The following is a 53,285-nucleotide window of genomic DNA, read 5'->3' as shown; positions in this document are numbered from 1 at the left end:
CGCCGCTGTCGCGGACTGGATCCGTGCGGCGCGGGCTGCTGTCGCGGTCAGGATCCGTGCGGCGCGGGCTGCTGTCGCGGTCAGGATCCGTGCGGCGCGGGCTGCTGTCGCGGTCAGGACCCTGGACGATGCGGCGGATTTCCCTTGTTGCGGCCCTCCACCCGGGTCGTACGCTCCCACCATGACATCAGTCACAGCGGACGACGTGCGACGCGTCGGCACCGGGTTTCACAAGGACCCTGAACGATCGATGTCGCTGCGGTCGGAGGCCTACACGGACTCACGGTGGTTCGAGGCCGACGCCCAGGCGATCTTCGCCCGCACCTGGCAGTGGATCTGCCACGTGGACAAGCTCCGGTCGCCGGGCAGCTACGTGTCCGCCACCGTGGCCGGCATGCCGATCGCGATCGTCCGCGATCGTGACGGAGCGCTGCGCGCGTTCTACAACGTCTGCAAGCACCGCGCCCATGAGCTGCTCATGGGCTCCGGCACCACGCGCACCATCATCTGCCCCTACCACGCGTGGACCTACGGCCTCGACGGGCGGCTGAAGGCGGCTCGCCGCACCGACAGGATGGACACCTTCGACAAGAGCGAGATCTGCCTCGACCAGGTTCCGGTCGAGGAGTTCGGCGGGTTCGTCTATGTGAACCTGGACCCGGACGCCGTCCCCCTGAGCAGGCAGGCCGGGGACCTGGCGGCCGACATCGCCACGTGGGCCCCGGACATCGCGCGACTGACCCACGCCAAGCGGTTGACGTACGACGTCGCGACCAACTGGAAGAACGTCATCGACAACTTCCTGGAGTGCTACCACTGCCACATCGCGCACAAGGAGTTCGTCGATCTCGTCGACATGGACACCTACGAGGTGAAGACCCACGGCATCTGGTCGAGCCACTTCGCCGAGGCTGGCAAGCACGAGAACGCCGCGTACGACGTCTCGGGCGCGTCGGTCACGCAGCACGCCGTGTGGTGGTTGTGGCCCAACACCTGCCTGCTGCGATACCCGGGTCGCGGCAACTTCATGGTCTTCCAGGTCGTTCCCGCCGGTCCCGCCCGGACCCTGGAGACCTGGGACTTCTACTTCGAGACGGCCGAGCTCGAGGACGCCGAGGCGCAGTCGGTGCGATACATCGACGAGGTGCTGCAGCAGCAGGACATCGCGCTGGTGGAGAGCGTCCAGCGCGGCCTGGGCACCCCGGCCTTCGACCAGGGCCGCATCGTTTTCGACCCGTCCGGCTCGGGGCTGTCCGAACACGGCGTACACCACTTCCACGGCCTCGTCCTGGACGCCTACCGGTCGTGGGTGGAAGGGACGCGAATCTGACGGTGGCGCTCTCTCGCCGTGCGCTCGCCGGGAGAGAGGCTGGCCCGTCCGACTCTGGCCGTGCGCTCGCAGGGGGAGAGGCCGGCCCGTCGGAAGCCGTGTTCCTCGCGCAGGAGCATCGGTTCGCCGAGACGGCTGGGAACCGTCAGCAGCCTCTGCCGCTGATGATGCCGAGCTCGGGGGTTCCGCCGTAGACGCCGCAGGTGAACGTGCCTCCCGGGATGGTGATCCCCGGGGGCCCTCCCGAGGTGCAGCCGGTGGCCAGGATGACGTAGCCGACGATGTCGCCGAAGTAGGTGCGTGAGCCACCGGTGCAGGTGTAGGAGATCAGGGCCTGCGCGGACGACGCGGGCAGTGACGCTCCGGCGACTGCCAGGACCGAGACGACGGCGAGCCGCTTCACCCAGGTGAGCATGCGATTCCTCCTCGATGGGGGAACGCTTCCCTACCCGGGACACCGGCGCAGGGCACCCGCCGACGATGTCCAGTACCGGACAACCGCTTCGGCGCCGACCTGGCGGCGGCGTCGCAGATCGACCGTATCGTCTGCGACGCCTTCTCTCTCGCTCCCGACCGGGGTGACAACCTCTGCGGGCGTACGTAATCCGGAAGCCTTCAGCGGTGAACCCAGCGTCGCAGTTTGCCCCAGGCCCACCAGCAGCCGGCGAACAGGAGCGCACCCAGACACAGCCCAACGGCCGCTGTGCGCAGCCCGATCGACCAGAAGACGCCCAGCATGGCGACAGCGCACGCGATCCTCGCTGCGAGGATGAGCCGATGCGCCCAGATTCTCCAGTTCGGAGTCTTGCCGGCCATGATGGGTGTGGCCGACAGGGGTTCCCACAGCAGACCGCAGTCGAGGCACCGCCACGGCTCTGTGTGGGTCGTTCCGGGGCGGGCGCACTGGTGCGTGTTCACCGGCTCGTTCACCCGTGCACCAGCCGGTGCGGCGGAGCCGACTTCACGTGGCCGCCCCTTCAGACGTCGTTCCTCCACAGGTGCCGCACGCGGTCTTGCCTGCCGCTTCGGCATCGCTCAGATTCATTTGGACGACCGGCCGGAGTTCGTAGCCTTGAGCTTCGCCGCCCTGCTGCCCGGACTGGAGTCCCAAGCAGTCAGGGGAGCTGTGGTAGCGGTCTCCGGCTGCGGTTAAGTAGACGCGGGTCATGATGTCGTCCCTTTCGGCGTGGTTTGCTGCCGTCGAGCAGGCAGCGCCTCGGCAGGAGTCAGCCGGTGGCGAGCATTTCCTCGCTGCGCTCCCACAGTCGCCGCGCGACGTCCGTGTCGTCGGAGAGCTGGTGGACGGGCGCGGTGCGCCGCTTCTCGTAGTGACCGCCGGGGACCCAGTCGGCGCCCGGCACCGAGGTGGCCAGCCAGATCAGGGTGTCGGCGCCCTGCTCAGGCGTGTGCATGAACCGTTTCAGCGGCGTGTGGTAGACCAGGCGGGCCATGCTGTCCGTACCGCTGGAGAAGTTGGTGGCGACGGCGCCGGGGTGGAAGGAGACCGCGTTGACGCCCGCGTCACCGTGGCGCCGCTGCATCTCGCGGGTGTGCAGGATGTTGGCCAGCTTGGCGTTGGCGTACGCCCGTATGCCCGCGTAGTTCCGTATGAGGTCGAGGTCGTCGAGGTCGAGGCGGGCCCGCAGGTTGAGCACGCTGGAGGTCATGATGACGGTGGCGCGGCTCGCCACCAGCCGCTCGGACAGCAGCGTGGTGAGCAGGAACGGCGCGAGGTGGTTGACCTGGAACGTCGTCTCGTGCCCGTCGGCCGTCATCGTCCGCGACCCCATGATGACGCCCGCGTTGTTGACCAGGACGTCGATGACCGGATAGCGGTCGAGCAGCGCCGCGGCCAGCGCCCGCACCTCCTCCAGGCGGGCGAAGTCGGCCACGTGGTGGTCGGCTTCCAGCTCGCGGGCCAGCGCCTCGGTCTTGTCGGCCGAGCGTCCGACCACGACGACGTTCTCGCCGCTCCGGCTCAGGGCGCGCGCCGCGGCCCGGCCGATGCCGTCGCTGGCCCCGGTAATGACCATGGTTCTGCCTGCCATCGGTCCGGCCCCTTCCGTAGTCGTCCCCAGCCTAGATCGTCTTCGTCGCGGTCCGGTACAGGGAACTCCTGGGCGGCTACCGGGAACGGGGGAAGTATCCGACGAACGGCCCGGACTCTGCGTTCGTACGCTGACCAGGCGGCCGCGTTCGTCCTCGCCGCGCTTGGAGCCCGGCCCGCGGGGGTCGCGCTCAGGCGCGTGGCGCCAGGCCGTTCCTGAAGGCGTAGGTGACCGCCTGGGCCCGGTCGCGCACCCCGATCTTGGCGAACAGGTTGTTGATGTGGCTCTTCACGGTGGCCTCCGAGATGGACAGGCGGGCCGCGATCTCGGCGTTGGAGCAGCCCTCGGCGATCAGCTCGAGCACCGCGCCCTCACGCTGGGTCAGCCCGTCGGGAAGGGCGCGCGCCGGCCCGTCCGGCCGCGCGGTGGCGGGCCTGCGCTGCACCTGCGGGGAGAACGGCGCCTGCCCCGGCGCCACCCCCCTGCGCTGCACCTGCGGCGAGAGCGGCGCCGGCCCCGGTGGCACCCAGGACACGGCCTGGGCGAGAGACTCGGCGTCGGTGTCCTTGGTGAGATAGCTCCGGGCGCCCGCGCGCAGGGCGGCGAACACCAGCTCGTCGTCGGAGTAGGTCGACAGCACGACGACCTCGGTGCCGGGCTGCGCGGCGCGGATGCGCCTGGTCGCCTCGATGCCGTCGAGAAGCGGCATCCGCAGGTCCATCAGCACCACGTCGGGCAGCAGCTCGGCCGCCATGCGCACCGCCTCCAGGCCATCGCCGGCCGTGCCGACGACCCGGACCCCGGATACGAGCCCGAGCAGCAGCACCAGCCCCTCGCGCACCACCGTCTGGTCGTCGACGACCAGAACCCGCACGCTCATCTCGGCACCCGCAACACCACGGTGAACCCGTCCTCCTGGGCGCAGGTCCTGAGCCTGCCGCCGATGAGCGCGGCCCGTTCGCGCATGCCGACGAGGCCGTAGCCGCCGCCCGTGGCGGGTGGGCCCGGCTGCCCGCCGTGGTCGCGCACCTCCAGCTCGCTCCACTGATCCACCAGGCGCAGCGCCACCGCGGCCGACGCCCCCGGCGCGTGCTTGCGCACGTTGGTCAGCGCCTCCTGGGCGGTGCGGGCGATGGCCAGCCGTGCCTCCGCGCCCGGCGCCAGGGCGCCCTCGTCGATCGACAACGCGCACTCCTTCCCCGTGGCGGCACGGAACTCCGCCGCCAGACGTTCGAGCCGCTCGCGCAGCGGCAGGTCGTCGCCGCGCAGCATGTCGAGCGCCCTGCGGGTCTCCTCCAGGCTCGAACGGGCCAGTCCCACGGCCCGCTCGACCCGGTCGAGCGCGATGGCCCGGTCGCCGCCCTGTTTCAGCAGCATGCGCACCCCCTCGAGGTGCACGATCTGCGCCGACTGCGAGTGGGCGAGGATGTCGTGCACCTCGCGGGCCAGCCGGGCCCGTTCGTCCAGCACCGCCTCACGCGCCCGCGCCTCGGCCACCTCGGTGGCCTGCCGCCTGGTGGCGGCCTGGTGCGAGAGCAGGAACGCGAACACCGCGGAGTAGGCGATCCCGGCCGTCAGCCCCCACGCCGTGCCCATGTCGAGCCCGATCACGTGCGACACGAGCGGCATGCCCACGATGACCAGCGTGGTCAACGCCAACGCGAGGCGCGGTCTCATACGGAAGGGGGCGGCGAAGACCGCCACGAAGCAGAAGCTGACCCCGGTGAACGGCTCGACCAGGTGCATGGCCAGGCCGCCGAGCACGGTGATCAGCAGCAGCCAGGCGTTGCGCCGCGCGGAGTGCCCGGCCAGCGCCCACAGGCAGGCGCCCAGAGTGCCCGCCGCCAGCGGCAGCACGAGCAGGGCGGCGGGCACGGTCGAGCGGGTGAGCACGAGGAAGACCGGGCCGTAGGCGAGGTAGGCCAGAAGCAGCGCGATGAGGACGCGGATCACCGGGCGGCGGGGGAAGACCACGAGATCACGTTATCCGCCCGGGTGACCACGGTCATCAGCCCACGGGTGGAGCCGGGATCCACCCGTGCTCCCATGCGGCCGGCGGGCCGTTCCTGGAGGCTCGGACCCATGACCACCATCAGCGTGGAGCACGTGAGCAAGTCGTTCGGGAAGGTCGCCGCCGTCGACGACCTGTCCTTCGAGACTCCTCCCGGTGCCATCACCGCCTTCCTCGGGCCCAACGGGGCGGGCAAGACGACCACCCTGCGCATGATCCTCGGCCTGGTCACCCCCGACTCGGGAAGCGTGACCGTCGGCGGCCGGCCGTACCGCGATCTCGACCGGCCGCTGCGGCAGGTCGGCGCCGTTCTGGAGGCCACCGCCTTCCACCCCGGCCTCAGCGCCGAGGCGCACCTGAGGGCCGTCGCCATCGCGGCCGGGCTCGACGTCGCGCGGGTCGGGCAGGTGCTCGATCTCGTCGACCTCCGCGAGGCCGCCCGCAGGAAGGTGCGCGGGTTCTCCCTCGGCATGCGGCAGCGGCTCGCCCTGGCCACCGCGCTGCTGGGCGAGCCCGGGCTGCTCATCTTGGACGAGCCGGCCAACGGGCTCGATCCGACCGGCATCCGGTGGTTGCGCGGGTTCCTGCGGGCGTACGCGGTGGACGGCAACAGCGTGCTGGTCTCCAGTCACGTCCTGGCCGAGGTCGAGCAGATCGCCGACCACGTGATGATCCTCGCGGCCGGCCGTCTGCGGTGGAGCGGCCCGCTCACGGCCGGGTCCAGCCTGGAGGAGCTCTACCTGGAGGTGGCCGGATGACCCGCCCAGCCCCGCCCGCAGCCGGCCGGATGACCCGCCTCATCCGCGCGGAGCTGTTCAAGGCCGGCGCGAACCGTGCCACCTGGATCCTCGCCGCGATCGCACCCGTCTTCTGCGTGTTGTGGGCGGTGCTCATCGTCGCGCTGGCGCCGTCCTCCGGGCCGCTGCCGCCGGAGAGCGTCTACAACATGGCCCAGCAGGCGTACATCTTCACCCTGATCCTCGGCATCCTGGGCATGTCCGCCGAGTTCCGGCACCAGACCATCGCCTGGTCCTTCCTCGTCACACCACGCAGAGGGGCGGTGGTGACGGCGAAGCTGGTGGCCTACGGCCTCATCGGCCTGGCGGTGGCCGTCCTGTCGGCGCTGGCCACGCTCGCGGCGGGAGCGTCGCTGCTGGCCGTCAAGGGACTGCCGGTGATGAGCCCGGAGGTGCTGCCGGTCCTTGGGGGAGGGGCGCTCAGCACGGCCGGGTACGCGGTCCTCGGGGTGGCGCTGGCCGTGCTGATCAGGAACCAGGTGGCCGTCATCGTGCTGGCCGCCCTGATCTTCATGTACGGCGACTACCTCCTGAGCTGGCTGGCGCCCGGCGTCTATCCCTGGCTTCCCACGGGGGCGGCCAGGGCGCTGGGCGGTCTGCGACTGGAAACCGGGACCCTGCTGCCCGTCTGGGGCGGGGCGTTGCTGTTCGCCGGGTACGTGGCGGTCATCGTGCTGATCGCCAGGCTCATCACGCTCCGCCGCGACATCACCTGAGGCACGGCGCCTGACGCTTGGCGTCCGGCCCGGCCGGTCAGCCGAACTGCCAGCCGAGCAGGTTCCAGTGCCGGCAGAACCAGAGGAGGGCCAGCATTCCGGCCAGGAGCATCACCTGGTGGCCGCGGGCCAGAACGCCGATGTGCCGCTGTCTCCAGCCGATCACGGTGGTGGTGATCGCGGCGATGGTGAGGCCCAGGAACAGCGGGGGAAGGAGCAGGAGGGCCCGGAGGGAGGCCGGCACGCCGTACAGGATGCTCGTGGGGCCGGCCAGGGTCAGCGCGAACAGCACGACGAACGCCAGGCCGACGGCGCCGGCCAGGCCGGCGAGGATGCGGCCGGCGCGCCAGGCTCGGGGGGCCCGGGGGGGCCGGGGGGCTCGGGAGGGTCGTCTTCGCAGGCGTCTGAGCGCGGCGGCCGACGGCAGGCCGAGCACGGCGGTCAGGGCGGTGCCGGCGGACAGCGCGACGAGGATGAGGTTGGGCGGAGGGGTGTCCCACCAGGGGAGGAGTTCGTAGGCGGGACCGTCGGTGGCCGCGTAGACGTCCCCGGCGCCGTTCGTGACGAACGCCAGTCGTTCCCGGCCGCCGTCCTGCTGGTAGAGCCCTGGCGCCAGGGGGCTCCACGTCCTGCCCTGGAAGGCGAGTCTGCCGTCGCCGTTGACCCGCAGCCGAGAGGAGTTGGTGAGGGTGAGCACCTTCTCGATGGTCGACTCGACGAGGCGGGCCGGCTTGTAGAATCCCGCCACGGGCGTGACCGTCCTGCCGGACCTGGCGGAGGGCGCGGCGCGGTCGCCGGGCAGGAAGCGGTCGAAGAAGGCGGGCAGGAGGCGGGTGACGGCCTCGACGCCGCCGATGCTGTTGGTGGAGACGAACAGGCCGACATCGGCGTCGGGCACCAGCAGCAACGCGCTCTGGAAACCTGCCCAGCTGCCGTCGTGCATGATCACACGATGCCCGTTGACGGTCTGCTCCTTGAACCCGTGGGCGTACCCGTCGATACGGGGGTCGGCGGCGAAGGACCGCTGGTGCATGAGACGGGCGGTGGACTCGCCGAGGATGGGCCCGCCCTCCAGATGGGCCAGCATGAAGCGGGCCATGTCGTTCGCGGTGGCGCTGATCGATCCGTCGGGCGCGAGGTTGTCGAAGACGAAGGGCTTGCGCTGGTACGTCCCCTGTTCGTAGTCATAGCCGCGGGCCAGGCCCGCGGCCAAGGAGGCGGGGACCGGCTCGGCCGCCGTGGTGTGCCGCATGCCGAGCGGGTCCAGGATGTGCTCCTGTACGTACTGGTCGTAGGGCCGCCCGCTCACCCGCGACACGATGTACCCGGCCAGCGCCGCGCCGTAGTTCGAGTAGGACGACACCTCTCCGGGCGGGCGCACCCGCGCCGGCATGTTCTCGGCCAGATAGGTGCCCAGAGGCGGTACGTCGGCCTTGCGCCGCGCGCCCAGGCCGATGGTGCGGTCCTCGAACCCGGCGGTGTGGTTCATCAGATGCTCCAGCGTGATCGGCTGGGGGTAGGTCGCGGGCACGCGGAACGCGGTGAGGTAGCGGTTCACGTCCGCGTGCAGGTCCAGCCTCCCCTCCTGCACCTGCTGCATCACCGCGGTCCAGGTGAACAGCTTGGTGATCGAGGCGATCCGCACCAATGAGCCGCCGGGGTCGAACGGCGTCCGGTTCTCGCGGTCGGCCAGGCCGTACCCCTTGCTGAAGAGGGTCTTGCCGCCGCCCACCACCGAGACGACCGCGCCGGGCACATGATCGGCCTCCAGCCCCGTGGCCATCGCGGCGTCGAAGAAATCCGCCAGCTCCCGGGTATCCGGGACGGGCGCCGCCGACGCCGGGGCCGGCGCCCAGACGACGGCCAGCGACAGCGCGGCGACCAGCAGCAGTCGGGGAAGGGTGAGTGGCCACACGGCGTGACTCCTGTCGTAGTCGAGACCATCAACGGTGCGACCGGCCAGGGCGCGGCCGCATCGGCATCGCGGCCATCGGCGCATCACACTAAAGTCGGAGATTTCACGAGAGCCGGCCTCGACGTTCGGCGGAGGTGACACGAGGCCGCCCTGGCTACGCTGGGGCGATGGTGCCGTACCGGAGCGTGCTGCGGCGGATCGCCTCACCCGGCCCGCACGCCGTCAGCGCGGTCTGTGTGGCGATCTGTCTTCTCCTGACCGTCGCGGCGGTCAAGGCGCCGTGGGCGCAGACGCCGCGAACGGTCATCGCCGCCGCCGGGCTGGTCGCCACGGTGGCCGTGTGGTTCCGCGACCGGTGGCCGATCGGGGTCGCCGCCCTCGGGGCGGGCGCGTTCGCGCTGTCGGGCAATCCCGGGCCGCTGCTGATCGGCCTGTTCTCCGGCGCGGGGGCGCGGCCGGGCCGGCGGTTCGCGGCGCTGGCGGTGATCGGCGTGGCGGGGTTCATGGCACAGCAGTGGCTCGACGGCGGCGGCTTCGGGACGGACACTCTGCTCTCCGCGACGGCCGCCACCGGCGCCGTGCTGGTGGCGGGCGGGTACATCGCCGCTCGCCGCGAGCTCAACAGATCGTTGCGGGAACGCGCGGAGCGAGCCGAGACCGAACAACGCCTGCGTGCGGAACAGGCGAAGGCCGCCGAGCGCGGCAGGATCGCGCGGGAGATGCACGACGTGCTCGCGCACAAGGTCACCCTCATCTCGTTGCACGCCGGCGGGCTGGAGGTGAACGCCGGGGCCGAGCCCGCGCGGGTCGAGCGGGAGGCGGCACTGATCCGCCTCACCGCGCAGGAGGCCCTCGAAGAGCTGCGGAAGATCGTGGGCGTGCTGCGGGCCGGACACGATGACCGCTTCCCCGATCTGCGGCGGCTGGTGGAGTCCTGGGCGTGGGCCGGCAACGCCGTCACGCTGCACGGTGACATCGACACGTTGCCGGCGGTGCCGGCGCGGGCCGCCTACCGGCTCGTACAGGAGGGGCTGACCAACGCGTACAAGCACGCCCGCGGAGCACCCGTCACCGTCTCGGTGGCGGGGAGTCCGCAGGACGGTGTCACGATCACGGTCGCCAATGGCCGATCGTCACGGTCCGGCGCGCACCCGTCCGGTGCCGGGGCCGGTCTCGTGGGTCTGGCCGAACGTTTCCTGCTGATCGGCGGAACGGTGCGCGGCGCGCCGGACGATGCGGAAGGCTGGTGTCTCGAGGGCCGGTTGCCGTGGGACGCGTCCGCGAGGGAAGCACATGATCAGGACGCTGCTGGTGGATGATGAGTCGCTGATCCGCGCTGGACTGCGGTTCATCCTCGAATCGGCACCCGACGTGGAGGTCGTGGGGGAGGCCGCGGACGGGGATCAGGCGATCGACGCCGTTCGCCGTCTCGGGCCGGACGTCGTCCTGATGGACATCAGGATGCCGCGGTCCGACGGCCTGGCCGCCACCGAGGTCATCCACCGGCTCGCCCGGGCCCCCGCAGTCGTGATCTTGACCTCGTTCGACAGCGACGAGCACGTCTTCACCGCCCTGGAGGCCGGGGCCTGCGGATTCCTGCTCAAGGACACCTCTCCGCACGACCTGATCCAGGCCGTACGGCTGGCGCACGGGGGCGGCTCGATGTTGTCCCCGCAGGTGACCCGACGGCTGATCCACCGCGTCACCACCACCCTGCCGATCCGGCGTCGCCGTGACGCGCTGGCCCGGTTGGAGACCCTCACAGGCCGCGAACGCGAGGTGCTCATCGAGGTGGGGCTCGGCCGCTCCAACACCGAGATCGCGGCCGGCTTGAACATGAGCCAAGCAACGGTCAAAAGCCATATCTCCCACCTGTTCGACAAGCTCGCCGTCACCAACCGGGTGCAGGTGGCCATCGCCGCCTACCGCGCCGGCCTGGTGGACTGACCACCCATCACGCCGCACTTGACGTGCCTCGCGGTCGGTTGGAGAACTGAAGCGACTCCGTTCCCCACGAAGGAGAGCGCTTGTTCCTCCACAGCAGGCCCAGCGGCGCCGGCAAGCCGAACGAGGACTATGTGGCCGCCGCTGTCGGCACCCTGACGCAGGCCGTCCTGCTCGACGGCGCCGGCGGGCCGTCCGAACTGCCGACCGGCTGCCGCCACGGCACCCCTTGGTACGTCGCCCAGCTGGGCGACGCGGCCATGGGTCACATGCGCAACCCCGTCATCGGGCTGGACATCGCTCTGCTCCGGTCCATCTCCTGGGTCGCCCGGTCGCATCGCGACCACACCTGCGATCTCGACCACCCCGGCACACCGTCCAGCACGGCCGTCATGGTCCGGCTTCAAGCTGACCAGGTCGAGTATCTGGTGCTCGGCGATTCGGCGCTGGTCGCCGACGTCAAGGGCGAGGTCGTCACGGTGACGGACCGGCGCGTCGAGGCGGTGGGCGACGACCTCTGGCAACGGATGGCCGCCCTCGCCACCGGCACACCCGAACATCAGGCGGCACGCATCGCGTTCGTGGAGCACCAGCGGCGGATGCGTAACCACCCTCTCGGCTACCCCATCGCATCGGTTGACGAGGAAGCCGCGCGAGAGGCGCTGACCGGCAGCTTCCCCCTTGGAGAGGTGCGCTGCTTGGCGCTGTTGAGCGACGGCGCCGCCCGGTTCGTCGAGTTCGGGCTCGGCACCTTCGCTGACCTGCTGGACATTCTCGGATCAGAGACGCCATGGCGGCTGTTCGATGAGGTTCGAGCGGCGGAGACCAGCGATCCTGACGGTAAGCGCTGGCCCCGGGCCAAACGCCACGACGACATCTCCGTGGTGTATCTGCCCAGCGGCGAGATCGCCTGGTGTGCGACACGCCCCGCGCTGTAGCGGGTCAGGGCAGATTGAGCGGCGTGGTCACGACCAGGTCCCAGCCGTCCGAGCCGGCGTCGTCCATCCAGGCGATCATGGGCCGGCCCTGGCCGTCCAGCGCCATGGCCAGGCCGTCACTACCGCCGCGCCGGATCGTCGTGACCGGAGTGCGCGTGCAACGCGTTCCCGCGCAGGCGGCGATGACGATCCGTTCGCGGTCGAGGTCCTGGTAGGCCACCAGTGCCCGGCCGTCCCGGTCCAGCACCATCGTCGGCGCCGTGTTGCGACCGGGCTCGGACAGAGTGGCGGTGCCGGCCTTCGGGCACTCGCGGGTCTGGCAGTCCAGCAGCTTGATCGCGCCGTCGCTCACGTCCTGATAGGCGATCAGGGGCCGGCCGTCGGCCCTGAGCACCATGGCGGCGCGATCTCGCCGGTCGCCGCCGAGATGGTCGGGCGAACCCTCCAGGACGGGCCGCCCCACGCGTGCCCGAGCGCAGGCGGGGTCGTCGCAGGAGACGACGGAGATCGAACCGGAGTCGCGGTCGAAGTGCAGCACAATGGGGCGGTCGTCGGGACCCACGCCCGCGACGATGCCGCGCGTGTCGATCACGGATTTGTCGGCGGGAAGCTTGGCGACCTCCCTCGTGCGTGGACGGGTGCAGGCCGGATCACCGCAGGTGGTGATCGAGAGCCCTTCCCTGTCGTAGTCACGCTCACTCAGGGGGAGTTCGTGGAGCTGGGCGACCAGCAGACCGCCGCCGGGCCGTGCCGCCAGGGCGACCGTCCTGTCCTGGCTGGACCGCGTCACCTCCGTGATCGGCCTGCCGCCGGGGCCCGGTACGCACCCCGTCGCGTCGCATATCAGCAGTCCGAGCCGGGCACGCCATTTCTCCAGGTCCAGGACCCACCCGTCTTCGTCGGTGCCCTCCTGGCCCCACGTCGACACGACCAGACGGCCGTCCGCGAGCCGGGCGCCGGCCGCCGTGTACCCGCCGACGGCGCCGACCGGCTCCGCCCAGGTGAACCGGGTCCGCGTGCAGCTGCTGTCCACGCAGGTCAGCAGCTTCGCCTCGGAGGAGTCGTCCATGAGCATGACCATGCGCCCGCCCGGCCCCTTGTACAGGGCTCGCAGGTCCGATGTGTCGAGGTCCGGCGCAGGACGCCCATTCTCCTCCGACACCTCGGAGTCCTGGTCACGTGGCCAGTTCGCCGTGACGGTCGTCTGGGAGACCTTCAGCCAGCCGAGCGGGTTGATCAGCACCGCGCCGCCGTACAGCAGGCCGGGCAGGAGCAGCGCCGCGAGCACCGGCACGCGCCCGGCCGGGCTTGGCGTGCTCGCCGGCAGACCGTCGACGATCTCCTTGAACTCGGCGATCGTCCCCTTGACGACCAGGCGGCGCAGGAACAGGCGGGCGATCACGGCCGCCTGGAACGGAACGACGGCCAGCGCCGCCACGTAGCCGGCCACGGCCGGCACGATGGGCAGCCCGGACACCGCCCAGTTCACCACCCGCACCGCCAGAGCGGGGAGGAGCACGACGCCGAAGGCCAGCGTGAGCGGCGTTGCCCAGGAGGCGCCGGCCGTCAGCCGGTAGGCGCGGGCGAGGGCGCTCCTCGCAGACTGGCCCTCCAGGACCACGGGCGCCACGGCCAGCAGGCACGGCATCGCGGACAGAGCCAGGACCGCCATCACGATGTAAGCCGTGACCTGCGCCCCGGTCCACATGAGAATGCCGAGCCCAGCCGCCAGGGCCGCCGCGAACGCCACCGCGCCGACCAGGATCAGCACCGCCATCGCGGGCCAGCGCCGGGCCGCGGCCCGCATCGCGCCGGAGGGAGAGACGCCCTTGCCGACCAGCCGCCCGGTGACGAGCACCACCGTCGCGGACAGCGCCACCGCGTGCCCGGCCACCGAGACGACCAGCACCGCCGCCGACCACGCCAGCAAGGACGCATCAGGCACGCCGATCAGCTCGAAGTCGCCGTTGACCACCGCCACCGACCCGTCCGCGAGCCAGACCAGCGCCGACGCCGCGAGCAGGGCGATCGGCAGGAATACCGCCATGGCGGGCACCGCGAGCCGGACCAGGTACCGCGCCGCGATGGCATAGGCCCGCCAGAGCACGCCGTCCCGCCGCATCGCGTCGCGGGCGCGCGTGTGGTGATCGTCCGTGACGCCCTCCCCGCGACCCGGAGATCCAGGGTGTAGGAGCAGGAGCAGCATCCGCACCCAGAGGCAGGCCCGCGCCTGCCTGGCCCGCAGCTTGGCGAACAGTTGATCGGGCCAGAACACGGAGGCCTCCATCAGGACAGGGGGTGGCCATGAGCCTAGATTCCGCGCCGCCCGTGAATGCGGCCGAAGACCCCTTCGGCATCGGATCGAACCCGCGGCTTCCAGGGGTGGGTCACGCGCCGGCGTTCTGCGGGGAGCGGCGGCGGGCGGAGGTTCCGGCCTCGCGGACGAACGACAACGCGGCGGCGCCAGCGAGGGGGCCCACGGCCAGGGTGGCGAAGGCGGCGGGGAAGGAGCCGGTCGCCTGGTAGACCGCCCCGACCACGACCGGCACGGTGACGCTGCCCAACTGGGCCACCGCGTTCATCGCGCCCGCCGCCGAGCCCGCCAGCGCCAACCCCGACAGCCCGGGCACCATGGCGACCAGCAGCGGCGCGTACAGGTAGGCCCCCAGACCCGCGAACGCGGCCATCACCAGGAACGCCGTCTCCGACCTCATGCCGCCGAACACCAGCAGGCAGCCCGCGAAGACCACCAGCACCGCGACCGCCGGCCGTTTGCGGCCCCGCCCGGCCAGGTCCGTGGCCAGGCCGATGACCGGCTTGCCGACCGCGCCCGCCGCCGCGAACACCACGACCACCGTCCCCGCCGACACCGCGTCGATCCCGTGCCCCGTCACCATGAGGGTGTTGGACCAGGTGACGAATCCGTACGTGCCCCACAGCCCGCCGAATCCGGCCAGGCCGAGCAGCAGCAGGTTGCGGTCGCGTACGAGGCCGCGCAGCGGCGGCGGGCGCACCGACGGGCCTCGCCGCTCGCGCAGCAGCGCCAGGCACAGCAGGGCGAGCCCCATCGACACGACCCCGAACAGGTGGTACGAAGCCCGCCAGTCGTAGCTCTGGATCAGCCGGGGCACGACCGCGTTGGCGATCATCGTGCCGAGGGAGGAGGCCATCGTGAACAAGCCCATCGCCAGCCCTCGTTCCCGCTCGGCGAACCAGGAGGCGACGAGCTTGACCCCGGCCGCGAAATCGGCCCCCGCGCACAGCCCGATCAGCGCCTGCACCGCGATCCCCGCCCCGGCAGACGGCACGAACCCGAACACCACCATGAACCCGCCGGCCGTGAACAGCGACCCCGACAACACGACCCGGCTTCCGAGCCGGTCGCCGAGCAGCCCGCCGCCGATGTTGGAGAGCACGTACCCGACGTAGTACGCGGTCGCGAACGCCCCCAGCCCCGCCAGCGACACCCCCAGCGCCGCACCGGCCTGCAGCGACGCGGGACCCCAGGTGGAGCGGTCGACGGAGGTCATGGTGAGCGAGGCCCAGCAGAGCAGCAGCACGACCCACCGGCGCCGGGACCTCTCCCCGACAGAAGGTGACTCTATGTATTCACTCACGCGCGGTACGTTACAGGCAGTGAGCATCGGGCTGCGCCGATGTACTCCTTCTGGCCTGGGCCCGATGGTCCCGCCGGGGCGGCGCCCGGCATGGGGCCGGCGATCAGAGGCGGGAGATCTCGATCGTGGCCTGCCAGGTCGCCCGGTCGTCGAGATGGTTGAGCATGTAATGCGCGAGATCGGCTCGCGACAGTGAACGAGTGCGGGGCAGGTGCTGATCGGCGACCGCCTGGTACTTCCCCGTGAGTGGCGCGTTGGTGAGCCTCGGCGGCCGGATGATGGTCCAGTCCAGGCCGCTGGCGGTGACGATGTGCTCCATTCTTCTCATGTCGGCGTACATGTGGCGGTACAGCGGCCGGACCACCCGGCCGATCAGCAGGCGCCGGCCCGGCGGCGCGGCTGGGGACAGGTCGAGGCTGGCCGAGGTGATGCAGCTCAGCCGGCGAACCCCCGCTTCCACCATGGCCTCGACGATGCCGGTCATGCCTTGCGAGTAGATGGTCGTGGGGCGCCGGTCGGCGCTGCCCAGGCAGGACAGCACCGCGTCGTGCTCCGCGAGCGCCTGCCGCCAGACGCCGGGTTCCAGCACGTCGCCTCGCAGGACCGTCAGGTGGGCATGGCGGGGGATCGATTCGGGGGAGCGGGCGAGGACGGTGACCCGATGGCCGGAGCCGAGGGCCTGCGCGAGCAGCTGGGCGCCTGTGCCGCCGCTCGCGCCGAAGATGAACAGCCTCATGAGCTCCCCCGTCGCCGGCGCGCCGAGGCGAGGAACGTGGCGATGGCGAGGATCACGAGGGTGACCACGGCCATGAACATCTGACCGTGCAGGCCGAGGACGAACTGTGTCTCGTCCCTGAATTCCGGATCGTAGGTGGCGGTGCCGGGGAACAGCAACGCGGGGAACATGCTCGCCCACGGCACGGCCAGGACGCCCGAGGCCCACAACAGGCGGGAGTGCGTATCGCCGCGACGGCGGGCCAGCAGGACCAGGGCGAACAGTCCGAGGGCGAGCGAGGTGACGATGTACTGCGCGTCGTGGAACTTGGCATGGGGAGGCCAGGCCGGGTTGTACATGTGCTCGTGAGCGGTGTCGTGGAGGACCAGGTCGAACAGGAGGGCCCCGAACGCGGTCTCGATCGCCATCAGGGCGATGAGAACTCGGGGGAGGGACCAGTGTCGTGTCATGTGCGCCTCTCAAGGTTGAGTCACTACATGACTATAGTCACTACATCGATAGAAGCGCACCAAACGTGTAGTGACCAGCTTCAAGCCCGTACGCTTGTCCCATGAGCGAGATGACGAATCGGCGGGACCGCAAGAAGCAGCAGACGCGGCAGGCCATCGGTGATGCGGCGATGCGGCTCTTCCTGGAGCATGGATTCGACTCGGTCACGATCGCCGACGTCGCTCATGAGGCTGACGTGGCTGTTCAGACGGTCTTCAACCACTTTCCTACGAAGGAAGACCTCTTCTTCCAGGAGCGCGACGGTTACGTGGCCTTCCCCAGCGCGGCCGTCAGGAGCCGCCTCGAAGGCGAATCGATCGCGCAGGCCCTGGCCGGCGGCTATCTGCGGCTGCTCGGCGACTACCACGGTGCTGGGCTGCTGGTGCAGAGCGTCGAGTACCAGCGAACCCTGGACGCCAGCCCCGCGTTGCGCGGCAGGGAACTGCAGCTGCGCCAGGAGCGCGAGGATCTGCTCGCCGCCACGTTGGCCGAAGGCGCGCCGCCGCTGAGCGAGGGGCTGCGCCCTCAGCTCATGGCGGGGTTCGCCTCGGCCGTTGACCGGGTGCTCGACGCGGAGGTGCAGCGCCGGCTCCTCGCCGGTGAGGCGGCGGGGGAGGTCCAGGTCTCGTTGAAGCCGATGGTCCTCGAACTGTTCGGCGCCGCCGAAGCCGCCTGCCGGGGATCGGCTGAGGTCAGCGCGGGCGACCGTACGTCCCGGCCGGTGTGATGGGCGAGGCGAGGCGGCGGGCGCCCGCCGCCACAGCGCGGCGCGGGGCTGGAGCCGTCAGGCGGGTATCTCGGCGGTGGCGATGAGGACCGCGCGGCCGAGGATGTGCCCGGCCATGGTGAAGCCGAGGAAGGCCGGGGTGGTTTCGGCGGGGACGCCGATGGACTCGACGTCGAGGGCGTGCACCACGACGAAGTAGCGGTGCACGCCGTGCCCGGCGGGCGGGGCGGCGCCGATGAAGCGGGCGACGCGGGCGTCGTTGGGCACCTGGAAGGCGCCTTCTGGCAGGCCCGAGCCGGTGTCGTCGCCCGCGCCCTCGGGCAGTTCGGTGACGGTGGCGGGGATGTCGGCCACGGCCCAGTGCCAGAAGCCGGAGCCGGTCGGGGCGTCCGGGTCGTACACCGTCACGGCGTAGCTCCTGGTGCCCTCCGGGGCGCCGCTCCAGGACAGGTGCGGGGAGACGTCCTTGCCGCCGGGAACGCCGCTGGAGAACTGCTCGGCGGACCAGGCCTCGCCGTCGGCCACGGTGGCGCTGGTGACGGTGAAGGTGGCCGCCTCGGGAAGGCGGGCGAAGGGGTCGTTGGTGCTCATCGCGTCATTCCTTGTCTGCGAAGCCGTCGCTGTTGCTCGGCGGTGGAGCCGGTCATGTGACCCGACCGTCTGACTTCATCGACCATAACACTAATAATCGATTATTTGCCAAATCGTCTATGATGGTGTCCATGACAGCCTCCACCTCGCCGGGGAAACAGATGCTCTCCGAGCAGGTCTACGCACGCCTGCGCGATGCGATCATGCGTGGGGACTACGCCCCCGGTGCGGCACTGAAGCCACAGGACCTGGCCAGGGAGCACGGCGTGAGCCTGGCCGTCGTGCGCGAGGCGCTGGTGCGGGTGGTCGGCGACGGCCTCGCCGACCGGCTGCACAATCGTGGCTTCGCCGTTCCCGCCTTCTCCGATCGGCGCTGGCAGGAGATCTTCGAGGCCCGGCGTACGATCGAGCCGGTCATCCTGCGCATGTCCGTCGAACGCGGCGACGTCGACTGGGAGGCCCGCGTACGAGCCGCCCACCACCGCCTGGCCCGCACCCCGGCGTTCACGCCGGAAGACGACAAGTACTACAGCGAGGCCTGGTCCGAGGCCCATCGGATCTTCCACCGGACTCTGCTGGAGGGCTGCGGCAACCCCGTTCTCCTGGAGACCTTCGACCGGTTGTGGACGGCCAGCGAACTGACCCGCCGCTGGTCGGCGCATCGCACTCCCGGCCGGGACGGCGCCGACGAACACCGCCGACTGGAGGAGGCGGCGCTGGCCCGCGACCCCGACGCCGCGGCGGCGGCACTGGTCCAGCACCTCACCCTGACCGCGACCGGCCTGACCGGCTCCGCTCACCCCCGAACCGGGACATGACGCCACACCTCCTGGATGGACGCTTTGGCCTGCCCATCGCCGTCTGAAGCACGAACGCGCGCATGAACCTGGCGAAGGGCGGGCTCCTCCGGCGGGTCCAGGCCCGGTCCCGGCGCGCAAGCCCTTCACCGTGGTGCGTGGACGCTGTGGCTATTCTGCGCACATGCTGATCGACAAGGCGGAAGCCGACACGGAACTAGCCGTCAAAGCGGCGCAGGCAGGAGCAGGAGTCGTACGCGACATGTACGGCTCGGCTCTGGACCGGGTGGAGAAGGCGGCCGGAGACTTCGCCACCACGGCCGACCTGCGGGCGGAGAAGACGATCCTGGAGATCCTCCGCGCCGCCCGGCCCGGCGACGCCGTGACCGGCGAGGAAAGCGGCCGCCTCGGCGCCGATGACGCGCGGCGGCGGTGGCTGGTCGACCCGCTGTGCGGCACGTTGAACTACGCCGCGGGGAATCTGCTGGTCGCGGTGAACGTCGCCCTGAGCACGGGCGCCGGCATCACCGCGGCGGCCTCGGCCGACCCGTTCACCGGCGAGGTGTTCTGGACCGACGGCGACCACGCCTGCGCCCGCCTCGACGGGGTGGACACGCCGCTGGCGCCCTCGTCGCGAACGCGCCTGGTGGACGTCAACCTCGACCCGCCCTTCCCCAACGCCCCGGCCTTCCGTGCGGTGAACCTCCTCGCCCACCCGGCCTTCACTGAGCGGTTCCGGCCGCGAGTCGTCTCCACCACACTGGCGCTGGCCTGGGTCGCGGCCGGCCGCCGGGCCGCCTACGTCACCGACGGGCACCTGGCGGACAGCGTGCACTTCGCCGCCGGGATCGCCCTGTGCCAGGCGGCCGGATGCGTGGTCACCGGAATCCACGGCGAGCCGGTGCATACGGGAGCGGGCGGCCTGATCGCCGCCGTCGACACCCAGACCCACACGGCGCTGCTGAACATGATCCGCGGCCGGACCACCCGCGTTTGACACCTCCCTTGGCTAACCGCTATCTATTGGCTAACCGTTAGGGGGTGTGGAGTGCAGGACGCAGTGCTGGCGATGCTCGCCAAAGAACCGGCGCACGGCTACCACTTGCACGCTCGGCTGCGGCAGAGCCTCGGCCCGCTGGGCGAGTCGATGAACCGCGGTCAGATCTACGTGACCCTGGCCCGGCTGGAAAAGGCGGGGCTCGTGGCCTGCGAGTGGGCGGACGGCCTTCCTGAGCGGCCGGAGCGCAAGGTCTATGCGCTGACCCCGGCCGGGCAGGAACGGGTGGCCGCCTGGCTGGCCGAGGTGGGCTGGCCGAAGCCGGATCTGGCGGAGTTCCATCTCAAGCTCGTCGCGGCGGCGGCGGCCCGGCTCGCCGACCCGGTGGAACTGGTGGCGGCGCAGCGCCGTGAGTTGCTGCGCCGCCTGCGTGAGGCGCAGCACGCGGCCATGGCCGAGCCGGCGGGTTCGGCCGCCGTCGTGCTGCTGGAGGGGGTCGTGCTGCGGCTGCAGGCGGACCTGCGCTGGCTGGAAGCCTGCGAGCGGGCCTGGTCCAAGGTCGATGACGAAGCTGAGGACGCATGAACGTGTCGAGTGCCGTGGTTCTGGTCCGCGGCCTGGTGAAGGAGCACGGCCTGGGGCAGAGCCGGGTCCGCGCGGTGGACGAGGTCGACCTGGAGGTGCCCGAGGGGCAGACGCTGGCGGTGATGGGGCCGAGCGGCTGCGGCAAGTCGACCCTGCTGCACCTGCTGGGTGGGCTGGAGCGCCCGTCCGGCGGGGAGGTGTGGCTGGCCGGGCAGCGCATCGACGGTTGGAGCGAGCGGGCCCTGGCGCGGCTGCGGCGCCGGTCGCTTGGGTTCGTCTTCCAGGCCTTCCATCTGATGGAGGAGTTGTCGGCGGCGGAGAACGTGGAACTGCCCGCGCTGCTGGCCGGCCGCTCGCGGCGCCAGGCCAGGCGGCGCGCGAGCTTCCTGCTGGAACGGGTCGGGCTCTCCGGCCGCGCCCGGCACCTGCCTTCGGAACTGTCCGGCGGGCAACGGCAGCGGGTCGCCATCGCCCGCGCGCTGGCCAACGATCCGCTGGTGGTCCTGGCCGACGAGCCGACCGGCAACCTCGACAGCGCGGCGACGCTCGACGTACTGAGGATCTTCGAGGAGCTGCGTGCGGCCGGGCAGACCCTCGTGGTCGTCACGCATGACGAGCGGGTCGCGGCCTCCGCGGACCGGCTGGTCTCGATGCGCGACGGGATGTTCGTCGACGACACCCGGCTGGCCGGCACCGGCACCGGGCGGCTCGGCGATCTCATCGGGCTGGAGGGCTGAACGTCATGGGCCGCATCGTGCTCGTCGTGCGCCTCGTGCTGGCCGACATCCGCCGGCACCAGGCCCAGGCCTTAATGCTCCTGCTCGCGGTGACCGTGGCCACCGCCACGATGGCTCTCGGCCTGTCCCTGCGCGACGTGAGCGACGCGCTGTACGAGCAGACCCGCGCGGCCACCGCCGGGCCGGACGTGGTGGCGCTCTCCGGCGACACGGGTCCCGCCGTGACCTCGGCCCTGGCCTCGCTGGCGAAGGATCCCGAGGTGATCGCCCACCATGGCCCCTATCGCATCGTCTACGCCGACCTCGCGACGCGCGATTCCACGTCGTCCCCAGTGGTGGTGCACGGCTTCGCCGAGAAACCCGGCGCGATCGACCGGCCGCTGGTGACCTCGGGGCAGTGGGTCCGCTCCGGCGGCACCGTCCTCGAACGCGGCTTCGCCACCGCGCTCGGCGTCGGCATCGGCGACCACGTCACCATCGCCGGCCGGTCGTACCCCGTCGTCGGGATCGCCGTCACCGCGGCCACCTCCATCTACCCCTGGGCGGCGCAGATCGGCCCGGGCGGCGGCCCCAGCGACTACAGCGGCCTGGCCTGGATGACCCGATCGGATGCCCGGGCACTGGCGTCGTCGCACGATCTCCCGGTGACCTTGGCCCTGGACCTCAAGCTGCGCGACGCCGCCGCCACCGAGGCCTTCCGCCACGCCCACCGCGACTCCACCGCCGGGATCAACTTCCACTCCTGGCAGTTCAAAGCCGAACAGGACAAGGTCATCCTCAAGGACAGCCAGCCGATCCTGGTCGTCGGTAGCTGGCTGCTCAGCCTCCTGGCCATCACCGGAGTGACCGCGCTGGCCGCGGGACGCGCCGCCGCGCAGACGCGCCGGGCCGGGCTGCTCAAGGCCGTCGGCGCCGCCCCGGGTCTGATCGCCGCCGTCCTGCTCACCGAGTACCTGGCGCTGGCGCTGGCCGGCGACGCGCTGGGGCTGGTGATCGCCCGCCTGACCGTGCCCGCCATCGCCAGCCCCACCGCCAGCCGGATCGGCGACGTCGCCGGGCCGACCGGCGCCACCGTCGTGGCGGCGACCGCACTCGCCGTGGCGGTGGCGGTGCTGTCCACGCTGCGTCCCACGCTGCGGGCCCTGCGCACCGCGACTGTCACGGCGCTGTCCGCCACCGCGTACCAGCCCCGTCACCGCCCCTGGCTCAGCGCGCTGTCCGCGCTGCTGCCCACGCCGTTCCTGCTCGGGCTGCGGCTGACGGCCCGCAGGCCGGGCCGCGGCGTGCTGCAGGCGTTCTCCTGCGCCACGACAGTGGTCGCGATCGTCGCCCTGCTGGCCCTCTACGCTCAGCCGGAGAGGGGCTACGGCCTGGACGGCTCCTCCGCCCTGCCCAACCTGCGGGGCGAGCACGACCGCCGGCTGATGCTCGCGGTCGCCATCCTGGTGATCGCACTCGCCGTCGTGAACACCATCACCTTCACCTGGACCACGGCGATCGAGGCCAGGGCGAACATGGCCATCGCGCGCACACTCGGCGCCACCCCCGGCCAGGTGACAGCCGGACTGTCCATGGCCCAGCTCCTGCCCAGCCTGTTCGGCGCCATCGCCGGCGTTCCCCTGGGCATCGTCCTGTTCCTGGGCTTCAGCGCCAGAAACGCGATCATGCCGCCCATGGGGTCGGTCTTCGCGGTCGCACTCGCGACTCTCCTGGCGACGGCGGCACTGACGGCCCTGCCCGCACGCTGGGCGGCCCGCCGGCCGGTGGCACCGACCCTCAGCGCCGAAACGGCCTGACCGGTCCTCGCCTGCGATCTCATGGAAAGGAAACACGAAGTGGCATTCGCCGCCGCCGGCGTCCGGCGATTCATGGTGGGTACGGGGGAGCCCCGCGGATGGGTGTCCCCCAGGACCGACCTGGTGATGGCGCTGCTCGGAGTCTGGTTCGGGGCCGGACTCATGATCGACGCCTGGGCGCACGGCAACCTGGCGGAGCTGGAGACGTTCTTCACGCCGTGGCACGCGGTGTTCTACTCCGGCTTCGCCGTGGTCTCCGGCTGGATCATCTGGCAGGTGTGGCGCAACGTACGCGCCGGACGGCAGGGGCCGGCGGCAGTCCCCACCGGTTATCTCGCCGGGCTGGTGGCGATTCCCGCGTTCGCCGCCTTCGGACTGGCCGACATGATGTGGCACACCGTCCTCGGCATCGAGACGACCATCAACATCTTCTTCAGCCCGTCACACCTCGGCCTCATCGTGACGATGATGCTCATCATCACGACACCGCTGCGCTCGGCGTGGAACGCCCCCGGCGTCGGAGCCCGGCCGTCGCTCGGCCGCCTGCTGCCCGCGCTGATCGGGCTCGCGTTCGCCACCACGCTGGTGTCGCTGTTCCTGTCGTACGGTGACGCCGTGCAGTACCGGCCCGAGGGCATCGTCCGGGCGTTCTCCATGCTGGGGAACGCGGGCGGCAGCGGCCCGCGGGGCGCCGGTCCCGTGGCGGTGGGCCCGGGCGCCCAGCAGGTGGCCGTCGCGATGGCCGTCACCAACGTCGTCATGCTCAGCCCTGTGCTGTTCCTGGTGCGCCGCTGGCTGTTGCCGTTCGGCTCGGTGACCCTCATGTACACGATCATGGTGCTCATGCCAGGAGCCCTGACGGGGTTCCGTAACGTGCCGATGCTGTTGTCGTTCGTGGCCGCCGGGTTGGTGAGCGACCTGCTGATCCGCCGGCTGCGGCCGTCGGGGGAGCGGCGCGCCGCCTACTGGGCCTTCGCCGGGCTGTCGGCCTTCGCCACCTGGTCGCTGTACCTCGGGGTCGCCTCGGCCGCAGGGGGCGGCCTGCCCGCCGTGCCCGAGTTGTGGACCGGCGCGCCGATCGTCGCCGGGTTGATCGGGCTGGCGCTCGGGGCCTTGCTTCTGCCCAACGCGGTAGCCACCGAGCGGGCATGATCCGGCCGCCGCGGATCGGCGTCATCAGAATAGGCGTCAAAGGCGCAATACCGGTGAAACCGCCCCATCGGGGCCGGTGATCCACTAAATATCTGGTCATGACGATGAACGAGCCGCACCGGTCCGTATCGAACGGCCTGAACAGGCGGCGCTTCCTGGCGGCGGGCGCCGCCACCGTGCCCGCGTTCGCGCTGGGAACCTCGCGGCCGGCGTCAGCCGCGACGGTCCAGGCCGCGGGAGTGGCGCCGGCCGCGCTGGCCGGCTTCGACAACGTGCTGAAGACCTACATCGTGGAGCGCGGGATCTCCTGCGCGCAGCTCGCTATCACCAAGAACGGCAAGCTCGTGCTGGCCAGGGCCTACCGCTACAGTGACGACCCCGCCGTGCCGACGTTCACGCCCACCTCCTTGTTCCGCATCGCGAGCCTCAGCAAGCACATCACCGCCGCGGCGATCATGAGGCTGGCGCAGGACGGCAAGCTGAGCCTGGGAGCGTCCGTCGCCACGCTGCTCGGACTGCCGACCACGGCCGACGCCCGCCTGGCGAACGTGAACGTGTGGCGGCTCCTGCAGCACACGGGCGGGTGGGACCGCGACATCTCGGGCGACTACCTGAACATGGACCACACCATCTCCAAGTCGCTCGGCCTCTCCCTGCCGATCACGCGCGACCACATCATCCAGTACGCCTGCGGCCGCCCCCTCGACTTCGCCCCCGGCAGCAGGTACGCCTACAGCAACTACGGCTACATGCTCCTCGGCCTGATCATCGAAAAGGCGTCGGGCATGGCCTACGAGTCGTACGTCAAGCAGAAGATCCTGGCGCCCGCCGGCATCAGCCGCCTGCGGCTCGGCCGTACCCTCAAGGCGCAGGCCGCGCCCGGCGAGGTCGTCTACGAGTCGGCGCAGACGAGCAAGATCGTCACGGACACGTCCGGCACGATGGTGCCGTCGCCGTACGGTGGCTTCAGCATGGAGAACCGCGGCCCCGGCGGCGGCTGGCTGGCCTCGGCGGTGGACCTGGTGCGCTTCGCGCGCGTCTTCGACGCCCCCGGCACGGTGCTGAACGCGACCTCCATCGGCAGGATGGTGGCCAAGCCGGAGATCGGCGTGACGGAGAACGGCTCGTGGTACGGGGCCGGTCTGTGGGTCCGCCAGGTGACCGGGCACCTCAACACCTGGCACAGCGGCGGGTTGCCGGGCACCTACACCTACACCGCCCGGCTCCAGAACGGCTTCACCTACGCCGCCCTGTTCAACCGGAACGAGGAGAGCGGGTCGCCGGACTTCGACGTGCTCAGCCCGCGCATGAACGCCGAGATCGGCAAGGTGACCACCTGGCCGACGACGGACCTGTTCCCGCGCTATCCCTGATCCGGTTCCTGTACGCCCCGGCGGGCGGACGCCCAGCTGCTTCGTTCAGGGCGACCCGGCCCGCGCCAGATCGGTAGGGTCGCGGTATGCCCGATCTGATCACACGCACCGCACGTCCGCATCCCGCCTGGGCCGAGTGGGGTTCGGTGGGATCGCGTTGAGAGAGGTCGGAGGAACGCTGCTCATGATCGGGATGTTGGTGACGGTGGCGGCGTGCGGCGGGCAGGACCCGACGATCGCGCGGGCGAGCCCCGTCCCGTCGGCGTCCGAACCGAGCGCCACCCCGGCGAAACCCGCGAAGGGCTACTCGTACGAACTGCGCAAGAGCGACATTCGCTGGAACGGCACCGGAGACCCGTACAACGACACGGTCGAGCTGGACGACGGGCGGCGGGTGGCCATGCACTATCGGCGCGGCAAGGGGCTCTACGAGCAGCACTCCGACCCCCAGGGCAACGGGTGGACGCGGCCGAGCCTGATCTACGGCACGAAGACCGAGGCGTGCCAGGGCGTCCACCTGCGGGCCTTCGGCGCGACCGTCACGGCCGTGGCGGACTTCGGCATCTACTGCTCCGACGGCGAGCCGCCGACGGAGTCGATCGCCGCCGTGGCCGTGGGGAACCTGCGCACCTGGAAACACCACCTGACGAGAAGCTTCGACGGCTGGGAGCGGGTCTCGGCGGGCGACGGCGGCAAGGAGATCACCTTCCGGCGTGGGTCCTCCACGCTGCGGTGGAGCAGGTCCGGCGGGTTCTCGACGTGAGACCGCATATCCGTGCCTGATTCGGCCAAGGTCATCCCGCACTATCGTTGCCGCATGGACACCCCGGCGGCGGAAGCCGACATCGACGACGACCTTGTCGACCGTCTGATCCGCACGCAGCACCCGGACCTGGCGGGCCCGCTGACCCTCGTCGCCAACGGGTGGGACAACGTCATCTACCGCCTGGGGACGGACCTGTCCGTACGGCTGCCGCGCCGCCAGGTCGCCGTCGACCTCATCGTCAACGAGCAACGCTGGCTGCCGGTACTGGCCGAGTACGTCGAGGTCGCGCTGCCCGTACCCGTCAGGGCCGGCGTGCCCGGCGAGGGCTACCCGTGGCCGTGGACGATCGCGCCCTGGTTCGACGGCCGCACGGTCGCCGACGTGCCGCCGTCCGGCCGCTCCGGCATCGCCGTCCCGCTGGCCCGCTTCATGACGGGCCTGCACAGGCCCGCACCGCCCGACGCGCCGCGGAACCCTGTCCGCGGCGTTCCGCTCGCCGACCGCGACGAAGTGGTGCGGCAACGCCTGGAGTCCATTCCCCGATCAGCCGCGCTCGGTCCCCTCTGGGAGAAACTGGTCGCCCTCCCGACCTGGCAAGGCCCCCCGCTCTGGCTCCACGGCGACCCGCATCCGGGAAACCTCCTGCTGAACAGCGCGGGGCTGGCGGCCGTCCTGGACTTCGGCGACCTCACCAGCGGTGACCCCGCCACCGACCTGGCCGCCGCGTGGCTGGTGTTCGACGAGAACGCGCGCGAGGTCTTCCGATCACACGTGGACGCCGACGAGGTGACCTGGGAGCGCGCGCGAGGCTGGGCCCTTGCCGTGGGCACCGCTCTGGCCGTGCACTCGGCCGACAACCCCAGCATGGCGGCCATCGGAGATCACGTCCTCGACCAGGTGCTTCTCACGTAGAGGCGCGGCCAGGCGCAGGTCGCTTCCCGCGCACATGGCAGAGTTCTCACTGTGCCGTTGAACGATCTGCCGGACTGGTTGCCGGCCTGGTGCCTCGACCATCTGGGTGGCGAACCCGCCGGCGTGCTGTTCCAGCTGCGGCAGATGTCGATGGTGTTCGGTCTCCGGTTGGCCGGTGGCACGGACGTCGTGGTCAAGGCGCGCGACGATGACGGCCGGGCCATGTCGTGCGTCGCGGCGCAGGCCCGGTTGGCCGAGCGCGGATTTCCGTGCGCCCGGCCGCTCACGCGGGCGGTCGCGAGCGGTTCGCTCGCCGTGCACGCCGATGCCATGCGGCCCGGCGGCGAGGTGTTGCACGGGGACTCGCCCGACGTGGCCGTGCGCTACGCGGAGGTGTTCGCCCGGCTGATGGCCGGACTGGCCGACGTGACCGTCGCGCCGCCGCTGCCGAATCCGCGCTGGGCGCGTTGGGACCACACGGATCGCGGGCTGTGGCCGGCGATCGAGTTCCTCGACGAGCGGGACCAGAGCCTCGTGCCCGCGTACGTCGTCGACACGGCCGGACGGGTCCGCAGGCGGATGCTGGCCGCCGGCCTGCCGTGCGTGCTGGGCCACGCCGACTTCGAGGCACAGAACCTCCGCTGGCACGGCCAGGAGGTGTGGGCGGTGCACGACTGGGACAGCCTGGCCTGGCAACCGGAGGCGGCGCTGGCGGGAGCGGCGAGTGGGGCGTTCGCCAGCGCCGGCCCGCCCACGCTGGCACCGATCGAGAGCTCCGAGGTGTTCCTGATGGCCTATCAGGACTTTCGAGGGCGCCTGTTCACGGCCGCCGAGCAGGAGATCGCGTGGGCGGCCAGCATGTGGGCGGCAGCGCACAACGCCCGATGGGAAGCCCTGCACGGCGACGACCCGGTGTCCGGCGACGCGCTCCGGGCGCAGGCTGCCGAACGTCTCCGCCGAGCGAATGCCTAGCACCGGCCTGCCAACGGCCTACCGGTGCGCACGGCCTGCCAGCGGCCCACCGGTGCGCAACTCCACGCCGCAGGAGGCCGGTCAGGGCCGGCCGAGGTGGTCGTGCAGGCGGCGGGCCGCGCGGATGAGCCCGCTCGATCCCCTGCGGGCGGCGATCCCGGCGGCCTCGGGGATCGAGCCGCGTGCCTCGGCCCAGCCCGCGAGGCGGACGGCGAGTATCGTCTCCGACAGAAGCCGGGTGTGGACGCCTCCGGCACCGCGGAGCGTGGGACCGGCAGCCGATGATCGGGCCCGAGGGCCGGTTCCGGATCGCCGGCATGAGCAAGCCGATCATGGCCGCCACCGTCCTGAGCCTGGCCGGCCGGAAGATCGACCTGGACGCCCCCGTGGAGCGTTACCTGCCCGGCGTGCTGCGCGGCACCGGCATCGCCGACACGCCCGTGAAGCGTCAGCACCTGATCGACGCCTTCGACGCCGCCATGTGCGCCCGCTGAGCCCTGACCTCCAAGCCGGCGGCGGGCGTCAGGAGTTTCCTGGCGAGCTTCGCGGTACCCGCCGGGATTCCGCCTCGGGAGCGTCCAGCGCGGAGAACAGCGCCAGGGCGGTCCTGGCGTGCTCGGCGGAGCGCTCGCCGTCTCCCAGGTCGTCGTGGGCGTGGGCGAGGTTGCGGTGTGCCCGGGCCTGCTCCATCCGGTTGCCGAGGTCGGTCGCCAGCGCGAGCGCGTCCCGATAGTGGGTCAGAGCCTGCTCGGCCTGCCCGGACACCTGGACGATCTCACCGATCCAGTTGAGCGTCTCGGCCTCCAGGACACGCTCACCGGTGCCGCGGCTGAGCTCGAGCGCGTGATGGAGGTTCTCCAGCGCGCGTTCGTGGTGACCCATCCGGCCCTGGACCAGTCCGAGGTGGGCGATGGCCGCCGCCTCGCCCGCACGGTTGCCGATCTCGCGATGGATGGCGATGGCCTGCTCCAGATGTTCCGCGCCGCGCTCGGGTGAGCCGAGCTGGCCGTGCACGTAGCCGAGGCCGTCCAGGGAGTGACCTTCGGTGGCGCGGTCGCCGACGTTCCTGCTGACGGTGAGCGCCTGGGTGAGCGGTTCGAGCGCCTGCTGGTAGTAACCCCAGCGCCAGTACGCGACCGCGAGGTTGTTCAGCGCGATTCCCTCACCGACCCGGTTGCCCACCTGCCGCTGCAGGTTCAGTGCCTGCCTGCTCTCCTCGACGGCGCGGGCGCAGAGACCCTGCCGCAGGTGGATGGCGCTCAGCGCGGTGTGGGCGTACGCCTCGCTGACCCAGTCGCTTATCCGATGGGTGACCTGGAGGGCGGACTCCAGGCAGCTGATCGCCTCGGCGTAGCGGGCCAGCCGCCAGTACCCGGCGCCCAGGTAGATCAAGATTCCGGCTTCGCCGGGCAGATCGCCGACCTGACGGCTGAGGTCGACGGAGCGGCTCAGGTAGTCGATCGCCTCCTCGTTGCGGCCCAGCCGCCAGTGCACGGTGCCCAGCTGGCCCAGCGCCCGCGCCTCTCCCGCCGGATCACGGCCGCGGGTCGATTCCAGGGCCAGGGTGTGCAGGTGCAGAGCGTCGGTGTAATGGCCGTGGTCGTCGAGGTAGCGCCACAGGAACGCCGACAGATGACTGGTGTGGTCCGGCCAGCCGCCCCTGGCCGCGAGTTCCGCGCACCTGAGCAGGGTGGACAGCTCGGTCCGCAACCACCGGACCGCGGTGTCGGCCTCGGTGAACGGCGGCGACGTCGCCGGCGGCGGCAGCCGGGGGCGGCGGATCTTCTCGTGCGGCGCGATCACGTCCATCGCGGCCGCCGCGGTGCGCGTGTAGTGGTCCAGCAGCCGCCTCTGGGCGGCCCGCCGTTCCGTCTCCCGCACCTGCTCGTCCACGAGCGCGGCGGAGTGGGAGCGGAGAAGATCGTGCAGGTGATAGCGGCCGGGCACGGGCTCGGCGATCATGTTGACCTGCAGCAGCCCGTCCAGTGCCCGGCGTTCAACGCCGCCCGGTGGATGCTCGACCTCAAGGCCGCGGTGACCCGGTACGCCAACGCCTCCTGCTCCGGGGCCGAGGTGTCGCGGCAGGAGGTCGCCTACGACGGCCAGGGCTTCGGCGCCGCCCCTCTCATCGGGGACAGGACGACCATCCGTACGAAGATCAACAGCAGCCCGGCCTGGGCCACCACCAAGAACACCTACGACGCCCTCGGCCGGCCGCTGGCCGTGACCGACCCCAACGGCCACACGCTGACCACCACGCACACCCCCGGTGAGCGGTATCCGGTGACGACCACGGTCACCAACCACCTGGGACACACCAGGACGACCGAATGGAACCGGCCCAGGCAGACCGCCCGGGCGGAGATCGACGCGCGGGGCAGGAGGACCTCCTACGAGCATGACGCGCTCGGCCGCCTCATCTCCGCGCGCAACCCCACCGAGCAGGCCCAGGACTCGCCGGCGTCGGCCGAGTTCACCTACCTCATCGATCCGGGCAAGGCGGCTCCGGCGATCGTACGTTCCCGCATGCTGCAGGACACGACCCGCTACGTCGACAGCTGGACCGTCTACGACAGCTTCCTGCGGGAGAGGCAGGCGCAACGACTGTCGCCGGAAGCGGGCAAGGCGCTGATCACCGACACCACCTACGACAACCGCGGGCTGACATCCGCGGTCTCGCGGCCCGAGGCGGTCGCCGGGACGGCGGGACAGTCGATCCTGCCCGCCCCGTCCGCCGGGTGGGCCAACGACACGGTCACCGGATACGACGAGCTGCGCCGCCCCATCTGGGTCATCGAGCGCGCCTCCGGTGCCTACCGGTCCTCCACGGTGACCGAGTACACCCACGACACCGTCAAGAACACCCCGCAGCCGGCGGCGGGCGGCGTGATCAGGTCCACGGCCGACGCCTATGGGCGCACCGTGCGCGTCGAGGAGCTCGACGGCTCGTCCTGGCGGCCCACGACCTACGGCTACGACGCCGCCGACCGGCTCGTGTCGGCCACCGACCCGGGCTCAACTTCCTCAACGCCCGCTACTACGACCCCGTCATCGGCAGGTTCATCTCACCCGATCCGGTCTTCCGGCAGGAGGTGCCGCAGTCGCTCAATCCCTACGCCTACGGCCTGAACAACCCCGCCGCCTTCGCCGACCCCTCAGGGCTCGACGCCTGCGACACCCCCGACTGCGGGGAAGGCCCGGTGACCGCCCCGTCGGCCAAGGACAAGGTCAAGGACAAGAAGAAGGCCAAGAAGGCCGCCAAGATCGTCCCCAAGGGGGGCGGGCCGAGCCAGCAGGGCACCCGCACCCTGCCGGAGGCGACCGTGGACGCTATGAACAAGGCGGCCCACGACCTGCTCAACGGGGAATGGTCGGGCCGGGGAATATGCGGCAGCGTCTCCGGGCCCTCCTTCTTCCCCAAGATCGGCGGAGAGCACGACGGCTGCTTCCTGGCCACGGAGGAGAACATCGGCACCGTGCAGTCCTTCTCCGACATCGCCGTCACCAGCCCGGGCTGGGCCGCCGCGGTCTCGGTGATGAGCACCAACGCGACCAACGTCAAGGACATCTCCGGTTGGGGCGTGTGCGCCGGCGGCGGCGCGTACAGTCTGTCGACCACGGTCTGCGCCAGCCTCAATCCCGACGACCTGTCGCCCACCGGAGTCTTCGTCGTCCTGCCCGGGGTGGCGACCAGCGGCGGGGCCTGGGTCTCCTTCGGCTGGACCAGGACCACCGAGATCATGAGAACGCCCGCACCGGTGCGGAAGCTGCTGGAACACAACGCCAGGGGCACCTCCTTCATCCTCAGGTTCTGGGCCTGCCAGAACGACATCTCCTGCGGGCTCGGAGCGCTCGACGACTTCCTCAATCCCAACGAGTCCGTGGAGATGGCACCGGGACCGATGCCCGGCGAGCCGGGCTTCGAGGATTCAGGCGGTGAGCTCGCCTGACCGTCTCACCCGGCCGATCCGCCCGGCCCCGCAGTCTCGGCGGGTGACTGAAGCTTGGCCATGATCCGGTCGAGGGCGGCCAGCTCCGCCGGCTCCAGCGCCAGCAGGGAGCGCGGCGGCCGGGCCAGGATGCGTTCGGCCTGCTCGGCGGCGGCGGCGCCGTCCGGGGTGAGGGTCACGAGCTTGGAGCGGCGATCGTCGGGATGCACACTGCGCTCGACGTAACCGCGCCGCTCCAGGTCGTCCACGACCAGCGTGGTGTACGGCTTCTCCGTGGTGAGGCGGGCGGTCAGCTCGCGCATGGTGAGCGGGCCGCCCAGCAGGCAGCGCAGCGCCTTGGCCCGGAAGAAGCTCACGCCGAGCGTGTCGGCGACCTCCTTGCGGCGGTCTTCCTGCTTCAGTACGAGGAAGCACATGGCCGCCCAGGAACGGGCGACCGCGTCCGCGTCCTGGACGGCCTCGCCGGTTTCGCTGTCCTTCGTCGCATCGATCATGCGGTGTCCGCCGTCCTGTGGATGAGCCGCTCCGTCGTGTGCTCGGCGGTGCGCCTGGCCCAGCGGCTTGTGGTGAGGATACCGAGCACCAGCACGACCGCGCCCGATGCCGTGCCGATCCACCAGCCGATGTGGCTGGCCTGCGGGAAACCCGTACGCCATGGTCCCTGAACGGCGGCGGCGACGAGCGACCCGAGCACCGCGACGCCGAGTGCCTGGCCGATCTGGCGGCTGGTGGAGGTCACGGCGGCGGCGACCCCGGCCTGGGCGAGCGGCATGCCGGAGACGGCGGTGTTCGTGATAGGGGCGTTGACCATGCCGAAGCCGAGCCCGAAGAGCACGTACGAGACCATGAGCTGCCACATCGGGGTGTCGGCGGTGAGCCCGGTCAGGATCAGCGCGCTCGCGGACATGGTGGTGCCGGCGATGATCAGTGGCACGCGCGGTCCGGCGCCGCCGACGATCCGCCCGGACAGCGGCGCGGCCACCACCGTCAGCCCGGCCATCGGCAGGGTCAGCAGCCCGGCGTGCAGCGCGGAGAAGCCGAGGACGTCCTGCAGGTAGAGGGTGTTGAGGAACAGGAACCCGCCGAGCGAGGCGAACGCGCAGATCGCGATGACCGTCGCCCCCGCGAAGGGAATGCTGCGGAAGAACCTCGGGTTGATCAGCGGTTCCGCCCGTCTCAGTTCGTACGGGATGAGCAGCGCCAGCGCCAGCGCGGCAGCCCCGCAGCAGGCGATGGTCTGCACCGAGCCCCACCCGGCGGACGGCGCCTCGATGACACCGTAGGTCAGCCCGGCGAGCAGCACGATGACCAGCAGTTGCCCGACGGGATCCATCGGGCGGGCACGCGGGGCGCGCGACTCGGGCACGAACAACGCGCACAGGACGAGCGCGGCCAGCCCCACGGGAATGTTGATCCAGAAGATCGTCTGCCAGGTGCCCAAGCCGACCAGTGCCCCGCCGATCACGGGCCCCAGCGCCATGCTGATCCCGACCACGCCGCCCCACACGCCGATGGCGCGTGCCCGCTCCCTCGGCTCGGTGAACGTGTTCGTGATGATCGACATGGCGACCGGGTTGAGCATGGAGCCGCCGACGGCCTGCAATGCCCGCGCGGCGACCAGCCAGCCGAGGCTCGGTGAGAGCGAGCACATCAGGGAACCCAGCGTGAACAGAACCAGGCCCGTCTGGAAGGTGCGGCGCCGCCCGAACCTGTCTCCGGTCGAGCCGGAGAGCATGAGCAGGCTGGCCACCACGACCGTGTAGACGACGATGATCCACTGCAGGCCGGAGACGGAGGCGTGCAGGTCGCGCTGCATGGCGGGCAGGGCGACGTTCACGATCGTGTTGTCCAGGCCGACGATGAACAGGCTCAGGCAGCAGATCGCGAGGATGAGCATCCGCCGTCGGCGGTTCGGTCCGGGCGGCGAGGTCTCCTCGAGGGCGGAGACGCTCCCATTGGTTATTGGCACATAACAATTATATCCATGGAACTAATTGTCCCAGGCTCCGGGTCGGAGGGCCTCGGTAGTGGTGCGCGGAGCGGTGAGAGCAGGTCCGGGAAATCAGCACGCTTCCGGATGTCGAGAATGTGGCGCCGGCTCCGTCCCAGGGACACGAGCGATCGACGATGAGAGGAATGACCGTGGAACCGCACGAGATCACCGAGGTTCTGAACCGACCGATCAGCCGGGAGTTGCTGGCCCGTGACCTGACCCGGTTGGCCTACGTCGCGAAGGACGGCACCCCCCGCAATATCCCGATCATCTTCACGTGGAATGGTTCGGAGATCGTCGTGTGTTCTCCGAAGAACGCTCCGAAGCTGGCGAGTCTGCGTGAGAATCCGGCGGTGGCGTTGACAATCGACACGGAGTCGCATCCGCCGAAGATCTTGTTCATTCGTGGTCTGGCTGAGCTGGACTATGTGGATGGTATTCCGCAGGAGTATCTCAAGCAGACCAGTACTTATGAGATGACGCCTGAGCAGCGGGTGGAGTGGGAGGTGGAGATTCGTTCGCTGTATCACGACGGTATGGTCCGGATCGTCGTGACGCCGACGTGGGTGAAGCTGATCGACTTCGAGACGACGCTGCCGAGCCCGGTGGAGGAGCTGATCCGGCAGCGGGAGGAGCGCCGGGGCGCCTGAGCGCCGCGCGCTCGCCCACACCTCGACCGGGAAAATGTCGAGAACCCGCTCGCGGCTTCGTCCCCGAAGTGAGCACAGCCATAATGGGCCGTACCGCAATGAGGAGAACACGATGGCCAAATATCTGCTGCTCAAGCACTACCGGGGCGCGCCGGCAGCGGTCAACGACGTGCCCATGGACCAGTGGACGCCGGAGGAGGTCACGGCCCACGTGCAGTACATGCGGGACTTCGCCGATCGGCTCGTGGGCACCGGCGAGTACGTCGACGGCCTGGAGCTCTCCCCGGAGGGCACGTTCGTCCGCTACGACGGAGAGGGGCGGCCGCCGGTCACCGACGGCCCGTTCGCGGAGACCAAGGACCTGATCGCCGGCTGGATGGTGATCGACGTCGAGACCTACGAGCGGGCAATCGAGCTGGCCGGCGAGTTGTCCGCGGCCCCGGGCGCGAGCGGGAAGCCGATCCACGAGTGGCTGGAGGTTCGCCCGTTCCTGACCGCGTCCCCGACCATCACGGAGTGACGCGTGCTGGACGAGGACCTGCTGCGGCCCCTCACCCCCACCGTGATCGGCATCCTCGTCCGTCGCGGAGCCGACTTCGCGGCGGCCGAGGATGCCGTGCAGGACGCCCTGGTCGAGGCCGTGCGCGTGTGGCAGGACGACCCGCCGCGGGACGCCAAGGGCTGGCTGGTCACCGTGGCCTGGCGCAAGTTCCTCGACGCCGCTCGCGCCGACACCTCCCGGCGGAACCGTGAGGTACGCGTCGAGGACGAGCCCGTGCCCGGCCAGGGCGAGGCGGTGGACGACACGCTCCAGCTGTACTTCCTGTGCGCGCATCCGTCCCTGACACCGGCCTCGGCCGTCGCGCTCACGCTGCGCGCGGTCGGCGGCCTGACCACGCGTCAGATCGCGCGGGCCTACCTCGTGCCGGAGGCGACCATGGCCCAGCGGATCAGCAGGGCCAAGCGGGCCGTCGCGGGCGTCCGGTTCAACCAGCCCGGTGACGTCGCCACCGTGCTGCGCGTGCTCTACCTGGTCTTCAACGAGGGCTACTCCGGCGACGTCGACCTCGCCGCCGAGGCGATCCGGCTCACTCGCCAGCTCGCGGCCAGGACCGGCCACGAGGAGGTCGCGGGCCTGCTCGCGCTCATGCTGCTGCATCACGCCCGGCGCCCGGCACGGACCGGCCCCGACGGCAGGCTCGTGCCTCTCGCCGAGCAGGACCGCGGCCTGTGGAACACCCGCCTGATCGCCGAGGGCGTCGACGTGCTCCAGGCGGCCCTCGCCCGCGACCGCCTGGGCGAGTTCCAGGCCCAGGCCGCCATCGCCGCGCTGCACGCCGACGCCCAGACGGCCGATGAGACCGACTGGGTGCAGATCGTCGAGTGGTACGACGAACTGGTGCGCCTCACCGGCAGCCCGGTGGCCCGCCTCAACCGGGCCGTCGCCGTCGGTGAGGCCGACGGCCCGCGGGCCGGCCTGGCCGCCCTGGCAGGGCTCGACCCCGCCCTGCCCCGCCACACCGCCGTCGTGGCGTACCTGCACGAGCGTGACGGTGACCCGGTGACCGCGGCACGGCTCTACGCCGAAGCGGCCCGATCGGCGCCCAGCCTCCCCGAACGCGACCACCTCACGCGTCAGGCCGCACGGCTCAACGCGCGGCTCCGCGGTTGATCGACTCGGGGAGCGGGCTCGATCCGGCGAACGGGGCTTACGCCGGGAGGTGGCCGAGTTGCTGCAGTTGTGAGTAGACGTCGACGACGCCCCAGAGGTCGGTGATCTGACCGTCGGCGAAACGGGCGATGAAGATCTCGTGGTAGGTGACGGATTTGCCGGTCGGGGGCATGCCCCGATATTCGCCGGAGTTGGTCCCGGTGACCGTCTGCCGAGTGACGATCTTGTCTCCCTCGACGATCAGGTCCTCGACCGTTACGTGAATGTCGGGGAAGGCGCGCAGGAGAATCTCCCAGATGCGCTTTTGCGCCTGCACCGCGGTCACGTCGGTCACCTGCGCCGTGTGGAACCGCGCGTCCGGGTGAATGAACTCGTCGACCGCCTTCGAGATGATCTCCAGATCGCCGCTGTTGATGGCGTCGTGAAAGCGGTGGTACGTCTCCTTGTTGCGTGTTTCCTGGGTTGTTGACATGTCGCCTCTCCTCGGATCGAAAGGGTGTGGTCACAGATGCCGGTGAAAGCGGCGTCCCGGCAATGACGGCAGGACAGCCACGCGGTCACGTGCGTGCTGCCTTACATCGGTATGACGACACAGCCCTGCGCAATGTGAGGCGACCCGCCGGCCTCGCCCTCCGGTCATCCGCGTTTCTCCCCCGGTTCGCCGGTGGTCCAGTTCCAGCCGGTGATCGTGGTGCGCATCAGGCGGGCGGCGGTCGACAGGTGGTTGTCGGCGCCCCAGAGCAGGGTGAGCGCGCGGCGGCAGTCGGGGCTGTCGACGGCGATCCAGACGAGAGGGGCACGGGTGGTGGAACGCCGTGCGATGCCGGGGACGAGCCCGATGCCGAGTCCCGCGCCGATCAGGTCGGCGATGGCGCTGGGCTCGTCGCTTTCGCAGACGATCTTCGGTGTGAGGCCCCTGGCGGCGAACAGCCGATCGAGAAGCCGGCGTATCCAGTGCCCCCTGCGGGCGGTGATGAAGGGCTGATCGGCGATTTCGTCGATGCTCACCGAGGCGCGGCCGGCCAGCGGATGATCGAACGGCATGGCCACTCCCACCGCGTCGTCGAGCAGCAGAACCGACTCCAAGCCCTCGGCCTGGATCGGCTGTGAGGCGACACACAGGTCCACGTCCTGGGCCCGCAGGCGGCGGGCCATGTCCTCGGCGGGCGTCCAGTGAAGCTCGATCTCGATGTCGGGATGGGCTCGCTTGTAGGCCGCCAGCGGTCCGGTGAGGGTGAGGAACGTCTCCGAGGCCAGTCTCACGGTGCCCACACCCCCGCTGGAGGCCTCGGCGACGGCGCGCCGTCCCGCGTCGAGTTCACCGAGGGAGCGTTCGACGTGATCGCGGAAGAGCTTGCCCGTGTCGTTCAGCCGGAGCCGGCCGCCGCGGTCGAACAGCGGCGCGCCCAGCTCGCTCTCCAACCGGGCGATGGTCCGGCTCAGCGAGGGCTGGGCGACGCGCAGCTCGTCGGCCGCGCGGCTGAGGTGTTCGAGCCGTGCCACCACCAGGAACTGCCTGAGCGTGTTCAGCTCCATCATGTCTCCCGATGCATAACACCATAGCAATATTGATCTTAGACAAGATAACGACTGAGCCATAGTGTCGAGGCCGTTTGCACGTCGAGAACAGAGTGAGGAGGCCTCATGCGCACCGCGCATCGGATGACACCCACGAAAGGGACACCCACGAAAGGGACACCCACGGAATGGACGCTGCGGGCGGTCGTCAGCGCGCACGTGGTGGCGATCGCCGGCCAGCCGGTGTTCGCCGGGGTGTATCTGACCGGTGACTTCGACAGCCTGCGCTGGCACGCGGTCGGCGCCGACGTGGTCACCTCCATCGGCTACCTGCAGGTGATCGTGGCGATCGTCGTGTGGGTCCGGTTGCGTCAGGTCTGGCCGTTCCTGGCCACGGTGAGCGTGGTGGCGGCCGAGACGGTGCAGTACTTCGCCGGGTTGGGCGGCGCGCTGTGGCTGCACATCCCGCTGGGGGTGATGACCGTCGTCGCCCTCGTCGTGCTGTTCATCGCCGTCTGGCGCCAACCCTTGCCGCGGCGGCCGCGTGCGCGCCAGGAGGAACGCGATGCGTGAGCATGATGCCCGTGGCATGACCCGGCGCCGGGTGCTGGGCGTCGGCGGGGCGCTCGGGCTGATGGCGGCCACCGGGCTGTCAGCCTCGGCCGCCCTGGCCCGCAGGCCGTCGATCACCGGTGCCGAGTTGCGCAGCGCCGTGCCGCTACCGCCGCCTTTCCAGGTGCCGCTGCCGATTCCCTCCGTGCTGACGCCGGTCAGCACCGCGGGCGGGGCCGACCGTTACGCGATCACCCAGCGCGCGGCGAGTGCGGAGATCCTGCCCGGAGTCAGGACGCCGCTGTGGACCTATGCGGGCACCTTCCCCGGGCCGACGATCGAGTCGCGCCGCGGCCGGCCGGTCACCGTGACGCACCGCAACGAACTGCCCGTGCCGACCGTCGTGCACCTGCACGGCGGTCGGACCCCGGCAGCGTCCGACGGGTATCCCACCGACCTGGTCCTGCCCGAGGGCCGGGAGGCCACCACGCACATGGGGCACGACTCCGCGCACGGCATGCACGATCCGCGGGCGGTGGTGACCGAGCTGACGCGCGACTACACCTTCCCGCTGGACCAGCGGCCGACGCTGCTGTGGTACCACGACCACCGGATGGACTTCACCGCGCCCGCGATCTGGCGCGGCCTGGCCGGGCTGCAGATCGTCCGCGACGATGCCGAGGAGGCCCTCGGCCTGCCCTCGGGGCCGCGTGAGCTGCCCCTCATGATCGCCGACCGGGCGTTCGCCGCCGACGGCGGCCTCGCCTATCCCGCCCTCGACCCCACCCTGCGTGAGCGGCCGGGCGTGAGCGAGCCGTACCTCGCCGGCGTCCTCGGCGATGTGATCCTGGTCAACGGCGCCCCCTGGCCCGTGCACGAGGCCGACGCGGCCCGCTACCGGCTGCGTGTCCTGAACGCCTCGAACGCCCGGCACTACGAGCTCGAAGCGGTCACCGACGACGGGCACCGGCTCGATCTCGTCCAGATCGGCGCCGATCAGGGCCTGCTCGCGACACCGGTCACCCACAAGGTCCTGCCGATCGCGCCCGCAGAACGCTACGACGTGATCATCGATTTCTCCGGCGTCCCCATCGGCAGCCGCGTGAGGATCGTGAACGGGCTCGGCTCGGGCCGTACCCGCGACGTGATGGCCTTCCGCGTCGCACGCAAGGCCACCGACGACAGCCGCATCCCGCGCACGCTCTCCCACGATCTGCCGGCCTGGCGCAGGTCGGACGCCGTCAGGGTGCGCGACTTCTCCTTCCGCACCGGGCGGATGCACGGTGGTCACGGGTGGCTGATCGGCGGGCTGCCGTTCGACCCCGCCCGCTCCGATGTCACCGCCGGTCTGGGCGACGTCGAGGTGTGGCGGATGGTCGCCGACGTCCATCATCCCGTCCACCTGCACCTGGTCGGCTTCCAGGTGCTCTCCCGCAGCGGCCGGCCGCCGCTGCCGCACGACGCGGGCCTCAAGGACACCGTCTCACTCCGGCCCGGCGAATCGGTGGAGATCATCACCCGCTTCGACGGCTATCGCGGCCGTTACCTCTTCCACTGCCACAACGCCGAACACGAGGACATGGGCATGATGGCCAACCTTGAGGTCATCTGAGGTCGGTGACCTCCGGCAGGGGATCCTGGCCGAGGAAGCGGTGGCCGTTGCCGGCGGAGCGGCGTACGGCGGCGAACCCGTAATCGATCATCGCGGTCTCGTACGCGTGCAGGGCGGACACGACCGGGCCGCCGTCGCGCAGGGCTCTCGCCAGCGTGGCGGCGTCGCGCAGGGCGGTGTTGGCGCCGACGCCGCCGGCCGGGCTCATCGCGTGGATGGCGTCGCCGAGCAGGGTGACGGTGCTCGTGGGCCACGGATCGACGGGCACGCTGGTGCGCAGGACGGCGGGGAAGATGCCGGCCGGATCCCAATGCTCCACGATCCGGCGGACGCGGGGGTGCCAGCCGTCGATCAGGTCCAGCACCATGGCACGCAGGCGCTCGCCGGACATCTGGAGCAGGTCGGCGTCGGTGCCGGGCAGGTGCTCAAGGCGAGAGCCGAAGCTGCAGGTCATGTACGCCAGGTGCGGCGTCTCCACCGGCGCCACTCCGACGAAGGCCTGGTTGGGGCCGACGATGGCGGTGAACACGTTGAACATCTCCGCGGTGAACAGTTCGCGGGTCTGGTCGTTCAGCGGGATGATGCCGTACAACTGGCGCAGACCGGTGTCCACGACCTGGGCGTGCGGCAGGAACTGGCGCCGCACGACGGAGTTCACCCCGTCGGCACCCACCAGCACATCACCGCTCGCGGCGCTGTCGTCGGCGAAATGGGCGGTGATCCTGCCGTCGGGCCCGGTCGTGTATCCGGTGCATCGCCGGCCGAAGGCGACCACGTCCTCCAGCCCGGTCAGGAGGGTGCGGCGCAGGGTCAGCCGGTCGACCGCCAGTGGCTCGGACTCCTCATCGGATTCGACCGTCCATCGGTGGTTGAGCTGGTCGTCGAGGAACACCGACCGTGGGCCGGGCCGCCCCGAGGTATCCAGGAACGACCGCCACCGCTGGGGCGGCAGGGCGTCGCGCAGTGCGCGCCGGCCGTCCGCGTCGATGTGGAGGCGATACCCCTGGTGGCGGAGGATCGGTGTCGCGTCCCGCTCATGGACCGAGACGCTGATGCCGTCCTGGCGTAGCCGCTGGGCCAGGCACAGGCCGCCGAGTCCGGCACCGATGACGAGTACATGCATGATCGTGGCTCCCTTCTGTCGTGACCACACTCGGCGCGGAACACCGCCCACGCCGAGCCGGACTCAGGGAGCTGCTCACTTTCCGCCACAGATGGCATGGTTCAAGGCGATTTCCGTCACCGCAGGACGGCCCCGGCTCGCTTCACCGTCCGGATCAACGGTGCGGTTTCGATGTGCCGGACAGCCTTCAACTTCCCGATCCTGTCGGTCAGATATCGATAGAGGTCGCGGGAGTCCCGGCAGGCGACCCCGGCGAAGAGGTTGGCCGGGCCGGTGGTGGCAGCCGCCACGGTGACCTCCGGATGATCGGCGAGAGCTTCCCCCACGGCGGCGAGCTTGGAGGGTTTCACCGACATCCAGAGGAACGCCTCGGCCTGGTAGCCGAGTAGCCCAGGCGAGATATCGACGTCGGAGTAGAGCGCCCCGCTCTGCCACAGGTGGGCCAGGCGCCGCCGTACCGTCGACTCCGACCAGCCCGTGACCGCCGCCAGGTCGGCACAGGGAAGGCGCGCATCCTTGGAGAGCGCTTCCACCAGGGCATGGTCCTCCTCGTCGACGACGATCGGGACATCACCCCCGGGAGGCGGGACGGGCGTTCGCCGCAGGTGCTCGATCTGCTCATCGGAGAGCACTCGCAGCCCGGCCCATCCGGTGGGCCCGCCGGTGAACATGTGCAGCGTGCGATGCGCACTGACAGAGGTCACCTGCCGGGTCCGCGGCAGCTTCTCCAGCAGGAGCGCGTCGTGTTCCGCCGCCGTCCGGGTCAGCGTGCCGCAGGCGATCTCCGTGGCCCCGGACAGCAGGCTCACCCAGGCGGTGTCGGGACGACGCGCCAGAGCCGTGGCGAGCGGAAGGCTCGCGTCCGGAGCGCACCGCACGCGGATCGCCCAGGAGACATGGTCGAGCCGCAGCCCGTCGACCACGCCGACGACGCGGAGAATCCCCGCCGACCGCAATCGCCGGTAGCGGCGGGCAATCGTGTTCTCCGAGACGCCGAGCACCTCACCGATCCTGCTGAACGGTGCTCGGCCATCGATCTGCAACGCGTGCGCGAGAGCTCGATCCAGCGGGTCGAGCGCGACGGATTCCACCCGGCGAGGCTACTGGGTGACGGATGCCGGTCGGCGCTTGAAACGTGATCTCGGAAGCCCCGCCTCCTGCGGGGACTTCCGAGATCACGCATCCAGGTTCCAGAGAGCGTTCTAGGTGAGGTCGAGGTCGATGACCTGGTAGAAGGCGTTGGGGGTGTCGGCGACCTCCCACACCGCCAAGAGCACGTGGTAACCCGAGCGGTCCTCGGGCAACGGGACATGGTGGACGGTCGGGTCGGCCGGCAGGAGATCGTGCTCCCAGAACGGTTGCTCGTTGTTCTGGAAGGTGGCGATCGGCTCGGCCGGGAACTGGGCCCGTGCCAGCGGCTTTTCCGGGTTCCACCCGTCGGTGGTGAGGAAGTAGCTGAAACGGCGAGTCTTGTGCGGGGCGTGGAAGTGCCAGACGACCTCCAGCGTTTCGCCCGCGCGTACCGGATGCTTGTCCCAGTCTGCCCGGGGCTCGTCGAGCACGGCGGCGAAAGCCTGTCCGGCGCTCGCGATCCTGCCGTCGGCCGGCGGCTCGGCGTTGGCGACGTCGTCGGGCGCGAACGGGTCGCTCAGGCCCGAGTGCAGCGCCGGGAAGAACTTCCCCGCCTCCAGGCCGGCGGCCTGCCACGGCTCCAGGTAGAGACTGGCTCGGGACGGCGGGCTGGACACTCCACCATGCCGCGGCTGCGGGGACACGTGTGAAGGCATGCTTCCTCCTGGGTGATGCGCATGGAGGGGGCATGAATGCCCTTCCTCCGCTATGTCACCCACCGTAATCATTCGGATGCGACCTGGACCGACCTTCCTCGCCCAGCTCAGCGTCAAGATCCGCCCATGACCGCACCTCGGCGGAACGGGACAGTCACCTCTCGCCGTATCGCAGCCTGGGACCACGTCAGGCGAGTCTGCCGGCCTGGTCCTGCAGAGCTGTCACCATCGCCTGTGCCTGGGCGGGAGGGCGCGGCCTGCTCAGGCGCCGCCGCCGTAGCGGCCCCGCCGCCTACGACGCCTCCAACAGATCGAACGGGGCCAGCTCGTGCCCGTCCCAGATGCGTCTGGACGACTCGTGCGCGTACGGCGCCGTGGTGGGAGGAGCGGCTGAGAAGGTGTGGGTGCATCGCTCGCCGGAGCGGTAGGCGGGCCAGCCGGGAGCGCCGGTGGAGGCGAAGGTCGTCCATGCCGTCCTGAACCGATCGGCCACGGCCAGGGTCTCGGCCGTCGGCTCCCCCTCCCCGAACATCGCCCGCCCGCCGGGGCTGTCGTAGGAGCCGAACAGCAGCGGCACGTCAAGGCTGTGGCAGGCGCCCAGAATCCCGCCGAGGCCGGGCGCGGGCCAGGTCAGCTCGCACAGGTAAGTGGTGCCGCCCGCGGACGCGTGGGCCTCGGCCAGCCGCTGCGTCGGCACGCGGAACAGGGCGTCCCCGTAGACGGCCTCGAACAGGTCCTGCTGTTCAGTGGCGGCTGCCGTGATATCTTCGACGGCGCCGTGCAGCAGTAGGACTGAAGGAGGTGAGACCGATCAACGTTGTCATGACAGATCGGGGCTCCCTCCTGTGCATGGTCTAGGGAGCGCCCGCACAAGGCACCCCCGAAAGGCTTCGAAACGCTATGCGCTTCAGCTTGACCGATCAGACGTCGGCCGACGGCGTCACCGAACAGTCCTTCACCCTCGGTGAGATCACCGGTGTGCTGTTCACGCCGCAAGGCACCACCGGCCCCCGCCCGCTGATCCTGATGGGACACGGCGGTGGCCAGCACAAGAAGGCTCCCGGCGTCCTGGCCCGCGCTCACCGGTTCGCCGCCGAAGGACGTTTCGCCGTTGCCGCGATCGACGCCCCCAACCACGGCGACCGGCCGAAAGATGAACAGTTCATCCAGTTCGCGGCGGACATGCGGGCTCGCATGGCCGCCGGTGAGAATCCCACCGGGCAGGTCGCGGCCATGCACGATCTGCTGGCCGGGCGGGCCGTCGCCGACTGGCAGGCCGCTCTGACCGCGGTCCAGGAGCTCGACCAGGTGGGCGCCGGCCCGGTCGGCTATTGGGGTGTCTCGATGGGTTGCGGGCTCGGTGTGCCGCTGCTCGCCGCCGACTCCCGGATCCGCGCCGCGGTGCTGGGCCTGCTCGGCGTGCACGGGCTGGCCACACCCGCCGCCCGGGTCACCGTGCCGGTACAGTTCCTGCTCCAATGGGACGATTCCCTGGTGCCCAGGGACCAGGCCCTGGCGCTCTTCGACGCCCTGGGTTCCACCGACAAGACGCTGCACGCCAACCCCGGCGACCACGGGGGAGTCCCCGCGTTCGAGACCGGCGACGCGCTGCGGTTCTTCGCCCGGCACCTCGGCTGAGGCCACCGGCTCATGGCTGACGACGCGCCGGCCGGGGCCCGTTCCCGGCCGGCGTCTCCAGCACGTCGCGCAGTTGGGAGCGGGCGGTGATGCCCAGCTTGGGGAAGGAGCGGTAGAGGTGGGAGCCGACGGTGCGCGGCGACAGGAAGAGCCGTTCGCCGATCTCGCGGTTGGTCAGGCCGCGGGCGGCGAGCCGGACGATCTGCTGCTGTTGCGGGGAGAGTCCGGCGAAGGCGCCGGGATCCGGCGTGCCGGCGTCGAGGCCGGCGGCCCGCAGTTCGGCCTGCGCGCGTTCGGTCCACGGCCGCGCGCCCAGGCGGCGGAAGGTGTCGTACGCGGTGCTGAGGAACGGCCGCGCCTCAGCGATCCGGCGTCGGCGGCGCAGCCATTCCGCGTACTCCAGCAGAGCCTGCGCGTGTTCGAAGGGCCGGCGTTCCAGGGCGGGGTCGGCCAGAGCGGCCAGGAAGCCGGGCTCGGCCCGCTCGGGTTCGGCCAGCAGCGCTCGGCTGCGGTGGAGCAGGCCCCGCAGGCGGGGCGAGCCGCCGCGGTCGAGGGTTCGGGCCGCGCGCTCGACGATCTCGACCGCCTCGGCGCGGTGGCCGCTGCGCGCGGCGGACTCGGCCAGCTCCGGCAGCGCCGGGTAGGAAGCGTGGTAGTGGGCGGGGTCGCCGTGGGCATCGAAGACCTTGCGCGCCTGCTCGTAGGCGGCCCCGTAGTCGCCTTCCGCCATGGCGGCGGCGGCCAGGGCGCGGCGCGCGTACACGGCGACCGATCGGCTCTCCAGCGGGTCCACGAGGCGCAGCGCCTCGTCGGCGAGCGCGCGGGCGCCGGCCGCGTCCCCCTGGGAGGCCACGACCATGGCCTCGATGGCGTGTGCGCACGCGGCGGCATGGTCGAGTGCCGTCGCGGCGGGCAGGGCGGACAGCTCGGCGCAGACCGCCCTGGCCTGGTCCCAGCGGCCGTACTCGAAGTAGGCCAGCGCGACGACGCCGCCCAGCCCGTCGGGGAGCGGCCCCGCGGTGCGCCACGACTGTACGGCCTCGTCGAACGTGCGGACGGCCAGCGCGGTCTCGTCCAGCACCCAGGCCGCGATGGCGAGCGCGGCCTGCTGTTCCGGGTGGCCCGTGGCCGCGGCGATCAGGTCCGGCAGCGGGGGCGCGAGCTCGCGCCCGCCACCGAACGGGTCCGAGACGATGCGCGCCCAGTCCGCAGGCGCTCCGGCCGGCAGGCGCTGAAGGATCCGGTCGATCTCCCGCCGCTGGGACTCCTCGCCCGAGTAGAAGCGCAGCACGGCGGCGGCGGCGAGCGCGTCGAGCGCGATGGCGGGGTGCGTGGCCGCCAGGTCGCCGGCGAGCGCGGCCAGCCCGGCGAAGGCGGTGGCGTGCTGCCTGGTCAGCGCGGCGAGCCGGCCGACGTGCAGGGAGACGGTGGCGAGCACGACGGGGTCGTCGGTACGGGCGCGGGCCCGGCCGGCGAGCTCCTCCACCCAGGACAGGTCCCCGGTGAAGACGGCCAATCCGGCCGCGTCCGCCAGCAGCCGGGCGCTGTCGTCGCGGGCGGGACGCAGCTCCGCCGCGCGGGCCAGCGCCTTGGCCGCCGCCGCGTAGCCACCCCGCCCGCGTGCCCGGCCGGCCGTCTGTTCGAGGGCCGCTGACACCTCCGCGTCCGGGTGCGGGGTCGCGGCGGCGAGATGCCAGGCGCGGCGGTCAGGTTCGTCGCGCAGCGCGCCGGCCAGCGCGCGGTGGGCCTTCACGCGGGCGTCGAACGGCGCGGCATGGTAGATCGCGGAGCGGATCAGCGGGTGGCGGAACCGCAGGTGGCGGCCGGTGCCGCGGATCAACCCGGACTCTTCGAGGGCGGGCCAGGCCTTCTCGTCGGCGTCGGGCAGCAGCGCCAGGACGGCGTCCGGCGGATCCTCCACGTCGGCGGCGGCCAGCAGCAGCAGGGCACGCCGGCCGGCCTCGGGCAGCCGGGCCACCTGGGCGGCGTAGATGGCTTCGAGCCGCTCGCCGACCGGCAGGGGGCCGTGCTCTCCTCGGTGGAGATCGGTGTGTCCGGCCAGTTCGAGCAGGGCCAGCGGGTTCCCGCCGGCCTGGTCGAGGACACGTTCCCTGATCCTGCCCGTCAGGCCGGGCGAGAGCAGCCGCCGGGACGCCGCGTCGCCGAGCGGGCCCAGCGTGAGCGTCGGGAATTCCTCGCCGAAACCGGCATCGCCGTCGCGTATGGCGGCCAGCACAGTGACCGGGTCGTCGTCGAGCCGCCGGGCGGCGAAGGCGAGGGCGTCGGCGGAGGCGGAGTCGATCCACTGGGCGTCGTCGAGCACGACCACGAGCGGCGCCCGCTCGGCCACCTGAGACAACAGGGTCAGGACCGCGACACCCGTCAGCAGCGGATCAGGTGTGCCGGGCACGAACCCGAAGGCTCCCAGCAGTGCCCGGCGCTGCCTGTCCGGCAGGCCGGACGCCTCGTCCAGCACCGGCCGCAGGAGCTGGTGCAGGCCCGCGAAGGCCAGGTATCTCTCGGACTCGCGACCGTTCGCCCGCAACACCCGGCGGCCTGCCGCCTCGGCGCGGCGGGCCGCGTACGCCAGCAGCGTGCTCTTGCCCATCCCCGCGGCTCCGGACAGGATCAGGACCCGGCCGCCACCGGAGGCGTCCATCACCAGTGCGGAGAGCCGCTCGATCTCGGCGCCCCGCCCGACGATCGCGTCGCGGTGCGCGGTGGCGCGCGAGGCGGGCGCCAGCTCGTCCACAGGCCCTCCAGAACGTCGTCGCAGGTCCGTGCCCTCCTTTCTGCCACGGTAGCAGCGCGCCGGCCCCGCGAAGGATGCAGTCACCTGACGCATACCGCCGGCCCCGGACGGCGGCGCATGATGAGCGGGCGGCGGTTCCCGCCGCACTCATCACCCCTCATTTGATCAAGGGATACTCATGCTCACCGATAAGATCACTCTGGGTGACGTCGAGATCACGCGGGTCTGGGAGTACTTCGGGCCCGTCGCGATGACGCCCCAGGCGTTCTTCCCAGAAAGCTCGCCACGCACCTGGGAGGAGCACTCCTCCTGGCTTGAGCCACACTTCGTGGACCCCGAGACCCGAATCGTCAACTCCGCGATCCAGACCTGGCTGGTACGCAGCGAGGGCGGGAACATCCTGATCGACACCGGGGTCGGCAATCACAAGGAGCGGCCCTACTCGCCGGTCTGGAGCCGCCTCGACACCGATTTCCTGGGCAACCTGGCCCGCGCCGGCGTACGGCCCGAGGACGTGGACCTCGTGGTGAACACCCACCTCCACGTGGACCACGTCGGCTGGAACACCTACCTGGCCGGCCGCACCTGGGTGCCGACCTTCCCCAACGCCACCTACCTCCTCCCCAAGGCCGACTTCGACTTCTGGAACCCGGCCAACGAGCACAAGCCGCTGCTCGGGCGGGGCAACCAGAACGTGTTCGAGGACAGCGTCGCCCCCGTCCACGAGGCGGGACTGACCAGGCTGTGGGAGGACTCGCACACGATCGACGCCAACCTGCGCCTGGAGCCCGCGCCCGGCCACACTCCCGGCTCCTCCGTGGTCGTCCTCGAATCGGGCACGGACCGCGCGGTCTTCGTCGGCGACATGCTGCACAACCCCGTGCAGTTCGTGGAGCCGGACACGAACAGCTGCTTCTGCGAGGACCCGGCCGGGGCCCGAGCCACCCGCCGCAAGGTGCTCGGCTGGGCCGCCGACCGGGGCGCGCTCGTCGTCCCCGCGCACCTGGGCGGCCAGGGGGCCGTCGAGGTGGTCCGCGAAGGGGACAGGTTCGCCATCAAGGGCTGGGCGCCGTTCGCGCCGCATACCGAGATCTCGGAGGAGGCCCGATGAACCGGTACGCGGACGACACCGCCGTCACCGCTCAGGGCGCCGTGCGCGGCCTGCGCCGCGACGGGACGACCGTTTTCCTGAACATCCCGTACGCCGCCCCACCGACCGGCGCCGCCCGATTCGCCGCCCCACGACCGCACGCCCCCTGGGACGGCGTACGCGACGCCACCGAGCCGGGGCCCACCGCGCCGCAGGCCGAACGGAGGCTCGGCAGCGTGGACATGACCCCGTACTTCGGGCCGGGCTGGATCCCCGGCGAGGACTTCCTGACCGTCAATGTGTGGACGCCGGGCGCCTCCGGGGATCGCCTGCCCGTGATGGTGTTCGTGCACGGCGGCGGATTCGTGGCGGGGTCCACCCGATCGGAGATCTACGACGGCGCGGCGTTCGCCCGCGACGGGGTCGTCCTCGTGACGCTCAACTACCGGCTGGGCGTCGCGGGCTTCCTCGACCTGCCCGGGGCGCCCGCCAACCGGGGCCTGCTCGACGTGATCGCCGCCCTGCGGTGGGTACGCGAGAACATCGCCGCGTTCGGCGGCGACCCCGCCCGCGTCACGCTGTCCGGCCAGTCCGCGGGCGCCACGATCGTGGGCGGCGTGCTGGCCGCGCCCGAGGCCGGGGGATTGTTCCGGCGCGCGATCGTGCAGAGCGGCAGCGGCCTGGGCGCGTTCACGCCGGAGCAGGCCGCCCGCGTGACCCGCGCCGCGGCCCGCGCCCTGGGGGCAGAGCCTCATGCCGGCGCCTTCGCCGGCATCCCCGACCGGCGGCTCGTCGAGGTCACGTCCGAACTGTCGGGCATCGACCTGCGCACCGGGACCCACAGCGACCCGCTCATCGGGCTCTGTCCGTTCAGCGTCGTGCTCGACCGGCAGCCGGCCGAGAGCGTCGCCACCGGTCGCGGGGCGGGCGTGGACCTGCTGGTGGGCACCAACACGGAGGAGGGCAACCTCTACCTGGCGCCGTTCGGGAGCCTGTCCGCCTCGACGGCGGCGGACGTGGACGCCGCCGCGGCCCGCTCGCACCCGCGACCCGCCCGCCTCGTCGAGACCTACCGCAAGGCCAGGCCGCAGGCGTCCTTCGGGGAGCTGCGCTCGGCCATCATGGGCGACGCCCTGTTCGGCGCCGGCAGCCGGCGTCTGGCCGACGCGCACGCCGAACAGGGCGTCGCCGTCCACCGCTACTCGTTCGCGTGGCGCTCGAACGCCCTGGGCGGCGAGCTGGGCGCCACCCATGCCGTGGAGCTGCCGTTCGTCTTCGACGCCACCCACCTGCCCCGGCTGCGCGGCCCCCGGTCACTCCTCGGCCCGGACGAGCCGCCGGCGGACCTGGCCGCCCGGACGCACGCGGCCTGGGTGGCCTTCGCCACGACCGGCGACCCCGGCTGGGAGCGCTACGACACCCGCCGCCGGGCCACCATGCGCATCGACGCCGAGTGGAGCCTGGAGGACGACCCGCACGGCGACGAACTCCAGGCATGGCTCTGACGAGGGCCCTGCAGGCAGGTGGCGATGGGCTCTCGCTGGAACCGTCCGACACCACCGTGAGGAAGATCGCGACTAACGGCGGCGGCGCTTCGGGTCGGCGAGGACGGCCGCGCTGTAGCCGGCGTCGTCGGGGTTGAGGTCGGTGCCGGGCGCCACGATGCGGTCGATGCGGTCCAGGACGGCGGGTTCCAGGACGATGTCCGCGGCGCTCAGGTGGTCGCGCAGATGCTCGGCGGTGCGCGGGCCGATGATCGCCGCGGTGACCGCGGGGTGCGTGGTGACGAACGCCAGCGCCAGCTGGATGAGTGTCAGGCCCGCTTCGTCGGCGACGCGGGCGAGTTCGGTGGCGGCGTCGAGTTTGGCCTGGTTGCCCGGTACGTCCAGGTCGTAATGGGCGGAGGTGGTGCGGAAGGGCATCGTCCGGGTGCGGTGACTGGACAGCTCGGCCGCGTCGCGGCGCCAGCGCCCGGACAACCAGCCGCCGGACAGCGGACTCCAGGCGAGAACCCCCATCCGGTACGTCTCGCAGGTGGGCAGCACGTCGGCCTCGACGCCCCGGGCCAGGAGTGAGTAGGGCGGCTGTTCGCAGACGAAGCGCTCGCGCTGCCGTCGCTCGGCGGTCCACTGCGCCTGCACGATCGCCGAGGGGGCGAACGTCGAGGACCCCGCGTAGCGGATCTTGCCCGCGTGGACGAGATCGGAGAGCGCGGCCAAGGTCTCGTCGAGGTCGGTCGCGGCGTCGGGCCGGTGCACCTGGTAGAGGTCGATGTAGTCGGTGCCCAGGCGGCGCAGGCTCTCCTCGCAGGCCCGGATGATCCAGCGCCGCGAGGCGCCGCGCTCGTTGAGGCCGGGGCCCATGGGGCTCGACACCTTGGTCGCCAGGACGACGTCGTCGCGCCGTCCGGCGATCGCCTTGCCGACGATGAGCTCGGACTCGCCGCCCGCGTACACGTCGGCCGTGTCGATGATGTTGACGCCCGCGTCGAGCGCCGTGCGGATGATGCCGATCGAGTCGTCGTGATCGGGGTTTCCCCACTGCCCGAACATCATCGCGCCCAGGCAGAGCGAGCTGACGTGGACTCCTGTACTCCCCAGCGTGCGGTACTGCATGGCGTGGTGGCCCTCCTGTCATAGCGAGGAACGATCTGCTACCGTCCCCAATAAGCGGAGCCGGGTCCGCTTCGTCGTCACTCTAAGCGGACCCGGCTCCACATAGCAAACGGAGAGGAAGAAGCGCATGCCTGATCCCGCCGGCCGGCCGATCCGGGCCGACGCACGGGCCAACGAGGACAAACTGCTCGCCGCGGCAGCTCTGGCCTTCGCCCGGGACGGCGCCGCCGCGACCCTGAAGCAGATCGCGAAGGACGCGGGCGTCGGGATCGCCACCCTGTACCGGCGCTTCCCGACCCGTGAGCAACTCGTCGACGCCACCTACCGCTACGAGACGGCCCGGCTCTCCGCCCGCACCTCGGACCTCCTCGGCGAACTGCGCGCCGACCGGGCCCTGCGGGTGTGGATGTCCCAGGTGCTGGACTACCTCGCCGCCAAGCACGGCATGGCCGACACGCTCAAGACCCTCCTGCAGAGGGACGAGCAGCTGAGCTCGCAGACGCGCGAGCAGCTGACCGGCGCGATCGAGGAGTTCCGTCTCGCCGGGATCGGCCAGGGGGTGATCCGGGAGGACGTGCCCGCCTCCGACATCCTCATGAGCCTGGCGGGTGTCACCCTGGTGGCCGGGGCCGTCCACCAGCGCGTGCAGGCCGAGCGGCTGCTCGACCTGCTGATGGACGGCATCACCCGCCCGGACCGATGGCAGGCTGCGCGCTAGCCCTTGATGGCGCCCTGGGTGATGCCGCTGACGAAGCTGCGCTGGAAGATGAGGTACACGACGACGATCGGGGCGATGACGATCAGGCAGGCCGCCGCCAGCAACGGGATGTCCGTCGTGTACTGGCCGACGAAGAGCCCCAGCCCGCTCGGCGCCGTGCGCCGGTCCGGGTCCTGCATCATGACCAGCACCAGCATGAACTGGTTCCACGACCACATGAAATACAGGACGGACAGCGTGGTGACCGCGGGCCACGAGATCGGCAGCAGCACCCGTGCCAGCACCACGAGATCCCTGGCGCCGTCGATGCGCGCCGCCTCGACGAGCTCATCGGGCACGTTCGAGAAGTGCGTCTGCATCCAGTACACCCCGAACGGCATGAACAACGCCGCCTCGGCCAGGATGACGCCGACGTAGGAATTGGTGAGGCCGACCTCGCGCAGGTTGAAGTAGAGCGCCACCACGATGACCTCGATCGGCAGCGTGAGCCCCATCACGAACGCGAACGACAACGTCCGGTGCCCCCACACCTTGAGGATCGCCAGCCCGTAACCGGCGAGCGTGGCCATCACCACCGCGAGCGGCACCACGAAGAGCGCGATCAGCACGCTCGAACGCATGAGGTTGGTGAAGTTGCCCCGCTCCCAGGCGAGCGCGAACGTCTCCCACGACCAACGGTCCGGGATGCTCAGCCCATCGAGCTGCGTGCCCGAGGGATGCAGGGCGGCCAGCACGATGCCGGCGAAGGGCACCAGCACCATGACCGCCAGCAGGACGAGGACGCCGTACCGGAGACTGACACCGCCGCGCATGCTCAACTCTCATCCCTGGTGAAGTATCGGACGGCGCTGACGACGGCGACCACGATGACGGTCAGCACGACCGCCAGCGCGCTGGCGCCGCCGATGTCGCCCTCGTTGAAGGCCAGCCGGTAGACGAGCAGGCCGGGCACGTTGGTCTGACCCGCGGGACCGCCGTTCGTGGTGACGAAGACGAGGTCGAAGCTGGCCAGCGCGGCGATCGTGGTGATGACGCCGGCGACCGTGATCTCCCTGCGCACCCCGGGCACGGTGACGTGCCGGAACTGCCGCAGCGCCCCCGCGCCGTCCAGCCTGGCGGCCTCGTACAGGGAGGGGTCGATCTTCTGCGCGCCGGCCAGGAAGAGCATCATGCACAGCCCGCTCATCACCCACGTCCCGATGAGGCCGAGCGCGATCAGCGCCAGGCTGTAGTCACCCAGCCAGGCCCGGGTGATCGACCCCAGCCCCACCACGTCGAGGAGCTGGTTGACGACGCCGGACTCGCCGTAGAGCCAGCGCCAGGTGATGCCGACGGCGACGAGGGGCAGCACCTGGGGGAGGAAGAAGACGATACGGAAGAACGTCATGCCCCGGCGCACCTTGCCCATCAGGAGCGCCGTCATGAGCAGCCCGATGGCGATGGGGATGACCGAGAAGAAGACGATCAGGGCGAGGCTGTGCAGGATGGCCTCGTACAGCGCCGCATCACGAAAAATCTTGATGTAGTTGGACAGGCCTGCCCAGGACGGCGGCAGGATGCCGTCCCAGGTCAGGAGCGACAGGCGGAGCGTGTTCAGCGCCGGCCAGATGGCGAAGCCGAGGTAGACCGCGAGCGCGGGCAGCACGTAGAGCCAGCCGCGGGCCCGCCG

General features: G+C 71.1%; 52 protein-coding genes. 29 read left to right on the top strand and 23 right to left on the bottom strand.

Annotated elements, in window-relative coordinates; translation table 11 throughout:
* Nucleotides 1–181: 181 nt before the first annotated feature.
* Entirely contained in the window at nt 182–1,330 is a 1,149-nt protein-coding gene (locus ACFPZ3_RS06455) for an aromatic ring-hydroxylating oxygenase subunit alpha (RefSeq protein WP_379513020.1), read from the top strand.
* A gap of 145 nt (nt 1,331–1,475) precedes the next feature.
* On the opposite strand, the gene ACFPZ3_RS06450 is transcribed toward ACFPZ3_RS06455, so the two are convergent.
* From ACFPZ3_RS06450 to ACFPZ3_RS06435, 4 genes are all read right to left on the bottom strand, one after another.
* A complete protein-coding gene (locus tag ACFPZ3_RS06450; protein ID WP_379513019.1) occupies nt 1,476–1,745 on the bottom strand; it encodes a hypothetical protein in 270 nt (89 codons plus the stop codon).
* 811 nt (nt 1,746–2,556) lie between these two features.
* A complete protein-coding gene (locus ACFPZ3_RS06445; protein WP_379513018.1) occupies nt 2,557–3,378 on the bottom strand; it encodes an SDR family NAD(P)-dependent oxidoreductase in 822 nt (273 codons plus the stop codon).
* A gap of 190 nt (nt 3,379–3,568) precedes the next feature.
* Nucleotides 3,569–4,258 carry a response regulator transcription factor gene (locus tag ACFPZ3_RS06440; protein ID WP_379513017.1) on the bottom strand — a complete coding sequence of 230 codons (690 nt, stop codon included), beginning with the start codon at nt 4,256–4,258 and terminating at the stop codon, nt 3,569–3,571.
* On the bottom strand, nt 4,255–5,352 hold the full coding sequence (locus ACFPZ3_RS06435) for a sensor histidine kinase (protein WP_379513016.1): 1,098 nt from the start codon (nt 5,350–5,352) through the stop codon (nt 4,255–4,257). Before ACFPZ3_RS06435 ends, ACFPZ3_RS06440 begins: the two co-directional genes overlap by 4 nt.
* A 108-nt stretch (nt 5,353–5,460) precedes the next feature.
* On the opposite strand from ACFPZ3_RS06435, the gene ACFPZ3_RS06430 reads away from it, so the two are divergent.
* Nucleotides 5,461–6,147 carry an ABC transporter ATP-binding protein gene (locus ACFPZ3_RS06430; protein WP_379513015.1) on the top strand — a complete coding sequence of 229 codons (687 nt, stop codon included), beginning with the start codon at nt 5,461–5,463 and terminating at the stop codon, nt 6,145–6,147.
* A complete protein-coding gene (locus tag ACFPZ3_RS06425; protein WP_379513014.1) occupies nt 6,144–6,902 on the top strand; it encodes an ABC transporter permease in 759 nt (252 codons plus the stop codon). Before ACFPZ3_RS06430 ends, ACFPZ3_RS06425 begins: the two co-directional genes overlap by 4 nt.
* Before the next feature lie 37 nt (nt 6,903–6,939).
* Here the strand turns inward: ACFPZ3_RS06425 and ACFPZ3_RS06420 are convergent, their stop codons facing one another.
* Entirely contained in the window at nt 6,940–8,817 is a 1,878-nt protein-coding gene (locus ACFPZ3_RS06420) for a serine hydrolase domain-containing protein (RefSeq protein WP_379513013.1), read from the bottom strand.
* A 167-nt stretch (nt 8,818–8,984) separates the two neighbouring features.
* On the opposite strand from ACFPZ3_RS06420, the gene ACFPZ3_RS06415 reads away from it, so the two are divergent.
* The 3 genes from ACFPZ3_RS06415 (at nt 8,985) to ACFPZ3_RS06405 (ending at nt 11,699) form a co-directional block, all read left to right on the top strand.
* Complete coding sequence (locus ACFPZ3_RS06415) at nt 8,985–10,136, top strand: sensor histidine kinase (protein WP_379513012.1); 1,152 nt, start codon at nt 8,985–8,987, stop codon at nt 10,134–10,136.
* On the top strand, nt 10,111–10,764 hold the full coding sequence (locus tag ACFPZ3_RS06410; RefSeq protein WP_379513011.1) for a response regulator transcription factor: 654 nt from the start codon (nt 10,111–10,113) through the stop codon (nt 10,762–10,764). The genes ACFPZ3_RS06415 and ACFPZ3_RS06410 overlap by 26 nt, the downstream gene beginning before the upstream one ends.
* A gap of 80 nt (nt 10,765–10,844) precedes the next feature.
* On the top strand, nt 10,845–11,699 hold the full coding sequence (locus ACFPZ3_RS06405; protein ID WP_379513010.1) for a protein phosphatase 2C domain-containing protein: 855 nt from the start codon (nt 10,845–10,847) through the stop codon (nt 11,697–11,699).
* 4 nt (nt 11,700–11,703) lie between these two features.
* On the opposite strand, the gene ACFPZ3_RS06400 is transcribed toward ACFPZ3_RS06405, so the two are convergent.
* The 4 genes from ACFPZ3_RS06400 to ACFPZ3_RS06385 all read right to left on the bottom strand — a co-directional run bounded on the left by ACFPZ3_RS06400 (nt 11,704) and on the right by ACFPZ3_RS06385 (nt 16,459).
* A complete protein-coding gene (locus tag ACFPZ3_RS06400; RefSeq protein WP_379513009.1) occupies nt 11,704–13,974 on the bottom strand; it encodes a hypothetical protein in 2,271 nt (756 codons plus the stop codon).
* 112 nt (nt 13,975–14,086) lie between these two features.
* Nucleotides 14,087–15,316 (bottom strand): MFS transporter, encoded by a 1,230-nt coding sequence (locus tag ACFPZ3_RS06395; RefSeq protein WP_379513008.1) that lies wholly within the window; start codon nt 15,314–15,316, stop codon nt 14,087–14,089.
* A 103-nt stretch (nt 15,317–15,419) separates the two neighbouring features.
* Nucleotides 15,420–16,052 (bottom strand): NAD(P)-dependent oxidoreductase, encoded by a 633-nt coding sequence (locus ACFPZ3_RS06390; RefSeq protein WP_379513007.1) that lies wholly within the window; start codon nt 16,050–16,052, stop codon nt 15,420–15,422.
* Nucleotides 16,049–16,459, bottom strand: a complete 411-nt coding sequence (locus ACFPZ3_RS06385) for a DUF6640 family protein (RefSeq protein WP_379513006.1) — start codon at nt 16,457–16,459, stop codon at nt 16,049–16,051. Before ACFPZ3_RS06385 ends, ACFPZ3_RS06390 begins: the two co-directional genes overlap by 4 nt.
* Before the next feature lie 143 nt (nt 16,460–16,602).
* Between ACFPZ3_RS06385 and ACFPZ3_RS06380 the strand changes: the two genes are divergently transcribed.
* The gene (locus ACFPZ3_RS06380; protein WP_379513005.1) at nt 16,603–17,268 is read left to right on the top strand and encodes a TetR/AcrR family transcriptional regulator; all 666 of its coding nucleotides are present in this window, start codon (nt 16,603–16,605) and stop codon (nt 17,266–17,268) included.
* 57 nt (nt 17,269–17,325) lie between these two features.
* On the opposite strand, the gene ACFPZ3_RS06375 is transcribed toward ACFPZ3_RS06380, so the two are convergent.
* Nucleotides 17,326–17,859, bottom strand: a complete 534-nt coding sequence (locus tag ACFPZ3_RS06375) for a YbhB/YbcL family Raf kinase inhibitor-like protein (protein WP_379513004.1) — start codon at nt 17,857–17,859, stop codon at nt 17,326–17,328.
* A gap of 131 nt (nt 17,860–17,990) precedes the next feature.
* Between ACFPZ3_RS06375 and ACFPZ3_RS06370 the strand changes: the two genes are divergently transcribed.
* The 11 genes from ACFPZ3_RS06370 to ACFPZ3_RS06320 all read left to right on the top strand — a co-directional run bounded on the left by ACFPZ3_RS06370 (nt 17,991) and on the right by ACFPZ3_RS06320 (nt 28,440).
* A complete protein-coding gene (locus tag ACFPZ3_RS06370; protein WP_379513003.1) occupies nt 17,991–18,677 on the top strand; it encodes a GntR family transcriptional regulator in 687 nt (228 codons plus the stop codon).
* A 163-nt stretch (nt 18,678–18,840) separates the two neighbouring features.
* Entirely contained in the window at nt 18,841–19,653 is an 813-nt protein-coding gene (locus tag ACFPZ3_RS06365) for an inositol monophosphatase family protein (protein WP_379513002.1), read from the top strand.
* A 51-nt stretch (nt 19,654–19,704) separates the two neighbouring features.
* Nucleotides 19,705–20,238: a PadR family transcriptional regulator gene (locus ACFPZ3_RS06360; RefSeq protein WP_379513001.1), complete on the top strand. Its 534-nt coding sequence runs from the start codon at nt 19,705–19,707 to the stop codon at nt 20,236–20,238.
* Nucleotides 20,235–20,975 (top strand): ABC transporter ATP-binding protein, encoded by a 741-nt coding sequence (locus tag ACFPZ3_RS06355; protein ID WP_379513000.1) that lies wholly within the window; start codon nt 20,235–20,237, stop codon nt 20,973–20,975. Before ACFPZ3_RS06360 ends, ACFPZ3_RS06355 begins: the two co-directional genes overlap by 4 nt.
* A gap of 5 nt (nt 20,976–20,980) precedes the next feature.
* Nucleotides 20,981–22,771 carry an FtsX-like permease family protein gene (locus tag ACFPZ3_RS06350; protein WP_379512999.1) on the top strand — a complete coding sequence of 597 codons (1,791 nt, stop codon included), beginning with the start codon at nt 20,981–20,983 and terminating at the stop codon, nt 22,769–22,771.
* A gap of 39 nt (nt 22,772–22,810) precedes the next feature.
* On the top strand, nt 22,811–23,923 hold the full coding sequence (locus ACFPZ3_RS06345) for a hypothetical protein (RefSeq protein WP_379512998.1): 1,113 nt from the start codon (nt 22,811–22,813) through the stop codon (nt 23,921–23,923).
* Between the two features lie 98 nt (nt 23,924–24,021).
* Entirely contained in the window at nt 24,022–25,296 is a 1,275-nt protein-coding gene (locus ACFPZ3_RS06340) for a serine hydrolase domain-containing protein (RefSeq protein ID WP_379512997.1), read from the top strand.
* A 184-nt stretch (nt 25,297–25,480) separates the two neighbouring features.
* Complete coding sequence (locus ACFPZ3_RS06335) at nt 25,481–26,059, top strand: hypothetical protein (RefSeq protein WP_379512996.1); 579 nt, start codon at nt 25,481–25,483, stop codon at nt 26,057–26,059.
* A 54-nt stretch (nt 26,060–26,113) separates the two neighbouring features.
* Complete coding sequence (locus ACFPZ3_RS06330) at nt 26,114–26,974, top strand: aminoglycoside phosphotransferase family protein (protein ID WP_379512995.1); 861 nt, start codon at nt 26,114–26,116, stop codon at nt 26,972–26,974.
* A 51-nt stretch (nt 26,975–27,025) separates the two neighbouring features.
* The gene (locus tag ACFPZ3_RS06325) at nt 27,026–27,946 is read left to right on the top strand and encodes an aminoglycoside phosphotransferase/kinase family protein (RefSeq protein WP_379512994.1); all 921 of its coding nucleotides are present in this window, start codon (nt 27,026–27,028) and stop codon (nt 27,944–27,946) included.
* A gap of 281 nt (nt 27,947–28,227) precedes the next feature.
* Nucleotides 28,228–28,440 (top strand): serine hydrolase, encoded by a 213-nt coding sequence (locus ACFPZ3_RS06320; protein ID WP_379512993.1) that lies wholly within the window; start codon nt 28,228–28,230, stop codon nt 28,438–28,440.
* A 28-nt stretch (nt 28,441–28,468) separates the two neighbouring features.
* Here the strand turns inward: ACFPZ3_RS06320 and ACFPZ3_RS06315 are convergent, their stop codons facing one another.
* A complete protein-coding gene (locus ACFPZ3_RS06315) occupies nt 28,469–29,908 on the bottom strand; it encodes a tetratricopeptide repeat protein (RefSeq protein WP_379512992.1) in 1,440 nt (479 codons plus the stop codon).
* On the opposite strand from ACFPZ3_RS06315, the gene ACFPZ3_RS06310 reads away from it, so the two are divergent.
* Both ACFPZ3_RS06310 and ACFPZ3_RS06305 read left to right on the top strand, forming a co-directional pair.
* A complete protein-coding gene (locus tag ACFPZ3_RS06310) occupies nt 29,870–31,075 on the top strand; it encodes a hypothetical protein (protein ID WP_379512991.1) in 1,206 nt (401 codons plus the stop codon). The two genes, ACFPZ3_RS06315 and ACFPZ3_RS06310, sit on opposite strands and share 39 nt — an antisense overlap.
* On the top strand, nt 30,997–31,896 hold the full coding sequence (locus tag ACFPZ3_RS06305) for an RHS repeat-associated core domain-containing protein (RefSeq protein WP_379513084.1): 900 nt from the start codon (nt 30,997–30,999) through the stop codon (nt 31,894–31,896). The genes ACFPZ3_RS06310 and ACFPZ3_RS06305 overlap by 79 nt, the downstream gene beginning before the upstream one ends.
* Before the next feature lie 5 nt (nt 31,897–31,901).
* Here the strand turns inward: ACFPZ3_RS06305 and ACFPZ3_RS06300 are convergent, their stop codons facing one another.
* Both ACFPZ3_RS06300 and ACFPZ3_RS06295 read right to left on the bottom strand, forming a co-directional pair.
* On the bottom strand, nt 31,902–32,390 hold the full coding sequence (locus ACFPZ3_RS06300) for a MarR family winged helix-turn-helix transcriptional regulator (RefSeq protein ID WP_379512990.1): 489 nt from the start codon (nt 32,388–32,390) through the stop codon (nt 31,902–31,904).
* Entirely contained in the window at nt 32,387–33,865 is a 1,479-nt protein-coding gene (locus tag ACFPZ3_RS06295) for an MFS transporter (RefSeq protein WP_379512989.1), read from the bottom strand. Before ACFPZ3_RS06295 ends, ACFPZ3_RS06300 begins: the two co-directional genes overlap by 4 nt.
* A 167-nt stretch (nt 33,866–34,032) precedes the next feature.
* Between ACFPZ3_RS06295 and ACFPZ3_RS06290 the strand changes: the two genes are divergently transcribed.
* The 3 genes from ACFPZ3_RS06290 (at nt 34,033) to ACFPZ3_RS06280 (ending at nt 36,211) form a co-directional block, all read left to right on the top strand.
* Nucleotides 34,033–34,539, top strand: a complete 507-nt coding sequence (locus ACFPZ3_RS06290; protein WP_379512988.1) for a pyridoxamine 5'-phosphate oxidase family protein — start codon at nt 34,033–34,035, stop codon at nt 34,537–34,539.
* A gap of 112 nt (nt 34,540–34,651) precedes the next feature.
* Nucleotides 34,652–35,059, top strand: a complete 408-nt coding sequence (locus ACFPZ3_RS06285) for a YciI family protein (RefSeq protein WP_379512987.1) — start codon at nt 34,652–34,654, stop codon at nt 35,057–35,059.
* A 6-nt stretch (nt 35,060–35,065) separates the two neighbouring features.
* Complete coding sequence (locus ACFPZ3_RS06280) at nt 35,066–36,211, top strand: RNA polymerase sigma factor (RefSeq protein ID WP_379513083.1); 1,146 nt, start codon at nt 35,066–35,068, stop codon at nt 36,209–36,211.
* Nucleotides 36,212–36,248: 37 nt separating this feature from the next.
* Here ACFPZ3_RS06280 and ACFPZ3_RS06275 read toward each other — a convergent pair whose 3' ends face one another.
* Nucleotides 36,249–36,683 (bottom strand): ester cyclase, encoded by a 435-nt coding sequence (locus tag ACFPZ3_RS06275; RefSeq protein ID WP_379512986.1) that lies wholly within the window; start codon nt 36,681–36,683, stop codon nt 36,249–36,251.
* Between the two features lie 164 nt (nt 36,684–36,847).
* On the bottom strand, nt 36,848–37,750 hold the full coding sequence (locus ACFPZ3_RS06270) for a LysR family transcriptional regulator (protein WP_379512985.1): 903 nt from the start codon (nt 37,748–37,750) through the stop codon (nt 36,848–36,850).
* 105 nt (nt 37,751–37,855) lie between these two features.
* On the opposite strand from ACFPZ3_RS06270, the gene ACFPZ3_RS06265 reads away from it, so the two are divergent.
* The gene (locus ACFPZ3_RS06265) at nt 37,856–38,302 is read left to right on the top strand and encodes a hypothetical protein (RefSeq protein WP_379512984.1); all 447 of its coding nucleotides are present in this window, start codon (nt 37,856–37,858) and stop codon (nt 38,300–38,302) included.
* Nucleotides 38,295–39,893, top strand: a complete 1,599-nt coding sequence (locus tag ACFPZ3_RS06260; RefSeq protein WP_379512983.1) for a multicopper oxidase family protein — start codon at nt 38,295–38,297, stop codon at nt 39,891–39,893. Before ACFPZ3_RS06265 ends, ACFPZ3_RS06260 begins: the two co-directional genes overlap by 8 nt.
* Here the strand turns inward: ACFPZ3_RS06260 and ACFPZ3_RS06255 are convergent.
* From ACFPZ3_RS06255 to ACFPZ3_RS06240, 4 genes are all read right to left on the bottom strand, one after another.
* Entirely contained in the window at nt 39,886–41,016 is a 1,131-nt protein-coding gene (locus ACFPZ3_RS06255; RefSeq protein WP_379512982.1) for an FAD-dependent oxidoreductase, read from the bottom strand. The two genes, ACFPZ3_RS06260 and ACFPZ3_RS06255, sit on opposite strands and share 8 nt — an antisense overlap.
* 116 nt (nt 41,017–41,132) lie before the next feature.
* Complete coding sequence (locus ACFPZ3_RS06250) at nt 41,133–42,107, bottom strand: Lrp/AsnC family transcriptional regulator (protein WP_379512981.1); 975 nt, start codon at nt 42,105–42,107, stop codon at nt 41,133–41,135.
* Between the two features lie 111 nt (nt 42,108–42,218).
* Nucleotides 42,219–42,803: a lytic polysaccharide monooxygenase auxiliary activity family 9 protein gene (locus tag ACFPZ3_RS06245; RefSeq protein ID WP_379512980.1), complete on the bottom strand. Its 585-nt coding sequence runs from the start codon at nt 42,801–42,803 to the stop codon at nt 42,219–42,221.
* A gap of 292 nt (nt 42,804–43,095) precedes the next feature.
* Nucleotides 43,096–43,566: a carboxylesterase family protein gene (locus tag ACFPZ3_RS06240; protein WP_379513082.1), complete on the bottom strand. Its 471-nt coding sequence runs from the start codon at nt 43,564–43,566 to the stop codon at nt 43,096–43,098.
* A 149-nt stretch (nt 43,567–43,715) separates the two neighbouring features.
* Here ACFPZ3_RS06240 and ACFPZ3_RS06235 point away from each other — a divergent pair, with 149 nt between their 5' ends.
* Entirely contained in the window at nt 43,716–44,441 is a 726-nt protein-coding gene (locus ACFPZ3_RS06235) for a dienelactone hydrolase family protein (RefSeq protein ID WP_379512979.1), read from the top strand.
* Nucleotides 44,442–44,451: 10 nt separating this feature from the next.
* Here ACFPZ3_RS06235 and ACFPZ3_RS06230 read toward each other — a convergent pair whose 3' ends face one another.
* On the bottom strand, nt 44,452–47,193 hold the full coding sequence (locus tag ACFPZ3_RS06230; protein ID WP_379512978.1) for an AAA family ATPase: 2,742 nt from the start codon (nt 47,191–47,193) through the stop codon (nt 44,452–44,454).
* 178 nt (nt 47,194–47,371) lie between these two features.
* On the opposite strand from ACFPZ3_RS06230, the gene ACFPZ3_RS06225 reads away from it, so the two are divergent.
* Together ACFPZ3_RS06225 and ACFPZ3_RS06220 are read left to right on the top strand one after the other, a co-directional pair.
* The gene (locus tag ACFPZ3_RS06225) at nt 47,372–48,304 is read left to right on the top strand and encodes an MBL fold metallo-hydrolase (RefSeq protein ID WP_379512977.1); all 933 of its coding nucleotides are present in this window, start codon (nt 47,372–47,374) and stop codon (nt 48,302–48,304) included.
* Complete coding sequence (locus ACFPZ3_RS06220) at nt 48,301–49,788, top strand: carboxylesterase/lipase family protein (RefSeq protein ID WP_379512976.1); 1,488 nt, start codon at nt 48,301–48,303, stop codon at nt 49,786–49,788. The genes ACFPZ3_RS06225 and ACFPZ3_RS06220 overlap by 4 nt, the downstream gene beginning before the upstream one ends.
* A gap of 72 nt (nt 49,789–49,860) precedes the next feature.
* Here ACFPZ3_RS06220 and ACFPZ3_RS06215 read toward each other — a convergent pair whose 3' ends face one another.
* Nucleotides 49,861–50,898, bottom strand: a complete 1,038-nt coding sequence (locus tag ACFPZ3_RS06215) for an aldo/keto reductase (protein ID WP_379512975.1) — start codon at nt 50,896–50,898, stop codon at nt 49,861–49,863.
* 127 nt (nt 50,899–51,025) lie between these two features.
* Here ACFPZ3_RS06215 and ACFPZ3_RS06210 point away from each other — a divergent pair, with 127 nt between their 5' ends.
* Complete coding sequence (locus ACFPZ3_RS06210) at nt 51,026–51,616, top strand: TetR/AcrR family transcriptional regulator (RefSeq protein WP_379512974.1); 591 nt, start codon at nt 51,026–51,028, stop codon at nt 51,614–51,616.
* Here ACFPZ3_RS06210 and ACFPZ3_RS06205 read toward each other — a convergent pair.
* Nucleotides 51,613–52,428, bottom strand: a complete 816-nt coding sequence (locus tag ACFPZ3_RS06205; protein ID WP_379512973.1) for a carbohydrate ABC transporter permease — start codon at nt 52,426–52,428, stop codon at nt 51,613–51,615. The genes ACFPZ3_RS06210 and ACFPZ3_RS06205 overlap by 4 nt on opposite strands.
* 2 nt (nt 52,429–52,430) lie before the next feature.
* Nucleotides 52,431–53,285 (bottom strand): carbohydrate ABC transporter permease (locus ACFPZ3_RS06200; RefSeq protein ID WP_379512972.1); only part of this gene is annotated, 855 nt, incomplete at its 5' end.

It is taken from the genome of Nonomuraea insulae (genome assembly GCF_042656245.1).
The sequence above is the reverse complement of the archived record's forward strand: the minus strand, read 5'-3'. Positions and strand labels throughout refer to the sequence as shown.

Excerpts from the sequence above, each read along its gene's own strand:
- ACFPZ3_RS06245 (WP_379512980.1), bottom strand. The coding sequence starts at position 42,803 with ATGCCTTCACACGTGTCCCCGCAGCCGCGGCATGGTGGAGTGTCCAGC.
- ACFPZ3_RS06450 (WP_379513019.1), bottom strand. The coding sequence starts at position 1,745 with ATGCTCACCTGGGTGAAGCGGCTCGCCGTCGTCTCGGTCCTGGCAGTC.
- ACFPZ3_RS06415 (WP_379513012.1), top strand. The coding sequence starts at position 8,985 with ATGGTGCCGTACCGGAGCGTGCTGCGGCGGATCGCCTCACCCGGCCCG.
- ACFPZ3_RS06455 (WP_379513020.1), top strand. The coding sequence starts at position 182 with ATGACATCAGTCACAGCGGACGACGTGCGACGCGTCGGCACCGGGTTT.
- ACFPZ3_RS06260 (WP_379512983.1), top strand. The coding sequence starts at position 38,295 with ATGCGTGAGCATGATGCCCGTGGCATGACCCGGCGCCGGGTGCTGGGC.
- ACFPZ3_RS06285 (WP_379512987.1), top strand. The coding sequence starts at position 34,652 with ATGGCCAAATATCTGCTGCTCAAGCACTACCGGGGCGCGCCGGCAGCG.
- ACFPZ3_RS06430 (WP_379513015.1), top strand. The coding sequence starts at position 5,461 with ATGACCACCATCAGCGTGGAGCACGTGAGCAAGTCGTTCGGGAAGGTC.
- ACFPZ3_RS06330 (WP_379512995.1), top strand. The coding sequence starts at position 26,114 with ATGGACACCCCGGCGGCGGAAGCCGACATCGACGACGACCTTGTCGAC.
- ACFPZ3_RS06445 (WP_379513018.1), bottom strand. The coding sequence starts at position 3,378 with ATGGCAGGCAGAACCATGGTCATTACCGGGGCCAGCGACGGCATCGGC.
- ACFPZ3_RS06205 (WP_379512973.1), bottom strand. The coding sequence starts at position 52,428 with ATGCGCGGCGGTGTCAGTCTCCGGTACGGCGTCCTCGTCCTGCTGGCG.
- ACFPZ3_RS06225 (WP_379512977.1), top strand. The coding sequence starts at position 47,372 with ATGCTCACCGATAAGATCACTCTGGGTGACGTCGAGATCACGCGGGTC.
- ACFPZ3_RS06440 (WP_379513017.1), bottom strand. The coding sequence starts at position 4,258 with ATGAGCGTGCGGGTTCTGGTCGTCGACGACCAGACGGTGGTGCGCGAG.
- ACFPZ3_RS06380 (WP_379513005.1), top strand. The coding sequence starts at position 16,603 with ATGAGCGAGATGACGAATCGGCGGGACCGCAAGAAGCAGCAGACGCGG.
- ACFPZ3_RS06265 (WP_379512984.1), top strand. The coding sequence starts at position 37,856 with ATGCGCACCGCGCATCGGATGACACCCACGAAAGGGACACCCACGAAA.
- ACFPZ3_RS06390 (WP_379513007.1), bottom strand. The coding sequence starts at position 16,052 with ATGAGGCTGTTCATCTTCGGCGCGAGCGGCGGCACAGGCGCCCAGCTG.
- ACFPZ3_RS06320 (WP_379512993.1), top strand. The coding sequence starts at position 28,228 with ATGATCGGGCCCGAGGGCCGGTTCCGGATCGCCGGCATGAGCAAGCCG.
- ACFPZ3_RS06220 (WP_379512976.1), top strand. The coding sequence starts at position 48,301 with ATGAACCGGTACGCGGACGACACCGCCGTCACCGCTCAGGGCGCCGTG.
- ACFPZ3_RS06375 (WP_379513004.1), bottom strand. The coding sequence starts at position 17,859 with ATGAGCACCAACGACCCCTTCGCCCGCCTTCCCGAGGCGGCCACCTTC.
- ACFPZ3_RS06355 (WP_379513000.1), top strand. The coding sequence starts at position 20,235 with ATGAACGTGTCGAGTGCCGTGGTTCTGGTCCGCGGCCTGGTGAAGGAG.
- ACFPZ3_RS06335 (WP_379512996.1), top strand. The coding sequence starts at position 25,481 with ATGATCGGGATGTTGGTGACGGTGGCGGCGTGCGGCGGGCAGGACCCG.
- ACFPZ3_RS06315 (WP_379512992.1), bottom strand. The coding sequence starts at position 29,908 with ATGATCGCCGAGCCCGTGCCCGGCCGCTATCACCTGCACGATCTTCTC.
- ACFPZ3_RS06385 (WP_379513006.1), bottom strand. The coding sequence starts at position 16,459 with ATGGCGATCGAGACCGCGTTCGGGGCCCTCCTGTTCGACCTGGTCCTC.
- ACFPZ3_RS06215 (WP_379512975.1), bottom strand. The coding sequence starts at position 50,898 with ATGCAGTACCGCACGCTGGGGAGTACAGGAGTCCACGTCAGCTCGCTC.
- ACFPZ3_RS06210 (WP_379512974.1), top strand. The coding sequence starts at position 51,026 with ATGCCTGATCCCGCCGGCCGGCCGATCCGGGCCGACGCACGGGCCAAC.
- ACFPZ3_RS06425 (WP_379513014.1), top strand. The coding sequence starts at position 6,144 with ATGACCCGCCCAGCCCCGCCCGCAGCCGGCCGGATGACCCGCCTCATC.
- ACFPZ3_RS06370 (WP_379513003.1), top strand. The coding sequence starts at position 17,991 with ATGACAGCCTCCACCTCGCCGGGGAAACAGATGCTCTCCGAGCAGGTC.
- ACFPZ3_RS06340 (WP_379512997.1), top strand. The coding sequence starts at position 24,022 with ATGACGATGAACGAGCCGCACCGGTCCGTATCGAACGGCCTGAACAGG.
- ACFPZ3_RS06255 (WP_379512982.1), bottom strand. The coding sequence starts at position 41,016 with ATGCATGTACTCGTCATCGGTGCCGGACTCGGCGGCCTGTGCCTGGCC.
- ACFPZ3_RS06270 (WP_379512985.1), bottom strand. The coding sequence starts at position 37,750 with ATGATGGAGCTGAACACGCTCAGGCAGTTCCTGGTGGTGGCACGGCTC.
- ACFPZ3_RS06410 (WP_379513011.1), top strand. The coding sequence starts at position 10,111 with ATGATCAGGACGCTGCTGGTGGATGATGAGTCGCTGATCCGCGCTGGA.
- ACFPZ3_RS06300 (WP_379512990.1), bottom strand. The coding sequence starts at position 32,390 with ATGATCGATGCGACGAAGGACAGCGAAACCGGCGAGGCCGTCCAGGAC.
- ACFPZ3_RS06350 (WP_379512999.1), top strand. The coding sequence starts at position 20,981 with ATGGGCCGCATCGTGCTCGTCGTGCGCCTCGTGCTGGCCGACATCCGC.
- ACFPZ3_RS06365 (WP_379513002.1), top strand. The coding sequence starts at position 18,841 with ATGCTGATCGACAAGGCGGAAGCCGACACGGAACTAGCCGTCAAAGCG.
- ACFPZ3_RS06290 (WP_379512988.1), top strand. The coding sequence starts at position 34,033 with ATGACCGTGGAACCGCACGAGATCACCGAGGTTCTGAACCGACCGATC.
- ACFPZ3_RS06275 (WP_379512986.1), bottom strand. The coding sequence starts at position 36,683 with ATGTCAACAACCCAGGAAACACGCAACAAGGAGACGTACCACCGCTTT.